Consider the following 57,671-nt stretch of genomic DNA (forward strand, 5'->3'; position numbering starts at 1 on the left):
TAATCAAGAAAACTATTTGTTATATTAACATAATTAATAACACTCCCCATTTATTCCCTTTTCAATCATTCCTTTCATTGATAGTTCATCCTAATGTTTCCACACAATGAGTCTTCTTCTACTCCTTTTATAGAAAAAAGGCAAATGAAATATATTATTATGTCCGATGGGATACGGATTTTATTACAAAACAGCGTCCAAAATGTGAAATGCAATTTTTCATAAAAAAAACTATTTACTTAGGTAAACATGAAGAATGCAGTATTTTCAACGTTTCCACAGTGTTTAATAAACAAAACCTTAAAATACCAATACTAAAATAACGTTTTTTGTTCAAAAAATGTTCAAATTCAATGTATCTTTACTATCATTTTCATAACAAAATTATGTTTTTTCTTAAAAACAGGGCGTATAATCCAATGTGCAAACAACGACAAGCTGTGACAATCGTTATAGACATGTACGTATGTGAAACGATTGCACAAATCATTGATTTTGCTAACGCTTGCATTAGACCAATCAACTTCAAGATTTATGTTTCATATTGAACCATGCCATTGTAAATTCTTAAGTTGTTGATTGGTACGCCAAGATAAAAGAGGTGACCTCAGTATCCACTATTTATAAATGTGAACTGACAAAAAACACATGAATTTTATGAATAGCCGTTCTATAGAAAGGAGTCAAACATGAAGAAAAAATTAAGTTTAATGTTTGTAGCATTGGGTGCCCTTGCACTACTTGCTGGATGTGAGCCATTAACAGTGTTCAATCCTAAAGGACCAAATGCAGAAACATTATCAAACACAATTATTTTATCCATTATTACAATGGCCTTTATATTACTAGTCGTGTATGTGCTTTTAGCCTTTATGCTAACTAAATATCGTGCGTCAAAAGCATCTGCAGATTATGAGCCACCTCATGAAGAGGGTAGCCATCTTCTAGAAATCACATGGACAGTAATTCCTATTATTATTGTTGCATTCTTGGCTGTTGTAACTGTAAGAACAACATCTACTGTAGAGGCTCAGCCAGCAGGATATGACGATAAAGAACCTTTAGTAATTTATGCATCATCATCAAACTGGAAATGGCATTTTAGTTACCCTGAAGAAGGTGTTGAAACAGTTAACTATGTCAATCTTCCAGTGGATCGTCCAATTGAGTTTAAATTATACTCATTCGGTCCGATTACAAGTTTCTGGATTCCTCAATTAGCAGGTCAAAAATATGCCATGAGTGATATGTTAACAACTATCCACCTTGCAGCAGATGAAGTGGGTTCATTCATGGGACGTAACTCTAACTTCAATGGACGTGGATTTGCAGAAATGGAATTTGAAGCACAATCTATGACACAAGAAGACTTCGATAAATGGGTTGCTGATGTTAAAGCAAAAGAAAAACCATTAACAGAAGAAAAATTTGATGAGCTATTAAAGGCTGAGCATGTTGGTCGCCAAAGCTTCTCATCTACACACTTAGAATTCAGCCCTGCCCCAATGGAACATGGTAAAAACATGAAAATGGGTGACATGGACCATGGTGACATGTCTGAAGAAGATATGAATAATGAACATTCAGGTCATTAATTTACATTTAACTTTGAACGAGTAGAATATTAATTTTTAATTTTGAAAGGAGCGCATCCAATGAGTATGGAAGAATTATTCCATCCAATGCAAGAACCGATGATTTTAGCGGCAGCTATTAGTATCGTAGTTGGAGCAGTCGTTATCGTAGCTGGCCTTACTTATTTCAAAAAATGGGGCTATTTCTACAAAAACTGGCTATCAACTGTTGACCATAAAAAAATCGGGATTATGTATATCGCTGTAGCATTATTAATGCTATTCCGCGGTGGTATCGATGCACTATTAATGCGTGCACAAACAGCTGTTCCGGATAACGGGCTTCTTGATGCACAACATTATAATGAAATTTTCACAACACACGGTTTATTAATGATTTTATTTATGGCGATGCCATTTGTTATTGGTTTAATGAACATTGTCATCCCACTTCAAATTGGTGCACGTGACGTTGCTTTCCCACGTTTAAATGCTGTCAGCTTTTGGCTATTCGCAGCAGGTGCTGGTTTATTAAACTTATCATTCATTATCGGTGGTTCACCAGACGCTGGTTGGACAGCCTACTTCCCTCTTGCCAGTACGGATTTCAGTCCGACTGTAGGGAATAACTATTATTCTTTAGCACTTCAATTATCAGGTATTGGTACATTAATGACAGGTGTTAACTTCATCACGACTATTATTAAAATGCGTGCACCTGGTATGAAATTAATGAAAATGCCAATGTTTACTTGGTCGATTTTAATTACAAACGTAATTATTGTATTCGCATTCCCAGTATTAACTGTAGCGCTTGCTCTTATGATGTTAGACCGTCAATTCGGTACTAAATTCTTTGCAATGCAAGACGGCGGTATGGATATGCTTTGGGCCAACCTATTCTGGGTTTGGGGACATCCTGAAGTTTATATCGTTATTCTACCTGCTTTCGGTATTTTCTCAGAAATCATTGCAACATTTGCGCGTAAAAACTTGTACGGCTATAAATCAATGGTTATGAGTATGGTTGTCATTTCTTTACTATCATTCGTAGTTTGGGCCCACCACTTCTATACAATGGGTCACGGGGTAATGGTAAACAGCGTATTCTCTATTACAACAATGGCAATCGCCGTTCCAACCGGTGTTAAAATATTTAACTGGCTACTGACGATGAGGAACGGGAAAATTCAATTTACAACACCGATGCTTTATGCTCTTGGCTTTATTCCAATCTTCACAATTGGTGGGGTTACAGGGGTAATGCTAGCGATGGCAAGTGCTGACTATCAATATCATAATACGATGTTCTTAGTTGCCCACTTCCACTACGTTTTAATTCCAGGTACAGTATTCGGTGTACTTGCAGGTTACCACTACTGGTGGCCAAAAATGTTCGGTTTCCGTTTAAATGAAAAATTAGGGAAAACTGCGTTCTGGTTCATTGCAATCAGCTTCAACGTAACATTCTTCCCACTATTCATTTTAGGTTTAGATGGTTATGCTCGTCGTATGTACACTTACTCAGAATCAACAGGCTATGGACCATTGAACATGTTATCATTCGTTGGTGCTTTAGGACTTGCAGTCGGCTTTGCGCTGATCGTTTATAATATCTACTACAGCTGGAAACATATGCCTCGTAATGAAAAGGCAGATGTATGGGAAGGTCGTACACTTGAATGGGCTACTCATTCTCCAGTACCAGAATACAACTTTGCAGTTGTTCCAACTGTTACTCGCTTAGATGAATTCTGGTTCGCGAAAAAAGAAGGTCGCGATATTACAGCAGGTAAAATTGAAAAAATTCACATGCCAAATAATACAGGCACACCTTTCTGGATGAGTGGATTCTTCTTCCTTGCAGCATTCTTCGCTGTATTCAATCTATGGGTGCCAGCCATCATTAGTATGCTTGGTGTATTTGGCTTCATGATCCATCGTTCTTTCGAAAAAGACCATGGTCGTTATATTTCAGTTGAGGAAGTCATGGCAACTGAGAAAAGCTTGAGAGGTGATAAATAATATGAAAATCGATTCTTCACTTCCATTAGAATATAGTACAGAGGAAAATCGCCTAAAAATCTTTGGTTTCTGGATTTTCCTTGGCGCCGAGATCGTGTTATTTGCCACATTGTTTACTGTGTATTTCACACTTCACACACGGACAGGTAGTGGCCCGAATGGTGCTGAAATCTTTGAGTTAACACCAGTTTTATGGGAAACATTCTTATTATTAACAAGTAGTTTCACAATTGGTCTGGGTGTTCATGCAATGCGTATTGGTCGTAAAAAGGCAATGATGACTTTCTTCATCATTACCCTTTTACTCGGCTTAGGTTTCTTAGCTATTGAGATTGATGAGTTCATCACTTATGTACATGAAGGTGCGACAATTCAAACAAGCGCATTCCTGTCATCATTAATGACATTACTTGGAACACACGGTGCCCACGTAACATTTGGTTTCTTCTGGGGCCTAGCTATCATTATCCAAGTAGCTAAACGTGGTTTAAATCCACAAACAGCGAACAAAGCGTTTATCTTCTCATTGTACTGGCATTTCCTAGACGTTGTTTGGATTTTCATCTTCAGCTTCGTCTATTTGAAAGGACTGATTAGCTGATGAAGGAATTATTCCCAAAACAACATGTCATGGGCTTCGGCTTCTCACTATTACTGACACTTGTCGCTTTAGCCGTTGTAACCTTTGATATGAGTTATAAAGTGGCATTTGCTATTTTACTTGTCACTGCCCTTGCACAAGCAACTGTACAGTTAGTGTTATTCATGCACATCGGTGAATCTGAAGATAAGAAAACGTTATATACAACGATTTTATATTCAGTATTCGTAGGTGTTGTAACAATCATTGGTACATTGTTCGCCATGATCTGGGGTTACTAAGCAATTACATGTAGATATTTTCGAGCTTATTGAAAAGCTCCTCAAAAAGCTGTCACCTACTTTCGTATTAAACGATTGGTTGGTGACAGCTTTTTTATTAATTTTCATGCTTCTTTCTGGTCATTATTGCAAGATTATTGTTTTTTTACTAAGTATTTAGATACATTTTATAGAATAACGAAACTTTTCCTTTTCTTGGGCGTATATTAGTAGATAGTGTTTTTTACCAAGAATAGGAGATGAAAGTAATGAAGAAGATTTTTAAAGTACTAGCAGTTGGAACACTAGCATTGACGCTTGCTGCTTGTAATTCAAGTGCCACACCTACGAAAGACACAACTAAAACTAGCAACCTCACTTTAGAACAAGTGTATGACAAGGCAGTGGATCGTCAGTCTGACATTAAAAGTGCTAGTGCCAATATGGATATGACACAGGTAACGAAGGTTGGATCTGGTGAAGAGGCGATGGAGTTCTCTATTAACTCTAAAATGGAAATGGACATTATCGTCGACCCACTAGCAATGCATTTATCAGGCTCTATGTCGATGCCAGATATGATGAGTGAAGGCCAAGAAACAACGGACATGCCTATTGAAATGTATATGAAAAAAGACGCTGGCCTTTTCATGAAAGATGTGACTACAGACAGCTGGTTAAAGCTTCCTGATGAGAACTTTGATGCTATTTTAGATCAAACGGCTGCTTCTGCTGACGCTAAAGAACAGTTAGAACAACTTAAAAAGTTTATTAATGATTTTACATTTGAACAAACCGATAAAGAATATGTCCTTACATTAGAAGCAAAAGGTGATAAATTTAAAGAGCTAATTGATTCTGAGATTAATAAATCAATAGAGGACATGGGATTAGAAGAAAACCCTATGGATCAATTAACAATCGAAAAAATCAACTATGTGCTACACATTGATAAAGAGACTTTCGATACGAAAAAAATGGATATGAATTTTGATTTAAAAATGGCAGTAGAAGGCGATGAATTGTTAATGAATACAAAATCAGTCGTTACTTATACTGATTTCAATCATCTTAAAACAATTGATATTCCTCAAAGCATTGTAGATAACGCACAAACAATCGAATAATAAACAAACCTGCTTGTCATCTATCTACAAGCAGGTTTGTTTTGTCTTTATCCATATAAATATGACGAAGATTTCCGTAAAATTATCGAACGATTAATACATCACAATGAGCATGACGTACTACTTTTTCTGCTACAGACCCTAGCATCATTTTTTCCATTCGATTTAACCCGGTTGCCCCACATACGATCAAATCAACATTCGTAAGCTGTGTCAAGATCCCCTTTGGCGAACCCGTTTCTACTACAGATTCTACACTTTGAACACCTGTCTGAACCACTTGCTTTTCTAAGCTTTCCATTTTGCTCTTGTTTTCTTTCTTCAATTCTTCCGCATATTTTAAATCATATGCTGACACCGCTCCAAAAGATTTTGTATCAATCACATTCACTAATTGCAAAGTAGCATTGTGTTGCATTGCTACTTGACTCGCTCTTTCTAAAGCCTTCAATGATTGTTCTGAGAAATCAATTGCTACTGCGATTTTAAAATAATTAGCCATATTTAGTCCTCTCCATTCATCATGCCATTCCATGTTTTCACAAATATTATATCATAACGGTATTCTGTATAGTTTATCGTCATCGGGTTGAGGATTGCCGCGTCCATCCGTATTATTACTAATAAAGTATAAGTAGCTACCATCCATAAAAACATCTCGTATTCTTCCAAATTCCGATAGTAGCATATCTTGTTTTTTCATGTTTACATCAAATGTTAGCACCGCAGTCCCCCTTAGTGCTGCAGCATATAAATGATCATCTACTACAGTAATACCAGATGGCGCCCACGTTTTCGTCGAGCCTGAGGTAAATAGTGGCGTGACCATATGTTGCTGTTTGTCTGTTCCCTCCATAAGTGGCCAACCATAATTCTTCCCTTTTTCAATCATGTTGATTTCGTCATTGGCCGCATTGCCATGTTCGCTTGCGTACATCGTACCATCCGTTGCCCATGCTAATCCCTGCGGATTTCGATGCCCATAGCTATACACATAAGAACGAGGAAAAGGATTATCATTCGGTATGGAACCGTCCAAATTGAGTCGTAAAATCTTTCCTTCCAATGCATCTAAATCCTGTGCTAAAGATGGCTGAGTGGCATCTCCGACAGTAACATACAATTTCCTATCGGGACCTATTTTTAAACGTCCGCCATGATGATATGTACCGCTCTGTATTCGATCAATTAAGAGATCTGTTTCCTGCCACTTATTATCGATTAGCGTTAATGTTACAACCCGATTAAATTGTGCTGATCCCTCTTCATACGTATAGTAAGCATAAGCAATATGGGTTGTCGTAAAATCAGGAGATAACACAAATCCTAGGAGGCCAGCTTCAGGAGCTGTCGATAATTCCTTCTTTAATAGGACCTGTTGTCTTGCAACTTCACCTTCCATGATCTTCACAATATTGCCTGGTCTTTCTGTTACATATAATGCTGTATCGCTTTTTTCAATCGACCAAGGTGTTCGTAATTGCTTCGCTATTATTTCAACGTTTGGAATGACTTTTGAGGGTTCTTCTTGTTTTACCATCCTCTCATTCTTCTCCTTGGTAGAAGTACAGGCCGCACACATAAAAATGGCTAGCAGCAAAATGGGAATCATTCGCTTCATCTTGTCTCCTCCTTTTTTGAAAATAGAAAAAGACGTCGGCCCTAGACGTCTCTTTTACTTATTTTTATACTTTCAAACATAATTATTTCACCAAATGTTTTTGTGTGCTCTAGTACTTTAAGATAAGCTTCTTTTCGATGGATGAGTCGTTCTTGTCGTAATTTTTGATAGGAATAATAAAAATCATCTATTGTTATTTTATCCATAAACTCACCTCTTATAGTAGTGTATGCTAACACTATTATAAGGTTGGTAAATTCTTACGACAATTCTATTTTCTATTTTTGATTATAAGTTCCCAAAAATCCAAGGATAAAAGACATACGATTTCTCGAAAGAATATACATATTTATCTAATTAGTTGATAAAAAAAGGCAATACTTTTTCTTCTACAACTTGTTCACCCGCCTGTATCCATCTACTTTTATCATGAATATGCCCATCCTTATCAAGCGGCGTCTGGAACTGACTAGCTCCTGTAGCATCCAGTAAAGAGCCTTCATCATAATCTAAACCAACGTTAGCAACATGTTTAATAACAAACGGCTTTTGAAATCGAATTTGGGCATCTTCATTATCTAATTCCCCAACTGTTACGATAAAGGGCACGCGCAAATAGATCGTTTCGCCGCCACCTCTCCATAGTACCGCGTCAAAGCTCCCTTTATGATACTCCCAATTCCCACCAATTGTAAAACCGCGATCAATAATATGATCTCGCAAATAACCATAGCCTATCTCTTTTCCAACTATTTTTGAATCAAACTGTAGCAATTTGAAACCTCCTCCTTTCACTTAATAAAAGTCTATCCTAAAAAGAGGAATTACAAACTATTTCTCGCATTCAGCAAAAAAATCCCGAAGCCCTAAACTAACAAGGTATCGAGATTTTCGTCAATATTTATAAAGGAACTGACACTGTTCGATTTAAAACATATTTAGCGGCTTCTACATATTCTGTAACAGTTCTTAGGCTAACCGTGGCAGTTGGCACTAAGCTTTCAAAGCCATGATAGCATCCTGGATATAAATGAAACTCAACATCGACACCTGCCTGACAGAGCTTCGTTACATATTGTAACGTTTCATCACGGAACGGATCTAGCTGACCAACACATGTGTAAGTAAAGGGAAGCCCAGTTAAGTCATCGGCTCTTGCAGCAGCAGCGTATGGTGGCACATTGTCACTACCGTTTTCTCCATTTAAATACATTTCCCATCCCTTTTGATTAAGGGAATGGTTCCAGATCATATGACCAGTAATTTCTAAGGCGGATGGTGTATTATTCCGATCATCTATCATTGGATATAAAGGCATTTGGAAGCTAAGCTTTGGATAATTGCGATCACGTGCTAGCAATGCAAGAGCAGCGGTTAGCCCACCCCCAGCACTTGCCCCGGCTATCCCTATACGTTGATTATCAATCCTTAGTGCATCTGCATGATCTGCCACCCATTTTAACGCAGTATAACAATCTTCGAGTGGTACTGGGTAAGGATACTCAGGTGCAAGTCTGTAGTCTACTGATACAACGACGCACTTTGCATCTGTAACGAAGCGCTGACAAAGCAAATCATCGCCCTCTGGAGCTCCTAAAACATAGCCACCTCCATGAATCCACACCAATGCTGGGTAAATTTCACTTTGGTCTTTTGGCTGGTAGATTCTAATGCGCAGTGCAACACCCTCTTCAGGTCCTTGAATCATTTTATTAGTAACTATAATCTGCTCGTCTATTGTTGCTGGTACAGCTACAGCCGCCATCCCATCTCTTGTAGCTTGTACATTGTCTAAGTCTAAAGGTGGAAAAACAGCTAATAATTCTTTTAGTTCCGGATCAATACGATGTTCCATTAAGCTTCATCCTCTCTTTTATCAATTCTTTATGATGTAAGTCCGCCATCAATTGTCACAACTGCACCATTCATATAGGAAGACTCCTGCGAAATTAAGAAAGCGATTACATTTGCGATTTCAGTAGGGTTTGCTAATCTTCTTAGAGGCCCATTCTCCTCAGGGCCTGTTTCAAGTCCCTTTGTCATGTTGGTCCTAACACCACCGGGGCATATAGCATTTACGCGGACGCCGCTAGGTCCATATTCTATAGCAGCCGTTTTAGTTAGCCCGATGACACCATGCTTGCTTGCCGAATAGCCTCCCATATAGGGCTGCCCTTGTATTCCAGCAGCTGAGGCGGTATTCACGATGACACCTGATTGTTGTTGTTCCATCTCTTTTAGCACATACTTTAAACCTAAAAATGCCCCTTTCAGATTGACCGAGATTACACGATCAAACATCTCCTCATCTAAATCACCTAACAATGTGGGTGGACTTAAAATGCCCGCATTGTTAATGAAAGCATCAATTCGACCAAAAGCCTGCTTGGCAGCATCCACATACTTCCTTACATCTTGACTGTTGGAAACATCTGCTTGGACAAAAATGGCCTGCTGCTGATGCTCTTTCACAGCTTTTAAAGTGTCCTGACCACTCCTTTCATCAAAATCTACTAATATTAATGCCTTGTTTTTTGTCGCTAGTAGTTTAGCTGTTTCTCTACCTATTCCGCTTCCCGCACCAGTAATAATCACTACTTGCTGCTCCATATTATTTATGCTCCTTCCTCAGACACTATGATATAGATTTTAATTTTAATAGCTGAAAGCCTTCATAATTATTTTGGGCAACTTCCTGACAGCGTTTTGTGTAATAATCGAAGCCACCTAGATAGATTAAGAAGCTACGTGGTTTCCCTGCAATATTTGAGCCTGTATACCACGAATCGCCTTTTACATATAATGTTTCATTCGCAATCTCTCGACAATGTTTACTCCATGCCTGCTCTGCCTCCGCATTTGTCTCCATGACATCGATATCATGTTCACGTAAATAATCGATGCATTGTGCTATCCATTCTACATGTTGCTCTATAGCGATTGGCATATTTACAAGGACAGAAGGACTTTCTGGACCTGTAATCATAAATAGATTTGGAAAGCTGGCTGTAGCTAGTCCAAGATAGGTTTGAACAGATGCACCATTTTCCCATTTGTCTTTTAATGTCACGCCATTCCTTCCACGAATATCTATTTTAAATAAGGGACCCGTCATGCCGTCATAGCCCGTTGCAAATATGATAATATCTAACTCGAAATGATCGCTAGCTGTTTGGACCCCTGTTTCAGTAATCTCTAAGATGGGCGATTCCTTTACATCCACCAGTAAAACATTATCTCTGTTATAGGTTTCAAAATAATCGCTATCTAAAACTTGTCTTTTTGTACCATACATATACTTGGGACATAACTTCTCTGCAACGGTCGGATCTTGAACAGTTTCGCGTATTTTAGAACGAATAAATGCTGCCGCCTTTTCATTCGACTGTTCATTTGTTAATAAATCCTTGTAAGTCGATGCAAAGGCAAAACCGCCTTGTGCCCATGCTTCCTCAAAAACTTCCTGTCTATGATGATCACTATCCTCAATGGCAGATGGGTAGTTATAGGCAAAAGGGGTGCCTGAAACAGAATTCCTCATTGCATGCTTCAGATTTTCGAAATTCCCCTTAGTCTCTCGTATAAAGTCTTCATCATACAGATGATTACGAGCAGGAATTGTATACTGTGGTGTTCGTTGAAAGACGGTTAAATGCTTGGCTTCTTTAGCAATTACCGGAATGGCTTGAATACCACTGGAGCCCGTTCCAATAATCCCTACTCTTTTGCCTGTGAAATCTACCTTTTCATGTGGCCAATGCCCGGTATGGTACCATTTTCCACTAAACTGATCTAACCCTTGAAACTTAGGAACATTCGCTGCAGAAAGGCAGCCTATCCCTGTAATAAAATACTTCGCTAAAACTTGATGCCCATCATTTAGATGAACCAGCCATTTATGCTGTTCCTCATCAAAATGTGCCGCCTTGACGCGTGTGTTGAATTGAATATTGGATCGTAATTTTAAACGATCTGCCACATAGTTTAAATACCGTAATATTTCTTCTTGCTCAGGAAATCTAGATGTCCACGTCCATTCTTCATATAATTCTTTAGAGAAAGTATAATTATAATAAATACTTTCAATGTCACATCTAGCACCAGGATATCGATTCCAATACCAAACGCCTCCTACACCATCACCAGTTTCATAGACGATCGTTGAAAATCCTTTACTCTTTAATTGATGTAACATATATAAGCCTGCAAATCCTGCGCCTAGAATAACTGCATCTACCTCTTTAATTGGTTGATTTTTCACATCATTCCCCCTCATCTAATAAATTCTCAAGTGAACATTAAGAAAAAAATAGCTTTTCTTAACATAAATGCTACAACTTACAGAAAATATTGAAAATTCCTTATTTTAAGCGTAGTATATACTTAAAAAAGGGGATAGGTCATGTCCAATCTCTATACCATTCAAAAACGTTTCGACACTGTGCAAAACTATTCCAATCACGAAGAGTTGTTGATTCACATTTTGCAGGTATATCTAGATTCTTTTCCGATTAAGGATGCTTATTTATTAAGGTATTCACCGATAGGCTTTGTCGCTGAAGGTATTATTTTTTTAAATGAAGAAGGTGGCAGTCATATCGGAGAAATTCGTGAGGAAATACGAAGCTTCCCTATTATTTATTCAGCTATCGTTGAGAAAAAAGCTAAATTTTGTACGGGCATGGACTATTTAAAAAACATTAGTATTAAATATTCCATCTCCTCTCAAAACAACGCTTTTTTAATTGTTCCTATCTTTATTGGACATTATGTGTTTGGTTATATTTGCAGTACACAAATAGATATGGATAAAATAACTGAAAAGCTACTAGATGACTTTACAGCCTTTGGCAATGTGATTGGTCAGCTCATCATTCAAGCTAGAGACCATAAAAAGGGAAGTATACTTAGTAAGAGGGAATTAGAGGTCATGAGACAAATTGCTTTAGGAGATAGTACGAAGGAAATGGCCGATTTTATGAATTTAAGTGAATTAACGATCAATCAATACGTAAAATCCGCCATCAAAAAGTTACAGGCCAAAAATCGCACTCATGCCATCAGTATTTTATATCAAGAGGGAGTTATTTAATAGGGGGAACAGACCACTCCCCCTTTAGCCTATCGAATTAGGCATCTGAATCGAAAATAAGCTAATACATTCATTCCCAATATGCCTTCATTAAATCCGTTGACCATGCTGGCTGTTTAATAACTCCTTTCGGTAGGAATTCTTTCATCACTGGCTTCATGTCTATAATAGGCGTCCCATCAATGGCATCAAGTCCTTTTACAATCAAAGTCCTCTGTTTGACCTCTACCAATTCAACCATCGTAATGCCTATTTTATTAGGTCTATTTTTCCCTCTTTGTGCGAAAATGCCGACCTTTGGATAGTTTTGATTATTTCTTGGATGCCTTGCTTCATACTGAATTTGTTCGTCTGAAACCTGATCAAAATAAAAAATGATCTCTATATGAGAAAAATCTTCTAATCCTTTCAACGACTCTTCATGCAAATTTTCTGAGAGTTCAATGGTTGAAATAATTTCTCCCCAATGATCATCTTTTATTGTTTTCCGGCTATTGCTAACTGTAGCAACTGGTTGAATCATATATTGCATTCCATCATCCCCATTCCCTAATTCCAGTATATAGGAATAAATAAAAAAAAGGTGATTAACGTATTAATCACCCGACGTTCCATAATCCTTGATGGTTACGTTCACTTCACATTTTATAGGTACCTCACTAAATATCTCATCCCAATCTTTTTTTATCTTTTCCCATTCTTTCGGATACTTAATTCTTATTTTATTGCCGAATCCTGAAACATCTGTTTGATATTCCTGTTGAAGCTTTTCCGACGTTTTCATGACTAATCGTTCAATTTCTTGCTCGATTGTTTTCTCTGCTTTTTTTAAAAATTTATTATTAAATGCTTTATCTGACAGTACCCAATGTTCAGCAATTCTTCCTTCAGATTGAATTTTTACTGTAAAAGAAATATGGTCACCCTCTACTTTTGGTACAATCTTACTTTTCATAGACATGATTTCATAAACGATAGGTGAGCTCGAGTCTTCATCAAAACTCTTTACTAAACCTCCTTCACCTTTCCCTGTGATCCATGAAATACCCTCTAAGTCACTTTCATTCAGAAAACCTCGAAGCTTTTTAGTTTTCCCATCAATGACAGCAGCGCCTACAAATTTCACTTCTCCATCTTCTGAAATAACGTTTTGTAATAAAAAGCTTGAATCCGAATATAATTTTCCTTCTAATTTCGCAATGGTCATAGGTGGCAAAATTTTAGTTGTTCTTTCATGCCCCTCCATCATCTCAACTAATTGAAAGGCAGGGATTTTCGTTGGCTCATTCGTTTCAAGTGTATCACTTGCCCGCCCCTGAGCAATAAGAAGAAGTCCGCTTGGTCGTATTTCGAGCTCTCTTAGAAAAAAGTCCAACAATTGTTGCAGGTTAATGGTGCTAGCAAGTTCATCGCCAATAATGGTGACCTTGGAATGCTCCGCAAATGAATGTTTGTCTGACTTTAATAGCATATTTCGTAAAGTAGGTAAAACAACATCCCCTGTTTCAGAAACATTTTTATATGCCTTTTCTCGTAATGTTCCATCTTTCATTCCAGTAACAGTTGTCTCAGAAGTGACCAATTGATTCGTAACGGTAAGCAATGTTCTATTAGCATATTTAGCCTCTGTTTGTTCCTCAGTGGTAGCCTCTCCTGTTGCTAAATCTAATGAGGTACCAACAATCAATCCTAAATCCTCAATCTCTTTACTACTCCAGCAGCCAGTAAGTAGGAGAGATACCATTACCATAAGAGAAATACGCAAATATTGATAGAGTCTCATCATGTTTTATCGCCTTTCAGTTTTGATATAAGGAGTAAGGTTATGGGTAGTACACCAAATAAAAATAACGCAGCATGACCGATTTTATCGCCAAACTTAAACAAGTCATTAATATTTTTAGGTGTCATCGCGATAATATAAATAATCGGTAATAACCCATATAGAAAAGGGTGCATGCTTTTCTTAAAAAGCTGAGATAATCCTAGAGCGGCAGCATAATAGGTAATGGTGAAGGTAGCAAAGATTTGCATAATCCATATAACAAGTAAAAATGATTCGAAGCGCTCAAAAATTAATCCTGGAATTTCAAAACTCCGCATGAGTTCGATTGTTGGCCATGTTCTTGTCATGACCCCTTCGATGGAAAGAGCGCCTATCACCATTACAACTGTAATAACATAAAAAAGTAATGGAATCGCTATGCCCACTAAGACGACTTTGACTGCTTTCTTTTTATCAGATGGGTACATAAATGCCACTAAGAGCAGCATAATCTCAGGGCCTAGAAACGCTAAAGTCGCCGTTTTGATTCCTTTCAATATCGGAACGACTCCCATCCCTAAAACAGGTCGAAGATGATCGATTTCAAAGATTCCTAAGCTTAAAAAAGCGACAAGTAAAAAAATCACAAAGGTAATGGGAAATATAATTTCGAATAAACGACCGATTGAATTAATCCCACCACTCACCAAATAGAGCCCCACCCATAAAAAAGGCAAAATTATAGCCCATGTGGGTGTTCCCTCCAATAAAAAGAGGGAGGTTACTTCAGCCATGATTCGAACCTCAAATGCAGAAATCGTAAAGAAATAAGTAATGACAAGCGCGCTAATCAACCAGCCTAGCCATTTCCCAACAATATCTTGATTGTATTGATAAAATGTCTTATCTGGATATTGTTGACTTAGCTTGACGATAATCACACCTGCAATCATGGCGACAAGACCGCCTAAAAAAACACTAATCCATACATCTGGTGTTTTCACCTTCTCTACCGAGGCACGAGGCAAGGTGAGAATGCCAGTTGCAAGAATATAATTAATAATAATGACTATTGTTTGGGACGTCGTAATTTTATCTTTTGGACTGGTGATCATGGCTACTATTTTCCTTTCCTCGTATTTCCCCTTTACGAACAGAATCTTTTGGCTGTAATAATTTTGGTCGGCGTTTCATCATCATTAATGGCATACGTACCATAAAATCTTTCCAATCCCCTGCTCTATATGGGACAGTTGGACTAACATAAGGAACACCAAAACTCTTCAGCTTCACTAAATGACTGCACAGGAACAGGAAAAATAAAATGACCCCGTAAAGACCAAATATTGCAGCGAAAAACATGGCCACAAATCGGAGCATTCGTAATGTAATCCCAGCGTTATATTGAGGGATGGCAAAGGATGAAATAGCGGTTAAAGCAACGACGATCACCATAATCGGACTTACAATTCCAGCTTGGACGGCGGCTTCTCCAATAACAAGACCTCCGACGATCCCCATTGTAGGACCTATCGGTTTGGGCAAGCGAAGTCCAGCTTCTCGTAAAATTTCGATTGCTACCTCCATAATAAGCGCCTCGATTAACGCAGGAAATGGAACTCCTTCCCTTGTGGACATCATGGACAGTGCTAGCTTAGTTGGGATTAATCCCTGATGGAACGACACAAAAGCAATATACATGGATGGACCAAAAAGAGTAATCCCAGCTGCTAAGTATCGTAGAAGACGGATAAGCGAACTAGCAAACCATCGTTCATAATAATCTTCCGGCGATTGTAGTAGCATATTAATGGTAACTGGTACAATTAAAGCAAATGGTGTGCCATCTAATATAATGGCAACTCGCCCCTCCATTAATGCCCCATACACGCGATCAGGACGCTCCGTGTTCTGCACTTGTGTAAAGGGGCTCAGAAAATTATCTTCAATTAATTGCTCTATATAGCCCGATTCTAATAGGTTATCAAGATCGATTGTTTGTATCCGTTTTTTTACCTCCTCCACCAACTCTGGATCTACTATCTCATCCATATAGGCAATGACTAGCTCCTTTTTTACCCTCTCCCCTACCGCCATCTGAATGATAGATAATTGCTGATTTTCACCTTGCTGTCTTAGAAGAGCTGTATTGTCACTTAATCTTTCTGTAAAGCCTACTCTTGGCCCTCTAACTACCGCTTCTGAAATAGGCTCTTCAATATTTCGCGTCTTGCCATTTATCGTACAAAGTAATAAAGCATTAGGCATACCATCTACAAATAAAGCTGTATATCCTGTTAGTACTTTACTTATTGTTCCTTGCATCGTTGATTCTTCTAGGACATCACCGATAGGTATATTATTTTTCATGAGGTTCTGTATATTTCCTTTTTCTGTTAAATCAGAGGCGGATATGTCCGAAAAACGCTCCATAATCGAAGTCAAAATATGCTCTTCGATTTGCATTTTATCTGCCAGTCCTTCCAGAAAAACGATGGCCGCACGAATATCAGTATTTCCTATGTGAAACTCTCTAAAGTGGGCATCCCAATTATGCCCAATTTCTTTTTTTATTCGTTCAAAATCTTTGTTAAAATCACCTGTTAGCGGGTCGACTGTTTCTTGACTAAATGGCTGATCTGCTTCCTTTTGGTTCGTGTATTCCTTCATATCGATCTTGCCATTCTTCTTTTTTTCAAGTATTAAACCATTAAATAATTTGAAAATCAAAAATGGAATAATGAATGCTAAAAAACCCTGCATAAAAACTTGCCAATGTGGTATGTAGGATATTATCCTTTCCCACATAATGATCACCCTCTTTAATACAATCGAACATAGAATTACTACATGTTTTTATCATTATCTAAGCAGTCCTATTTTAAACTTCTAAACGTCAACATCTTTCCATGACAAAGTGCTCGCATTGAGGCGTGTTTTTAGCTTAATGATTAAATTCATGGGCTTTCCTCAGCCCTTTATATCCCCTTTTATTTATCCGAATCATTGAAATCTATAAAATAAGATATGGTATACTAGCTACTATGAAAAATTAGAAGGTGACATATATGCTAGAAGTTAATGAAAGTAAATTAGCACACTATAGTATCCATTTTTTGAGCGAGTCGACACTTCTTTTAGGAGAAGAGGAATTTACACAGCCGGAGCTCATGCTAGAGGCTGCCTTTACACAGCTTGCATTTAGTAAAATAGAGCTGGAGCAGCAATATGAATTTTTCCATGAAACAGATATAGAGCTGAATGAAGTTTTTGCCTATTCCCAAAAAATATTTGAGCAGGACAGTAGCTTTCTTGAACAATCTCAAAATATGGCGAAGCACTTACATAGTGTATCCCAGCACCCAAATATTAAAAGCGGAGAGCTATTTATTGGCTTGTTTGAAAATTGTTTTCTATTAAATGAGGTTAAAAAGGTCATTGCCATTGTTAAAATTGATGAAAAAGAAATGTTTTTAGATGTCAAAAATGACAATAATAAAATGATCATTCATGGTGTGGATGGCATTAATGTGAAAAAAATTAATAATATGGCGATCATCGTAGATATGGGACAAGAGCAACCCCCTGCTGTATTTATAAAGACGAAGCGAAAAGAGGATATTGTCTATTGGCAGGAACGATTTTTAAAAATTAAAGCAGCAGATGAGCATTACCATAAAACTGATTTAGCGCTTAATGAATGCAAGAAGTATATTTTAAAAGAAGAGAATTACTCGAACACAGAGAAGCTAGGCTTTTTAAATAAAACGTTAGATTATTTTAGAAATGAAGAGGAATTTCAAGTTGACCATTATATTGACACTGTATTTAAGCAAGCGGATGCTACCCAAAAGGATATCCTCGTCAATTCAGTCAAACCTTATGAAACCGTTATTTCTGACAGCGCACTAGAAAAAGCTGAAAAGAAATATAAACGCAAAATAAAGCTTGATTCCAAAATTGAAATTCAAGTCAATATTCAGCATATCGATCAAATAGACGAGCTGATTGAAGTTGGCTATGATGAGGCAACAAATCGAAAATTTTATAAAATTTATTTCCAGGATGAAATATAAATAAGGGATGCCTTTCGAGAAGTTCACACACGATGGTTGTAGTGCTATCGCTTGACCGAGTAATGAGAATCAATGGCTTACCCTTATTTCATTATAAAAAAGGCATTCCCTTAAAAAGGGATGCCTTTTTTTGCCTTAGAAACCACCACCATATTCTTTTTAAATTTTTCTTAAAGAAGATAAAACTTTTTCCTTTGGTAAAACGTCTAATAATTGGTAACAGAAGTTAACCTAAAGGAGAATGGATAAAAATGAAAAAACCTTTTAAGAAAACTTGGATTTTAGCTTCCGCATTAACACTAGGAATGGCCGTAATGACCCCGCTTCAAGCTGGTGCAACATCAGTGGATACAACTAAACAAGTCACTATACAAGTAGAACAAAAGATAAAAGGTACCATTAAGTACTTTGATGGCGATGGCCTTTCTATTAAAGGAGCTGACGGCAAAAATTATTTTATTGGCTTACACAAATTCTCTGACAAGCAAATCGAAAAATTGAAGCTAGTAGAAGGACAGGAAATCGCTGTTGAAGGAAGCATTGTAGAAGATTACTCAGATTTCTATACTTTTGATGTGTATAAAAAAAGCTTACCTAAAGAAGTCACAAAAGAAGAATTAGTTCAATTAGAAAAGCTCTTCACTGACATGAAAAAAGCAGAAAAAGAAGAGAATTATGAAGAAATGGACCGAGTTTATGAGGCCATGAATAAAATTACAAGACCTTATGAATTGGCAAATTGGCAGCCTGAGCCTTTTGAAGAATTCATTAATGAAGCTGCTTTTGCTGAGCAAAACATCGTCATCAAAAAACAAGATAAAGAACAGCTTAAAGCACTTTATGATGATTGGGTAAAATTCACTAAAGAAGATAAATCAGATGAGGCACAAGAAAAAATAGATAAAATCTTTACTATTTTAGAGGCATACTTCCAAGAGCTATATCCTCCACTAACGTTTGAGCAGTATATGACTGATATGGATTTAGACATAACAAAAGAGGATCTCGTAAAGCTAAAGGCGATTTATGAGGAGGCTCAAAAAGCTGATAAAGATAAAAACGAAGAGCTTTCCATCAAGCTATGGGATCAATTCTACGAAGTCATTAATTCATATTATAAGCCAGTTTCCTTTGAAGAATATATGTCAGATATCGAATTTGACATTAGCGAATCGGATTACACAAAATTAAAACAGCTCTATGAGGAAGCAAATGCCTTAGATCAAAAAGGTGAAGATGAAAAGGCTGCTGCCCAATGGGAAGCCTTTTATAAAATTTTAGATCCCTATTATTTGGCAAATAGAGACATTCTGATTTCGGCATCGAAATTAATCATTCACGGGAATGACTTACTTCCAGAACAAACAAAATAATATTATTAGGGCTCTCCTATTTACTATAGGAGTAGCCCTTTTCTCTTATATGACAAAATTGTCATGTATTCTATGGAATAGTCATGTTAATCGATAGTTTGACCATAAATTGCTTGATATAGTAATCCTTGTTGTAACAAGCAATTTATATGTTAAGGAGAAATGAGCATGACATTATTTATTAAAAAATCTGTGATGATTGCTGTAATGCTAGTATTTTGTACGATGTTACCACAATTCGCACATGCAACATCCAAAGAAAAAATCCGTAAAATTGAACACTTTATTGAGGAACAACAAGCTCTTAGTAAAATCCCTGGCCTTTCAGTAATTATTGTTGATAAGGGGGTAACCGTTTATCAAAAAGGATTTGGGTATGCAGATACGAAGTCAAAGACACCCGTCACTTCAGATACTCTTTTTGAGCTAGGCTCGACATCTAAAGCCTTTACTGGCCTTGCCATTCTCCAATTGGAAAAAAAGGGAGTACTGAAACGTTCAGATGATATTCAAACATATATCCCATGGCTAACGTTAACCTATAATGGAAAAAAAGAAGTTATAACGATTCAGCAATTACTGTCGCATACAAGTGGGATTCCTTCTAATTCCATAGTTCAAATTCCAGAAAGCACTGACAAAAACGCCCTTGAACAAACGGTCAAAACATTACTACATCAAACATTAAATCGAAAACCAGGAAGCTCTTTTGAATATGCAACGATTAATTACGATGTGTTAGGACTACTCATTGAACAAGTATCCAAAATGCCCTATGATCAATACGTCAAACATAAAATTTTAGAACCTATCGGTATGTATGAATCGTTTGTAGGAATTCATCAAGTAGAATCCCCTCATATGGCTTCGGGTTATAAAATAGGGCTTATGAAAGAGCGACCTTTTACAGCCCCTATCTACCGAGGAAATATCCCTGCTGGCTATATCATCAGTAACGCAAATGATATTGCAAAATGGTTGAAATTACAGTTAGGCAATAGTGACATTTATTCGATTGACGCTAACACCATTAAAGAATCCCATACCCCTGACCACTCTGTAGAACCTTTTGATACAAATACTTTTTATGCTACTGGTTGGGCAGTGGTTGACAATGAAAACAAGCCCTACATTTACCATGCTGGAGAAAATCCGACGTTTACATCGTATTTCATGATGCAGCCTGATGAGCAAATAGGGGTTGCAATTTTAGCCAATATGAATACAAGCTCGACAACTGCTATCGGCCAAGGAATCATGGATTTGTGGGAAGGTAAAACAACAGCTCCCCAACATGCTAATAGCTATCAAAAGCTAGATAAAATCGTCACGATAATAAGTATCATTATAATAGGAATCTGTCTAATCCTTTGCTATCTTTTAATCAAAACGGCCACCAATATTTATAAAAAAAGACGCCAATTGACTAAGCTAACTAACAAGAAAATAATTTTATTAATGGTCCATTCATTACTCGTTGCCATCCTGATAACAGCGATTTTTATGGCACCAGAAGTATTACTTGGCGGTTTAAATTGGACCTTTATTAAGGTGTGGGCACCGACCTCTATATCGGTATTATTGGTTAGCATTATAATGGCTTGTATTCTATATTTAACATGGGGGATTATACTCATTATGACAAAAAGGAAAGTGCTAGATTAATTGTATATGGAATATTTAACCATATACCAACAAGCTTTTGCTAGGATATTCTAAAGCAGAAAGGTTAGTGAGTAAATGTTATTAAAAGATGTTGAAAAGGTCCATAAACAAAGGATGAATTTCATAGGATTTTCTACTAAGGCCAGTCTAAACGAGGACATTCAATTAAACATTGTAAAAAATTTACGAGAACAAGTTTTAATTCAACTTCCTTTCATCAAAAATAGGATAGATAATAGCATTTTTCTTATCCAAGTATATGATGAAGAAGAATGGACACCTGACACCCCTTATACACATATCGTAGCAGTGGAAGTAAGTGATTTTTCATTTGTACCAAACGCTATGATTACACATACCATTCCTAACGGTGGATTTTTAGTATTTAAGCACCAAGGACCTGAGGAAAATATCGATAATACCTATATGGCTATGAATGATTGGTTGGAAGACCATAACTATGTAACCCCGCGACCATTTGATATCGAACAATGGGATGATCTAGCAGCTATGAACAATCATAATCATATTATTAAACTTTATATACCATTATAATCTCCTTAATCCCATGGATTAAATAAATAGCCAGTTACTCGAAAAGTCATGAGTAACTGGCTATTTTAAAATAATGAAACGCTACAAAAAATGAAACTAAATCCAATCTTGAACGTAAATTTATTTAATAAAAGTTATATGATTCGACTGAATTTTGGGAAACGGGGTTTGTTTTATGATTGAATGGTGGCAAAGTAAGAAAAGAAAAACGAGAAAAAGCAAAGAACATAATAAGTACTCCCTATTAGAATTACTTCTAGATGTGCTTTGTTGGATACCAGAGCTGATTTTATTGCCATTCAGATTAATTTTTTGGTTGTTTAGAGGTGTCGGTAGATTAATTGCAGATCTATCTTAATGTCGTGAACCACTATCAATGAAAATTAACGCTGAACATTCATAGCGCTTTGTTATTTTCCCCATGGCTGTTCACCATATCTTTTAAGCTTCACAACTTCACCATCGTTATTGATTAAACGATTATATACATAATTAATTTTATATTCATTATACTTCTCTAATTGTATTTTTTCGTAAAAGTTCTTTGATAAAATCAGCTCTCGGTCATCAATTAACAAATAATATTGGCCGTTCTTTTCGACAATATTTTGTTTTTCAAGTAGATAGGTGCTTTCAACTTGTACATGATTAATAGAATAAAAACCGGCTACAAATAAGCCTACAAATGCAAATAATAAAAATATCACAAATAGCCTAGTTTTACTCATGTCCTCACCCCATTAAACTTAGTTTTCATACGATACTTATAGTCATTACGTAAAACCTAGAGCAATTCAAATAATCCATCCGGAACTAAATTACATTTATTATTTGAAAAGTCACTAATGGGCTTCCACAGCAATTTAAAGCGTATGCCATTATCTTCTAGCCCCCAAAAAGAAGCTTTTTCATAAAAGGACATGTCAATAAATTCTGCTTCATGGACAAACACTATTTCATGCCCATTATCACCATTATATGTAAATATATTCTCGATTGTACCTACATGCTTTAAGTTAGTAATATTCGCTTCGATTTCTTCCAATATTTCTCGCCTTACCGCTTTCGAACTCGTTTCACCAAATTCAATTTTTCCGCCTATTGGTCGATAATAAAATGTCCTCTTTACTTCATCAAAGCCTTCACAGACAAGTATTGCGTCTTCTTTTCTAAATACACAAATAGCTTTCACTATAATTTGCTCTTTATTCATTTTTTTCCTCCAAATCCTTTTTTATCTGTGTCATAGGTGCATTTTTTATTATAACAATTCGCCTATCGTAATCAAAAGTCTTTTATGCGAATGTTTTGTACAGATATAGCTCGTATTGATGTATTGTTTTCAGGCCAGTCATTAACATGATAAACTAGTAAGAAGTATACTAGGAAGGAGATGGAACGTGAATGATGGATGCTAAGACTATTTTGTTAGATCAACTTCTAGCAAATGCAAATGATCGTAGCTGGTATATGTCATTTCATGAAGTAGTTGAAGGACTTTCTGAGGAAGATGCATTTTGGAAACCCGATGAATCCAGTCATAGTATCGCTGAAATTGTCCAACATCTCATTTATTGGAATGAAACTTGGCAAATCAGATATAAGGAAAATCATGTCCAAGCCATTCCACAAGTTAAAAGCAATGATGATACCTTTCTTCTTAGAGATGAGGTCACTTTCTTGGAGCTAAAGGATAAATTGTTAAAAACGCTACTTCAGTGGCAGGAACTTCTTGAAGAGGAGCAACTACTATCTGATGTAAATGGTTTTCCAGTGAAGGCCGAATGGTGGGCTATCATCTCCAATGCCACCACTCATAATGCCTACCATATTGGACAATTAGCATATATTCGTAAGATGAAAAGATAGTATTTATTAGATTATATTTTGGCACCCATTCTGTAAAGAATACGGAACGAATTGCATAAAAATAAACCTCACCCTAAAGAGAGAGGTTTATCACTGATCTATTCAGCCATTCAAAGACAATTGCCTCTCATCTGAGTGGCTTTTTATTTTGGGTCTGCTTGAAGTGCATCTACCGAATCCACGAATGCTGAGGGAAGACCTCGTCTAATTAGGTTTGCAGAAACTGGCTTTTTCCCAATCTCCCTAGCCCAAATTGATAATTGTCCTATATGGTGAATTTCATGTGCAATAGTATGGCGAACGATTTCACCCCATGTATGCGTCTCGATTGTTCCATCCTCTAATGGAAGATGAAGTAAACGCTCTTCCATACTAGCATCCCATTTGTTTACAAAGCTTGCTACTTCTAAATGAAACTCATCTGTTAATTTCCGAACTTTTTCAAGGCTTTTATAGTCATCAAAATTCTCTTGAAAATCATCTTTACCTTGTAGCACACGTATCCAACTCCACTCTACATCCACTATATGGAAGAGTGTATGTAGTATATTACCCATACCACCTGTTCTATTTTCTAAAAGTTCTTCTTCACTCAACTCTTCACACCAACGGAACCAATCTTCTCTTACCACCCAATTATATTTAAACAATAATTGCAAAAAAATCCCCCTCTTGAAAATAAAATAATAGCCCTTTATTACTTCTTCATATATGAATAGTTTTCCTCCATTTTCTCACAATTTTCGCGTTATTATTGCAAATACTCGCTATTTGCATTAAACTTACAGAATCTTTCCTACAAAAAAATAAAAAGCCTTACAACCTTAGTGGCTGTAAGGTTTACCTTAATTATTTTACTTCGTGCTGAATCATCAGGTATAAAAAAACAGGTCAAGCTAATGGTAAGGTATCCTGAGCACTCAAACATACTCTCCTTGATACCTTACTCATTTTCTTAACCTGCCTAGCAAAGGATTACCATTAATTCGATTCTACATCGTCTTCTTTGGAGTAATTATATTGAGATGGATCAACTGGCGTATACCCTGTTGGCTTATAGAATCTCAATAAGTCACCATTCACGACTTTATCAGATAGTTGCAATTTAAGATCTACTTCATTCTTAATTGTTTTCGCAGACTCTAATTGACTATCATCTAGTGGTAAACCTGTTTCATTATCATAAAATTTTTCATTCACTGAATAGATTTTTGGGCTGACAAAATCGCCATTTCTAAATGGCACAATTTCATGGTGCTCTTCTGACAATAGGTCAGATCCAAATTGAACAAATTGTTGCGTATCAATTCCTAGTAAATGTAATAACGTTGGAAGAAGGTCTGTTTGCCCACCATACGTATGGTTAGTACCACCCTCCATACCCGGAACATGGATGAATAATGGAACGCGTTGTAAATTAGCACTTTCATATGGTGTAATATCTTTTCCAATTACTTGACTCATGGCTGCGTTATGATTATCTGAAATACCATAATGGTCGCCATATAGAACAATCATCGAATGATCATATAAACCTGATTCTTTTAATTGTTGGAAAACTTGTTCGATTGCTTCATCTGCATAACGAGCAGTTTGGAAATAATTATCAACACTTGCATCGCCTGTATTTGCTTTATCGATTGTTACTAAGTCTTGATTCATTTTATATGGGTAGTGATTCCCAACCGTAATTAATTTTGTATAAAACGGTTGTGGTAAAGAACTTAAAAGATTTTGCGATTGTTCAAAGAATGGTTTATCTAATAATCCATACTCAGCCATGTCACCTGAAGTCCCCGTATTATAATAACTAGCATCATAGAACTTATCAAAACCAAAGGATTTATAAATCACGTTTCTGTTCCAGAAGCTTCCGTTATTGCCATGGAATACAGCCGATGTATAACCATAATCTTTTAAAATACTAGGAGCTGCCTGGTACGTATTTTGTGCTTTTGTAATATAAGCAGAACCTTGCGGTAACCCAAATAAAGAATTTTCTAGCATAAATTCTGCATCGGACGTTTTACCTTGTCCAGTTTGATGGAAGAAATTATCAAAATACAATGTATTTTTATCTTTTGCTAATGAGTTTAGAAATGGTGTAACTTCTTCACCGTTTAATTGATAGTCGATAAGAAAGTTTTGGAATGATTCTAAATGTAAATAGATCACGTTCATTCCTTTTGCTTTACCAAAATAATCAGCATTAGGCTTTGCGTAGTTGGCTTTAGTATAGTTAATCACTTCTGTAATATCACTACTATCCGCTAAAGCTCTTTGTGAAGATGCTTTCATCGTTTCTACTGAATCATAGATCGTATAGTTATACATTCCTAAATATTTCACAATATAGTTTCTATCAAAACCTCTTGTTAATAGCTGTGGACGATTAGCCTCAGCTAACCCTAAATTAAGAATTGAAATAGCTAATGCACATGTAATGATCGCCATTGCCTTTTTATAGCCAAAACGTTTTGTATCTTTTTGAATTCTTTTTGAGAATCGTAGGTAGAACATTACGAATACATCAACGAAGAACAAGATATCATATGGTTTTAATAAAGAAAGAACACTACCACCTAAATCACCAAAGTTCTGCGTTTGAGAAAGTGTTGGCAATGTAATGAAATCACTAAAAAATCGGTAATAAACAATATTAGCATACAAAAGAATGGACATCAGCGTGTACACTACAACAAGTGATGTATATTTTCGTTTTCCTCTAAAGATAAATGAAAATCCTAAAAATAGCATGGCTGAGCCAAGTGGATTTAATAGTAAAAGGAATTGTTGAATTACTCCTTCTACACCTAGGTCAAATTGTGTTTGTTGAGAGATGTATGTTTTAATCCATAACATTAAAACAGCTACTACATATATTCCAAAAAAGTTATTCAATAGGTCGTCTTTTTTACTTAATAAATTTCTCATTTCTTGCACCTACCTTGTACTTATTGAATTTAATCTTGATGTCTATTAACTTATATTATAAGTATTGCATTGCATTTAAAATAATGTTACGCCACGATAGCTTTTTTCGCGACCAATGTATAGTACTCCCCATTTAGACTTCTGTCAAGTTGTTAGGCATCATAATAGACAATTCGTATAATCATTACTAATTAACACAAATGTTGGCATAAAAATATCCGGTAAATGTTAGTTTATTAACTAGCATTTACCGGATATTTTAAGTAATGATTCTACCTTTTCTATTTCCGTTAAATTCATCCATTTTTAATAAACATACTTTTATTCGATAACATTCATTTCTAATTTTTTCTGTACAGCCTTAATCATTCGTGCCGACCCATAACAAATTTCTCCGTTTTTCATTAATATTTCTTTCTTTTTAAAATCCACTTCCTGAATATTGTCGATATTTACTACAAAGGAATTATGGCAACGAATGAAACTTTCATACTCTTTTTCTACGTCTTTCAGTTTCCCGTAAAACTCCACTTGACGATTATCCAAATGTAAAACAACTTTATGTAATGGAGAGGATTCAAAAAACATAATTTCATCAAAATTAACACTAATAATTTTATCTGCAATTCTTTGAACGAATTTTTTATTGGATGTCTTATTCGTCACTTGCTTTCTTTCATTTGTCACCTTTAAACAGCTAATAACCTTACTTTGTATTGAATCAACATCATCTTTAATAATAAAATCCATCGCTGCTACTTTATAAATGAAATTTAAATAAGTAAGTTCTGAGTGCGTTGTGACAAAAACAATATCGCCTATTGGATCCACTTTTCTGATTTCCGCGCCAAGTGTGATACCATTCATCTCATGATTCAGGTCAATATCAAGAAAATATAAACCAGATCGTTTACTCTCTTTTATATAGTGTAATAATTCTTCTGGATCCGCGGTCGTTAGGACCAGTTGCATATCCAGATTTTCAATCATTATATAATTTGAAACATATCTGGCTATCTTCTCTCTTTGTTCCTTTTGATCTTCGCAGATAAAAACATCAATCATCTCAATCCCTCACTTTAAAATTACAATTTCCTGCTTAAAAAAACCATCCTCGATAACTGTATCCAACTGTGTCATATTTTCTTGATCAACCATCTTCTTCAGGCTGTTCAGCCCCAGCCCTCGATTTTCACCTTTTGTCGAGAATCCTTTTTCGAAATATTGAAAAAGTTTATGTCCGGTATCACTAAACGTATTCCAAACTACAAAGGACACGGATTGTTCGAGCTCAACAAACCCCACTCGTATGATACCCTTCTCCACCTCTTCAGCTGCTTCAATGGCATTGTCTAAAATAATTCCAATACAGCGGCACAATAGTACACTGTCCATATTCAAATAATGAATTTCGTTAGGGCATTCAAAAACCACATCTATCCCCTTTTCTTGTGCTGTAATCAGTTTGGAGGAAACCAAACCTTTTACTTCTGGAATTTTAATTTCAGACAATCCTCTCATTTTAAAATCATTATCACGAATCTCTTGACTGACACGCATAATATTATCATTAAAATAGCTCTCTAAAGCATTCATATCACGATTGTTAATATATTCGGACATAGAAGATAGGATATTGATGTAATCATGGCGAAAAGTTCGCATTTCATAATAGTTTTTTTCCAGCTGTTCCGTGTACATTTGTATACTGTTTAGCTCTATTTCCTTCTCCCTCATCTCTAACTGCTTTCTGAAGGTATATACTAGGAACGACAAACTGACAGCAAAAATGACGAAATAAATAAATAAGTACAGCGTATTCATCAATACTAGCGTATTTTGATTTCCTGTTAATCGTACATAAACAATCATTGTAAAATAAATTGTATATGTAAAAAGACCCAAGAAAGCTAAAATTCGTTTTGTAATCCTATCTTCTGCATCCTTCTCAAAAACTCTGAAAGTAATTTTTTTCCAAAGATTTATAAATATAATACCAATGATGAGTGTGATAAATTGATGTAGTAATACGGCTGAAAAAATGAGTTCGTTTGTTGCTGAGGAGATTGTATCAATATCTAAAACTTTTCCCAAAATGAAAGTTGTTATATGATCAATGAGGATCATACCAATCATTATTGTTGATGCGTAGTACAGTGCAGGTATCCACTTTAGATATGTATACTTAAACATACCAAGAACAAACGCAAATATTAAGAGCGAACCAAAAATATCTAGATACGGATATAGCCCGCCCATTATTAGACTAAACAGTATAACTGCAATAATATTTTCCTTTCGAATAAAACGTTTCCCTATGACAAAAGCTACTAAAATACACTGAATGGCGACTTGAACTATAGCTAATAGAATCACACGCTAATCCTCATCTCTCTATAGGAATCTAGTATGAATATTATACTATAGAAAACCAAATTAGCAAAATTTAGAATTTTTAGCGAAAACCTAGTATTTCACATATAATTTACTTTTTGAGTTCTTCTGGAATTGTTGGTTCAAATGAATACAATACACAGAAATTATGAACACTCAACCCGCCTACTGCAACAAACAGTTTTGTTAGACCTTCTGCAAACATATTTTGAATTTTCTTCATTTTCTTCTTCCTCCCTTATTTTTTCAATAATTTATATGTTAATGGAAGAATACAGCATACAGCTAGTAGACTTCCAAAAAATACTTGATTGATAACTAGTTGTGAGCTTGTACTAACCATTACTGCTACACAAATCGAATAGCCAATAATGGCTCTGTTTCTCAGTTTTACTCTCAACGCTTTATCATTAACACGGTTCTTTTCTGTATCTTGAGGGGCATATTTATAAAGACAGATATATACAGCTAGAATACCTATCCAAAACATCGATTCTGATATTGAAATATCTCGTATGATGATCGGTAGTATTCCGAAAAGGAAAATGCTTATCAACGTGCAGGTACTGCTTTTTTGAGCATGAATACCTCTAGCATAGACCCGTACTAATAAATAAGCACTGTGAAAAATAAATGTTAGCCAAACTGAATGCAGTAAAAATGCTGTCAAGTATACAGGAACGGCCTTCCCAAGATTAATGAGGCAGACTTCAATACCCAATTTACACTTCAATTCTTGAATTCTGGTCAGTTCTTGTCTTTCTTTTAATTTCCTAACCATATATTCTGCCAACACGTCTTCCCTAAATCCCTTTAGCAGTATTTCCATTTTTATCCCCTCCTTGTTTTTCTTTACAATAATAGTATATCTTGCTCTTCTATCATTTTTTTTAATATTTAGTAACTTACTACTCTGATTACATATATGCAAAAAAAAAAGAGGAAAATACACAGTTACGAGTATTTTCCTTACAATTATGAAATTTTTCATACGACAAACTCAACCAAATATTTGGGATACAGCGTAACCGCTTCACTATATCCTTGAAGATCCATTCGATTAATACAGACTTTGTTTCTAGTGGGGAAAAACTCATTTTGTCGCATTTTATTATATAAATTAAATAACTGAATAAATAGAATTCTTTCCAAGAAGAAACACATCAACAACTCTTCATGATGCATGATGGCTGCATTCAGCTCACCTTCTGTTGAAAACTTAGGAATTTCAAACTTCGTTGTATTGATTAATGGACCAATCTCTAAACTATTTTCCTGACAGCTCAATGCCAGTATATACTTTGCAAAAGATTCAACTTGATTGATTTCTGCGATTTTCTTTTGTGTTCCAATTAGCAAATCAATATTGTCCTGTGGGTTTTCATCATAGATCGTTTGTACAAACGGTGATTTTTCCAGAAACTCTTGAACATTTGGGAATTTATCTTCTAACATGACTTGAATGTTAAAGATTTTCCCTGTATCAATAATTTTTTCTGCAAAAATCAAGTACTCTACAATTGCTTCTGTAGAAATGAAATAAGGGGTAAAAAATTCTGTATAGCTTCTCACTAGATTCAATAGATCTCTGGATTTTTGTTTTTCATAGGAGATAAACAATGTAGGGTCCTTTTCCAAAAGCTGATTTCCAAGCTTATTTTCTGAGCAGTCCATTGTTTCATCGATTCCATGATAAATAATCTCTTTTAATCTATTAAACTCGATATCTTTAACTTTAAAGGCCATGACTGTTTCTAATGTTATACAATCCTGGATCATAAAGAAATCGTTCATTTTTTTTACTTGATATTTCAATTTTAAGCAATACATATTCAACCTCCACTCCTTTCTATCCTATAAGAAATGCATACAAGGATGTTTGGTTATCACTCAAAAGTTTTGATAACTCAATATCATAAAAACCGCCCAATGGTACACTTTCCAACCCTAAGTAATTCGCTACCAACTGAATATTTTGTCCAATATGTCCGGCCTCCTGTTGAACCAATTTATAGGAGATATCTGTATACTTTCCTGAGATTCCTGACATATCACAGCTCAAAGCAACTGCGAACTGAGCGGTATTTGCCAAATACTTTTGGATAAACGCTTTACTCATTTCATCCCACGGCACGTATTGTTTAACTAATAATTTTTGAGTATCACTATTCAGCAGCATAATATTCCCCTGCTCTATCAAATCAACGTCTACCAATTGCTCGTTGAATAAAAAATAAATATTAACATAGTACTGTGCCCCCCCAGAAGGGTATGTACGGTTTTCTTTTTCACCACCAATCATGGCCAATTGAGTAAATTGTGCCATTACCTTTTTATCGACCTTCACATTCGTCTTGAATGGTTCCCTTGCCGAATATCTCGTCCCTAATGTTTTTTCAAATATATTATTATCGTCAATCGTATAATCTAAATCAATTAACGGATAATTGCCATTTCCCTGCAACTCTCTCGGTCTATGCGCATATACTTGAGTATTGGTGAATTCAGGTTCATTGATTGACATCATATGATAATCAATGAATTTTTTCTCTATATTCCTCTCTCCTTTAAAGTTCCACACATTCATTTCCTCCTTTTTAAGAAATCACCCAGCTTTAAGAAAAGCATCTGAAAAAATGAATTCATATTCCGGAGATACCCCTAATCGATTATTCAACATATGAAGATGAGAAATGACAATATAAAAGGCGTACTTTGGCTCCATTGTCGTTTGACATAACTTTATTTGAGCAAGCATAGATTTAAAAACCTTAAGATAGGGCTGATAGAATTCAATGGCAAGTTCTCCATTTTTCAATTGATCGATTCTGTTGTTAATCACTTTATATATTTGCTCTGGGGTCTTATTTTGAGAAAATTGAGTCCATATTTCACGATACGCATGAAACATTGTCTCATGCTTCTCAATATATCCTAATTCTTGAGCAATTTTTGTACAGTTATACATGAGGTCAATGGCTAACACATAACGCTGAGTTCGATTAAGCTTTTGAATAATTTGTCCAGCAAATTTTGAAGAGTGGACAAATAGTTCTTCAGACAACGCCATTGCTGCCTCCCCCCCATAACGGTTTAGCTCTGGTACATACTCGATCGCCTGAATTGAAAAGTTCGGATACGGAGCAGTTGGTACAATGCCTTCTGTCTGAATGATCGCCTCATCATAGGAAATAGCTTGAAATGAGTGACTACTATGCTTTAGATGAAAGCTCTCCAATAAGTGCTCCAATTCTTTTTCAATTTTTTCTGCTGCGTCTTGTGCTGTTTGGTATCTCAATCGGATATGGGGACCACCATCCCAATAACGAATGAAAAAATATCGAACTTTTTCTCTATCTAAATATGGCAACAAACACTCTTTTAAAAATTCTTCAATTAAGACATAATCATGAATGAATAAATGTTTAGATACCCACATAAGGTCCTCCTTTATTTTAGAAATATACTGTGACTTGTGTTCCAGCTCTTAAAAAGATTTAACGAGTAGCCAAGTTGTTCATTGTTCTCTAGTTTGAATTTTTCTTTTATTATTTTGTCATTATAATTTTTAATCCCTCGAGCAGCCAATCCATACTTCGCAGCAATAATAGATAAATGCTGTGCAAAATGACCCATCCTTAAAAAAATATCATCATAATCCTGACCTGATTTCTCAAAGGTAAAAAATAGCCAATAATACATGCCTTCCAAATTAGTGAAATCTTGATATTCTTGCAACATCTTCGTATACATAAGTTTACCTTTCGGTTGAATAAATTCACACGTTTCTCCAATCCGATAAAAGCCACTTTTGACATCAGTAATATTATCTATAAACGTCCCCAAGCCTATTCCAGGATAGTCCTGCACAGCTGCTTGGAACTCCTGCAGTATTCGATGGTGTGTATTAGCTGACATCAACTTTTTAACTACTGCATCGCCTTTAATATTTTGCTCCGATACTCTTCTCCTGAAAAATTCTGTCTCCGGTTGCGCTTTTATATCTGTTGTACTCAAATGATATTCTTGGTCTAAAGCTATTTCCAATACAAGCGGAATTGTGACAAATTCAACAGGCTTTTCAAGCGATGCTGTTGTTAGTTTACGGTGACGAATTTGATGACCATTTAAAACATAGTCAAGATTATAAAGATAATGACCTGTATTCAATAAACTTAGCATTAAAGAAAACTCACCATAATATTTTTGGAGCTGACGATTGTCATTTACGATGACGAGATAGTCTCTTTCAGCATTCAATCCTTTAAAATATTCTTGGTGATAAACATAAACTTTGTCTGTTAATGCTTTGTATACAAACATATGCGTTTTATGAACAAATACCAATTTAAGACTATCTATATTTCTAGCTTTGGGAGAAAAAGAATGGAAATAGTATTTGCTGAAAAAATCTATCCGCTGAATCATCTCTAAATAATAATAGAGATCGTAAATAATGGAACTCCAGCCATCACTTTTACCAAGCTCCTTCAAAAATTTCATGTCAATCACATCTAAATGATTATTAAACAGTGGTTCTTCATCAACATGTGCAACAGACAATGATTGCTTATAGCGATCCTCTCCGAATCGATCTAAATATTGTTGATCAATCATCCTTATTCCCTCCCGTTCAATTATGGAAATGGATGGGGTGTTTTCTCTATCCAGTCTTTATCTAGCTTCCCTGTCTTCTTAAACTGAATAGCCTTTTCAATTCGTTGACTGACAACTCGTCTATTTTGATGCCCAAAAGTCATCGTCAGCATGCCAGGCACTATATATTTCACATTTACAAATCCTGCAGAAAATAAATTCGGATTTTCTGTCATAGCCCGATACGCTTTACCAGATATATCGACCAATTGGCCTTCAAGCGTTCGAACAACCTCGGAAAATTTCCCTTGATATACTGTATACCCTGCCTCCAATTGCTCGTAGGAAGACACCATTTCTGTATTCAATGCAAACGAAAATGCATATTTCATCTCCTTGTTTGAGTAAAGTAGCAAGTGGTCTTCCAACTTGTGCACCGATTGAGGATTGTCCAACAATTGTCGTTTCCTTCTCTGATATTCCTTATTATTGAAGACATTTGTAAAAACAGTAATCGCAGTTGTAGCTTCAATCAACGCTCGCTCGATTGACTCTTCCAAGTCAAAGGAAGCCGCCGCAGCCGTGTAGAAGGCCATTTCATTTTCCTTAGGCTCCTCTTTTTCTAATAAAACCCAGATTGTCGGAATTTTCACTTCCATCGATATATCAAACAAATGTACACGGATGTTTTTTTGCTTTAAAGAGTCCAAATAAGCCTGAATTTTTTTAGATTGAATGCTAGATTCATCAATTCTAACAGGTGGAATCTGTCCATACCAAGTAGCTAAAAAAGCATCGCGTTCAATCAGCTCTAGCATCGCGTGTAGGCTGGCCTCTGCTTCTGTTGAACCGAGAGCACTGCCATTAGAGCTTTCGTAAATATATCTCTTTTCATTAGAAACAACATGAGAGTTGTAATAAATTAGCTGCTCGGGAATTAGAACATCTCTTTCACTATGCAATGCCCAAACTTTTTCATAATTCAGTGGCTGATCTTCCGAGTAATTTTCTGGATTGCCATAATTGCATTGTGCCATCACTTCACTCAGTGTGAGATCAATCACTTCAGAATCTTTTTCCCGCATTGCCCTTTGTTGCTTTTTATAAGGAAACGCTGTGGCATAGCGCTCCAATGATTCCAAAATAGAAATATATTTTGACTTTTCATACGTCCCTGTCCGACCATAGGAAAGCATTGATATTCCCTTATACAATACTTCTGTCTGAACCATTGGTGTTCCATAAGAATCGCCGGAGCGAGCCAATGCATTTACAATCGACGATGGATGCGCATAGATTAATTTTTTATTTCTTTCAATCTTTTCTCTTACTTGTTCAAAGCTCAATTGTCGATTATCTTTTGCATTGAATAGAGTATCCAATTCCTGAGGTCGATTTGAACCCGTATCTACATTACACTGACAATCTCCTCGCTTGAAGGTTGCTTTCGCTTGGATTTCCAATGTATCTCGGTTTATTTCATAGAGGAACGGTTCGCTATTTGTTTGGAGCTTTTGCACAAGTGTATCAATTATTTCTGATTCTAATCGATTTGGCTGGTCTTCTTGCCAACCAAAATATTGTTGATAGCTTTTCAGTTCTTTTGTTCGCTCCTTAAAGCAATCTAGGCAAAAGAATGAATCATTCTTTGATGAATGAATAAAAATATACTTTTGGTTTGTCAGAATCGTAGCAATGTTTGTTTGTATGGTCATCACTCCACCTCCAAAAGTTCATATTCAAAACCATGATCATTGAGTATTTTCCCTACAGTAGTCTGCTGACCATTTACTAAATTTTCTTGATTAGAGTTGTCCCAATTTACAGAACTGACTTCTTTTAGATGGAGCTCATTTAAATCTACGGATTGGAAGAATGATTCCTTAATAGATACATCATTCATATGCATACTAATCCAAGTCAGTAAAACTGTTATCAACTGAGCTGCTGTTTTTACAGGGAGCTGAAAAATGAATGCCTCCGATTTATCATTTACAGCATACAAGTAATACCCCCCTCTACTACATGCCTGGAGGTAGAAATTGGTAGATAACTTTTCTTGATTCATTAAACTACTAATAAGTTCTGATTCCTCCAGCTCATTCAGATCTAATCTGTACAGTTTCCCTGTTTTATGATGTTGGGTACTATAGATGACTTTTCCCTGTTGCTTCAATAGAAGATCCTTTGAATAACTATTTTTTAATATTTCGATAAATGCTGCCTCTGAGAGAAACTGTGCGAGCCTTTCATAAGAAATATCTGCAAAGAAGTAATTTTCATCGTCTTCTGTTTGTACAGTAATAATCTGTAACGGTGATTGGTTGTAAGTAAAATACGCTCTATTTTTATTAAAAGATACTATCTTTGAATCATATTTTTTTACAAAAGTTTCGAGTGAATTATAATTCTTGATAGCATCTTGAGGCGTTCTTCCTGAAATTTGATAATCCACCTTTTCAATTCCATCAAATGCCAATTTCCTTTCAACTTCCATGAGGGAATTAATACTGAATACAGGGGCCTCTTTCCCAATGATAGATATAATGGCGCCATAATAAAGGAAACCTGCTAGAAGCTTCTCTGAAATATCCTCAGCTGACACAGCCTCAAAATTCGGATGATTTCTTGTGGAAACCCATATTTTATCTTCTTTTTTCCCAATATAATAATGTGAAGCGATTTTCCCGTCTGCCAAAACTTCAATATTTTCTACTTCTACAATTTCATGTTGAATATGATTTTCTGCCAATAATTCACTGAGATAAATTGCACCAAAATAAGATGCGGGAATGTTCACACAAATTCCCTCAATGTCTCTCAGACCTTTTTCTACTGATAGACATTGCTCTTCAACCCACGGCAAATAGAGACTGTTTTTGTGAAGATCATAAACTTTTGGATCAATTAAATAAAAAACATGTTTTTCTATAAGAAATTGAATGAGTTTTGTGTAGCGGTTAAACTCTTCAAAAAGTGCTGTTTCTTCACTTCCCTGATAGGCCTTACTAATCAGGGAAGTGATTTCATCATATTCTGAAATACTTAGTTTTAATTTTATTAATTCGTTTGATCCATATATAAATAGGTCGGGTTCATTATAGTGATATCGAATATTTCTTCGAGCCTTTATTAGCATATTACTCACTCCTTCTTATTGTTGAACTTAATGACAACTAATGAAATAATCAGAAGGGCCGATGTGTACCCGATGGAAATCAGCATATCTTGATTGAGTTCAAATGTCTGATTCCAAATTGAGATATAAATATTATTTAAATGATAGAATGGGTTTACATAAGATACATACTTCACAAAATTCGGAAGACTTTCCACCGGAACAGAGAAGCCCCCAGTAAACATAACAATTTGGAACAATACAATAGACAAAATAAGTGCTGTTTTTACTTCCTTAAAGTTTGAATAAATTGCGTGAGAATAAACCAACATCACCGCATTAATTAGTAATAAGCTTACATATGACATCAAAAAATTAACAATTGAAAGCTGCAAATCATAAACTAGTAAGCCAATCAAAGTGATTAAGAAAAAGCCTGCTGTAGCTATAATAAATGACTTAGCAATACTGGACATGAGAAGAATTTTATCAGTGATCGGCGTAATGAAAAGTCTTTTTTCAATACCAGCTGCACGATTCATTACCTGATCAAAACCAAAGGCAAAAAATACGACTGAAAAACTAATGAGGACAATAAACGAAGGTGTATACATTTGAACATAGTTCATTCCTCCGTTATAGGTTGCATTACTGAACATTTGTCCCATTAAAATATATGTGACAGGCGGTACAACAACCGTAAAGACTAAATAAAATAACTCTCTAAAGAACATTTTTAAGTCATATTTAATTTGTGTTAATAACATATTTGCTCCCCCTTATTTGGCAATTTTATCGAGATAAAAGCTATTAATAGATTTATGACCGGATTTCAGAATATTTTCTGGCGTATCGAATACTTCGGTTACACCCTCATTAATGAAAAGAACTTTATCACAATAGAGTTCGATTTCATCCATATAATGAGTCGATAAAATGACTGTACTGTCATTTTTCTTAATATATCCTGTAATACTTTCCCATAATATGTTTCGCATATGAGGGTCCAGTCCGGTAGTCGGTTCATCCAAAATAATCAAACGTGGTTTAGAAGAAAAAGCGATTGCTAGACTCACCTTTTGCTTCCAGCCCCCAGATAAATTATCGAAGAATGTATTTAAATGCTCCTGCAATTCAAACTCCTCAATAATTTCATTCAGATCTACTTTGCTACCATAATAGGATCTAAAAAGATCTAGTAATTCTTTTACTTTTAATTTTTTATAAAACTGTGTAGGTTGCAATACTGCGGATATATTGCTTTTAATTTTTCCAAGCTGAGCTTGATCAATTTCTTTTAAATTATTACCAAAGACAACAACCTTCCCGTCATTAAAATCTTTAATGGTCATTAAAATTTCTAAGAATGTTGATTTCCCAGCTCCATTTTTACCGATAACACCAATAATCTCACCTTTTTCAGCAATAAAATCTATTCCTTTTAGAACAGCCTTTTTTCCATAATTCTTTGTTAGTTTTTCTACCTTTACATTAAAATTCTGCATCGTTCACCCTCCTAATTGTCAATCGTATATTCCACAACATATTCCCTAAGCTCATTATTAAATTCAGGTAACACCTCTTCGATAAAGAACGTAGGATCTTCACTTTCTTCATTAGTAATTTCATTCATAAAATGTTTGAATAATATGGGAACTGTAATATCAATAAACAATGGCTTCATGGCAGAAATTTCTTCACCCATACGGTATTTCTTTAAAAAGAAAGTTTCAGGTAAATCCCTGTCTTGAAAATAGTTATTTATTAATGAATACAGCTCTACTTCATTTGCCGCATCCTTGCTTATACGCTCAATATCCTCGTGTTTGATATTCCACTTCTTTCTGTACATCACAATATTTTCAAAACTAATTCTTGGCATATCACTTCTTTTTTTCAAAAAGTAATTTATATCAAAGTTAATTCTTCCGCTTTGAAACAGAAGTAGCAATACAGATAAAACACCTGGTAGAAACACTGGCACTAATGACGATTTATAGGCGACCCTTGCTTCATTTTTCTGATGGTCGAGCACTTTCAATTTTTTCGTTTTCTCATCGTATTTAACCGAAAAATCTGATATATGAGGATACCCAACATCATGGAATCTCTGATTTCCAAACTCTAAATTTAATTTTTGTTTATAATTTCTATCATGAATACCGCCATTAAATCCAAACAGCTCTGTCACTTCATAATAATTTTTATCATAATAATTTTTCCCTATATATTCTTGATACTGTGAATCATTATTCAAATCCTCAAAGAAGTCTTTAAACCTGGATAAAAATTTCTCCTGACCGTCATAAATATCGTTTAAAATTACTTTCTCCTGAAAAAGCTGATAAAAGAATGTCATACTAAATTCATTGCCGTATTTAATATACGTAGGAATTTTTTTAGAGAAGGGCTTGATTAGTTCCTGAAAATCTATTTCTACATCTTGATTTTCATCTAAGTATTGGGAAAAGAATGCTTTAAATTCGTCTCTAAGATCATCCAAAATCTTTACTTCAGGTGCAATCGCGTCATCATAGCGGTAATCCATGTCTTGGAAATAAGGGAAGAAGTATCTCAATTTTTCGAAGAATACATTGTTTAATAAATTGCTGTCAGATAAACTTATCTCCGAGTGCCCATATATTTTTTTATAAAGCGCAGCAACTTCGTATTGCACACGAATATTCACATCAAACAACAGTAAAAATGCCGTAATTTCTTCAAAGAAATGATTAGAAAATTTATTGTCAATATCTTTAAGGCTGCTCTTATTACTTTGAGCATCAAACAAGATATCTTCATATAGAATCTCCGTACCAAAATTCGGAATAGTTTCACTCAAATTTTTAATAATATCCTCAATCTTTTTCCAAAGAACTAACCGCCCATTTGTATCTGCCTGCTCGAATTCCTTTTGCAATTCATTAATGAATTGCAGCTGGCGTGATAGCTCTTCGCAAATATCATGGTCTTTTAAATAGGAAATCATTTCTTCTACAAGATTTCTTTTAGCATTTACTGAAATTTTTTGTACTACGATTTTCGTGGTAACAAGCTTTTTAAATACATCCAACTCATGCCCCGAATAAAGATCATGTTCACTTAGAAATTGAGCAAATTCTTTATAATACATAGTTTGCCCTTGTTTTTTCTTTAGAAATTGAATTACTTCTTCCGCAATCCCCATCTCAACCAGCTTATCTCTTGTTTCATATATTTTCTTAGATTGCGGTACATTCTCTTGCGTGACAAAAAAGATTTTAGAATTCCTTTGCCCAAATTTAGAAACATGGACTGGAATTTTTTCTAATGTATCATTGTTCGTACGAATAACTTCCAAAAATATTCTAAAAAGTAGCGCATGGTTTAATTCGATATTTGCCTTCTTTTTGATTAAAAATCGATTACCAGAAGAGCCTGTTTGCGTAAGATAAGAAAACGGACTAGTCTTCATAGAGCTGCGCATTAACAAGTTGATAATAAAATTGTCCAACTTTTTTTCTTTTTTATTATGTGTTTGGACAGGTTTGGATAAATATTTTTCAATGTTCTTATAAATAGTTTGATTAAAAAATAAAACGGTCTTTTGCAGCTGCTCATCTGCTATTTCTCGTTGCAGAATCTCTCTTGACTTCAATACAGCTTCCTCATACCTTTGTTGCAGTGCTTCTTGATACAACTCTAATTGATCTAAAAGCTCTACTAGTCGATTCAATAAAATTGGCCCTGAGTATTTCCTTAAACGAATGTTACGCAAATTATGAACATCCCGTTTCAGATTCAATAGCTTCGGATCCTTTTGTAGAGAGAACTCTTCTTCAATTTGACTGACTACCATTTCTTTCTCTCTTTCAACTTTTGCATGAACATTGTCAATCGCTTCTTTAGCAGACTGAATTCCCTTCGCTTTTTCTCTCATTTCAAAGTACCACTGATCAGAAGTATTGGTTCCTCGATAAATACTAAATGGATTTTGAGTAACGATTATAGTCAAGTCCTAACTCCTCCCTCCAAGTCATCCCTTTTTTACTTTCCACAATTCTGTAAGCCATATAAATATACTTTTGCTTCTTCAAAGCACTTATATTAAAGTAAGGTAATAGTAAATACAGCAGATTTACGGTAAATCTATAAGCCGTTGCCTCAGGATTTTCCATAAAGTTATTTTCCTTTGAATAAGCAACAAAATTCCTATGAAATTCATTTTTAAAATTCTTCTCTAATTCCTCAATAGTACGAGTCAATTCCGCTTTATAGTGATCGTCTAACAATTCATCCACCTGACTTAAACAACTTCCATAGAACTCTGTAAAATAGTTAAACCATCTATTGATTATTGGAGAATGTGCTTTCTCTGCAGCTTCTAAACCTGATTGTTTTTCTAAATAAAATGTCTCAAATAACTTTTCGGTATATGGTTTCTCTTGCTTGGCAGAAAGCTCAAAGAACCCCTGAACATGCGAGACAAACGAAAAATAACCTTTATTATTATTCTTTTCATGATAGACATCTGAAATTCTCGAAAAAATAAGGGGAAACAGCTCCTCAACGCTAATGTTCTGTGCTTCTATATAGTTTCGAGTATCCAATAGCAATGGGTAATGTCTGAATCGTTCGTTCATATATAAATTCGTTAATCGTTCATTATGAACAGGCAAATTATAAGGATATATGTCCATTTCCCCGTGTTCTCGAATAGCTCGTTCATTTTTCTTATTTTCTAAATTTGATAGCAATCGGGAGCTTTGCTCATATTTTTTCTTCACTTGATCAATATATGATTTATCCAATGGCTGTTCTTCGATTAGCTGGCGCACTCTTTTTTTCAAAGTGTCATATTCAGATTGTGAAATTTTATTTTTTGTAATCAACTGAATATGAGGTCCCCCCTCCCAGCCTTTTGACACAAAATATTGATGTTTATCCCACAACTCATCAATAAGTAATAGCAATGATTGTTCTAATGAACTGTCATAGTTATAAATACAGGTTTGATACATGGCAACACACCCTTATGTATTTTTTCTTTAACAAGACAATGTTTGATTCTAAAAATTCATTTGTTCAATTCTTCATGGTTGAGCATCTTCAAATAAAGAGAATTGGGCGGTTGTCACAATATGTTGTTTCAACCGCTCCATTTTTTAAGTCATTAACAAGAACCACAGCATGATGTTGAGCCGCATGTAGATGATGCTGAACAACTTGTAGAGCCACTGCTTGCTGTTGTTTCTGGAATCGCAGACACCTCGTCTAAATCTAGTAATTCCACTTCTAAATCAAATTCTTTTGTAGTTACTTCCTGCGTATGCATCTCTTTTTTCATCCCTTGTTCCTCCCCATAAATAGTAATTAATTGTTTATACTATTTTTCGAAACCGACTCTACCTCTTCCAAACATTTATTAACAAGAACCACAGCATGATGTTGAACCACATGTTGATGATGCCGAACAACTTGTTGAGCCACTGCTTGCTGTCGTTTCTGGGATCGCTGACACTTCATCCAAATCTAATAATTCCACTTCTAAATCAAATTCTTTTGCATTTACTGTTTGAGTAGTCATCTCTTTTTTCATCTTTAGTTCCTCCTATAAATAATGATTATTTGGTTTCTACAATAAAAACTTAAATTTGTCCAAGTGAATTATTAACAAGAACCACAGCATGATGTTGAACCACATGTTGATGAAGCTGAACAACTTGTTGAGCCACTGCTTGCTGTTGTTTCTGGAATCGCTGACACTTCATCCAAATCTAATAATTCTACTTCTAAATCGAATTCATTTGCACTCAGTTCTTTTTTTCTTAAGTCTTTTTCCATTTTTCTTTTCTCCTTTCATTTATTTACATACACACTATAACTCGAGAATTCTACGGTTATTCATTCCTTTCATACAAACTGCTCCTCTATACTTAGGTGTCCTTGTTAGCTAAATTAGGTGTGCAATTTTCTATCTTAACTGTCAATAAAATTTGTTATTTTCCTGATTGATGGCAATATAAACATGATTGATTTGAATGAAAAAGAACCGCTTAAGCATTTTTCTCAAGCGTTTTTTTCCATCTCGCTATATGAATCCTCACTTAAATCCAATACTTGTAAATATAGAACCATTTAATGGTTACTAGACCTAAGCAGTTAGCTCAATAAAAGAATTAGAAAAGAGGGGAGATTTAATGAAACATTTATATACTTTTGAAAACGAAGAGGATTTCTCCAAATTTCAGGGGATCATCGAGAGACTTACGCAAAATTTATTAAAATTCCAATACGCATTATACAAAATTATGCTTTGAGGGATTTACCAAAAGGTATAGGTTGGACATCCGAAGAATTAGCTACAGCTATATTTTCCCAAATACCTATACCTGCCTTTACAAACAAGGATACGATTTATATTTCTCCTGACTTATCAGGTTGGAGGAAATTATTAGTTAGCCAGTTAGAAGGTCATGAGAATGATCACCCAAGTCTAAAAGAGTTTTATGAAAATATGTTGCAAAATCAATTATTAACGATATTAGGGCATCAATTAGCCCATCATTCAAATTTATTCGTTGATGAGTTCGATGATGAAAGAGAGGACAGCATATGGTTTGAAGAAGGAATGTGTGATTATTTAGCAAGGAAATATTTATTGAATAGCGTTGAATTTAACAAAATTACTGAAATAGAATCAAAAATGATAGAAATATTTAAAACCAAATACGGCAATCATTCCTTGGATGAGTTTAGAAAATTTAGTTATCAGGGAGGTTTAACGAGTATAATGTTTGATTATTGGCGTAGTTTTATGGCTGTCAAGTATTTAATAGAGGTACGTGCAAATCATAATGTGATGGTAGTTTTTGATGAATACCATAAATGGGATAAGGAAGGTAGGAAATTGCCATTAACGCAGTATTTTAACATAGATTCCTTATTCGACTAACGTGTATGATGAAGTTCATACACGCCAGTCCTTTTGGTATAGGGGATTTCTGTCTTACATTGGCTCAAGGTTTTACCTTAGTTACTGATAGATTAAATTTACATAAAAAAGTTCAGCCGGAAAATTATGGCTGAACAATATCTTATGAGGGACCCATTTAAATTACCATTTCACATTATTTTTATGATTTTTTAAATAAACATATTCTGAATTATTAAGGGCTTTCCAACTACTCACAAAATTCAAAAGCAGCATGAAAACTCCAAATAGTACAAATCCGACCATGTAATGACCTGAGAAAAATAAAACAAACGCTGCAACTAATAATGCTATCATCAATATGATAGCTAAAACTTGCCATTTCCCGTACTTCTTTTCATCCACACACTCCACCTCCTAATAATTGAATATTTTGCATATTTAATTATGTATTATTTTACAATTTTTTGATATTTTACACAAACTTCATGGAGGTAGCCTCTTTAAAGGATTCGCCTACTATTGAAACTTACTTCTGACACAATATCTTATTTATCAAATAATAATGAATTCTAGAAAACCAGTAATATAGGACTTCTATTTCAAGCTTTTTCTTCTATCTTATGGGGTCTCAATGTCACTAAATTTCCATTTCCACACCAGATTAACATATATTGTGTTACAATCGCTATACAGAAATATTTAAAACCTTGTAGAAGAAGGAATGAGAATTCTATGAAAATGTTAAGAACGATTTGGGGTATATTATTGTGCATATATGGAGTCGCTTTATATCTAAAATATTTCCAAATTGTCAGTGAAGGATGGAAAATAGTCCTTACTCTATTATCAGGGAGTTTATGTATTTTAGGAATTATATTAATGTTTAAAGCAATACAAAAGAAAGAATGATCGTTACTACAGCTTATCAGAGAATCAAAATTGTAGTTGTTAAAAATAACTACTTTATATTCACGAATAGATTTACAACACCCATCAAACTACTTACTCATTTCTTTAAAGGCTAATGCTGCACTCCCTAAACCATGTAAAAAAACTATCGTAGGATTCTCAGCACTTCCCCAAGTAAAAACATTATCGTTATTCATCTAAATCAATTCTCCCATACTTGACTACTTATAATATTCCATAAATAGAAATAATATATCTTTATTGTAAAGTAACCGCCTTACACTTTTATAACAAATTTTACTAAATTTGGGTTTATAAGTAAGGTGACCCTGGCCCTATCCACAGCTGATGTATCCGCATTGAATTGCTATTCTAATTGTTGCCATTATCCCACATCTTTTCGAGATAATAAAAAGCATCCTATTTTTAATTAAAGGATGCTTTAATAAATTATCGTATATTTATTTGGACTTTATCTTCTTCTTTCTCCATGAAGATACTTATACTTTCTGAAGCCTCCACTACATTATCCGGCATTTCGATAGCAACAAACCCTTTAGCAGTTGATAAAGGGCGCACATTTTCGTGATGTAAATCACCATCCATTAAAGTTAAAGAAATTTCATAATCATATTTGTCGTTAAAAACAGCTTTTATAGACGCTCCATTCCTTGGTTTCATTAACTGATCAGCTTCTGTTCCATTGTTAATAACGTTAAAATTCAGTATTAAAAACTTGTTTCCTTCATTAGCTTCAGTTGAAACCGATTCTCTTATAATAGTCTTGTTAAATTCAAACGACTCCAAAGTAACTTCCCAATCTTCTAATTTAAAAGTTTCACCAATTTGTTTAAGTTCGAATTCTTCATTTTTTTGTTCTTCCTTTGATTCTTCTTCAATCTTTTCGTCTATTTTATCTTTACTTGTTTCATTTGCTAATGAGTTACTTGTAGGATTACTTCCACACCCAGCTAAAAACAGACAGAACATAAATAGATAAATAAATGTTCTTTTCATTAAAATCGCTCCAATACATAAATATACATAATATAGTGAGATTTCACTATACTCTTAAGTTTAAAATAGAATAAACACCCATTAGGTGCTCTTCAACTTACTTGTTGGCATTTTCATTTAAAGCCTCTGGATAAACCATAGTATCAAATACTTTTCCATTTGATTCATCTTTAAAATTTATTGTGACATTATAATCTTCTACGTCCGCACCGTTAAATAATTGATAGTACATACCTGCTAAAGCTAGCCCAAAAGACGCTAATGCATCGAAACTCCCCTCATACTTTTCTTTATTTACTGTGAGTGTAAACTCAGAAAATAATTTGTTATAAGCTACATCATTTATAGAAGCAAAATCTTCGCTTGTTTTAAGTTCTTCTACACTTTTTACAATTCTTTCTTTTAAATCCTTCATCATTTCTTTGTGCTTGGATTTTGACATTTTATAAGTTAAAGAACCATCATCATTCTTAATGACGTCCTTAATTCCACTATTTTTTGCCTCAGAAATAATAGTATCTACGTCTTGCCCCATGTATAATGTAGCTGGTATTGTGACTTCAACATTTAAAAGACCTTTATCAACTTTTAATGGGTCTTCGGATGCTTTATCAGCACCATCTGTTTTCTTACCACTTTCATCACTCTGGTTACAAGCTATTAACAAAATACTTAGTAGCAATGTAAGTGGTATAATAAGAATTTTTTTCATTTTTTTCAATCTCCCTTCTTCACAAATATACATGGATAATGAAGGAATTTCTAATACTATTTTCATATTTATACATTTGTTTAAATCCACAATAACAAATACCTTCAATGATCGACCAACTTCAATAAATCAATGATGGGAGCGTTAGAAGAAAAAAAAAACCGATTTACCTAGAATTCTGCTACTTATGAAGGTGAGCACCTGAAAGTTCAAACTCACTTGGGATGTTAAAATTAGGAAAACAATGAATATCTATGGCATTTATATGAAACATATCACGGACCTTGTTCACACTTTGGGCACCATTTATAAATTAAACAATTTGAATTAAAACAAAAAGCCTTACAACCGTTGTGGCTGTAAGGCTTTGTATGACGTCCCAGGAGGGATTCGAACCCCCGACCGACGGCTTAGAAGGCTGTGGTTACAGGTTTTCTAGCTTTTATACATTTACATAAATCTTGCAATTACAGCCTATTTATCAATCCATCTACTATGTTCCTATTATTCTTTCTTCCTATTTATCTGTTTTTATATTTATTTGGGCACCTCGTGGGCACCAGTTAATATCCATACTGACAACACCTACCAGTATTGATACAATTTTATTGTATTGCCAATATGCTATATGGAAGGAGGAATTAAATTTGAATTTACAAGAACAAATTAGAGATTATTTAAAGCCAGCTGGTAAACAAGTTATTTCACTTGTTGAAGAAGATATTGAATTTCTATCATCCCATATCGAGAGTGATGAAAAAATTATTTCTGCTACAACAAGTTGGAAAAGAGCAACTTTCTTTTTATACTTATTAACCTCGAAAAAGATACTCACATCAGAAAAAATTAAGAAAGAGAAGCATCTCATTTCCTATGATCTGAATGCTATTAGTAACCTAATCGTAAATAGAAAATTCTTATCTGTAGAAGTTATGTTTACTCATCTTAAGAATGAGATAAAAATCAAACTAAACAGCGATGATGCTACAAAAGCTTTTGCAGATGAATTAGAAAACAACTTTGGTATTTCAGAAAAACCAATACCTAAAAAGAAAGAAAAAGAACCTAAAGCGATCAAGCTAAACATGACCATATTGAATGGGAAAGAACAAATAAAAGAAAGTGGTTTTAATTACGTTTTACAACAAACTAAACATGGTTATATAGATATTGTTGTAGATTTCAAAGAACCAGAAACTTTCAAGTTGATTAAATGGGAACGTGTAGAAAATGTCCAAAAGAGTGCTTCTAGTATAGTGGGTTGGACTGTAATCGGTAGTAAATTTGGTAATGCTGGAGCTATTGCAGGAGCTATGGGGGCTAATATCGGGAAGGATAAATCTGTGGCTACTCTATTCCTAAAGCGAGAGAACGGAGAGAAAGTACCTTTAGTCATTAAATGTGATAAGAAGGATCTTGAAAAGCTTTCTTTATTAATTGTTGCTGAAGAGGAAGAGACTACACAAGCAGCTGTCACTCCCCCTCCTACAACATCATCAATTCCTACAGAGGAATTAATCAAATTAAAAGAACTCTTAGATGTAGGTATTCTAACTCAAGAAGAATTTGATGCAAAGAAAAAGCAATTATTGGGTATCTAAATCCCTAAGTGATTTGCTAAGTTTGAACAATTTTCATTTTCTCATATACTTGGTTTACATATACTAATTCGTTAGGTATATGTACTGTATTAAATTCTTGTTCGGTACGTGTGAGGAATGCTATTAAGAATTCATCTAGAGAGTCGTATTTTAATAGATCGATACCATGATTGTTTCTTATTTCTTCAAACATTGATGTAAAAGATGTTAAAGAACGTGGTTTTTCTTTTGTTTCATTCATATGCTCCTCCTAATTTGAGGACATCCACTTGGTATCATTATAATATTATGATACAATATTCAATAGTTATTTATGGGTGGATGTCACTCGGTTATTACCGCATTTCAAGCTGCAACTTGATATGTGGTTTTTTATTTTTCATTAACATTTCGCAAAATGTTGCTCCTCTCATTTACATTGCCAATAATCCTTGTTCTTCTAAAATTTTATTTATAAAGTAAACTTGTCCCTTACCAGTAATTTTCGGAGTACGAGTTTTCTTCATTTCACCATTGCTTCCTGTTCGAAGCCCATGCTTCACAACAATCACACCTAATTCTAAACTACGTTGAGTAGGCATATTCCACATCTCACCTTTTTGTTTGCAAAGGTAGCCGTTTTCACGCAACCATTTAAACAATCTAACCTCACCAATATTAACACCTTTTTGTCTTAAAACTGTTGCTAAATCTTTTACAAGTACTGTATCCTCAGATACTTCAACTGCATCTGCGTATACAACTTTAGGTCTTTGGATTTCTATGGTTCTAAGAGCCTTTTCTTTTTCTTCTCTTTCCTTTTTCAAAGTAGTTAGAAGTTGTATACCGAACTCTGGATCATTAATGATATTATCAATTGTTTGTGTTGTCATATACGCACCGTGTTTACGGATGGAAGGTAAAACTTCATCAAAAACCCAAGACTCGAACTGTTCAGAGTTTGGTAATTTCGAATTTGTAATTAAACGATATAAATTACTCTCTGAAATAAATTTAGCCTTTTGTTTTCTTCCTAGCGAATCAATGACCTCGTGAAATGCGACCCCATCCTTTTTAGTATGTCTGGAAATTGCATCAGATGTGTTAGAGTATCCTAACATCTTCGCTGTAGCAGTCGCCCCGAAATAAGGTTTGTCGCCAACTTGAATTAATGGTAGCTCACCAAAAAATTGGTGATTGAACGTTTGTAATTCACTCATTAAATTGCCTCCTTTAATTTTAAATAAAATCTTCTATTCTTTTTCCGAGAGCATTGACAATTTTCCCTACAGTGTGTAATCGTGGAACTACATATCCTCTTTCCATGTTTGAAACTACATTTTTACTAAGACCTGCTTTAAGCGATAGTTCATGGGCACTTAAACCTTGATTAGCTCGTTCTAAAATAATTTTCTCTAAATTCACCTTAGGTGTCACTAACATATAATCACCTCCTAATGTTCCCGTTTTGTCCACAAATTAAATATATATCCCATTTCGTCCTTTGTCAACGGAATTTGCCCACATTGGGAAAAATTATTGATATTATCTTTTTAGGAGGCGATTTTTTATGGCTTTTGGAAAACGATTACGCCTATTGAGAAACGAAAAAAATCTAACTCTACGTGAATTAGAGGAACAAACAGGCATCACTTATTCAGCACTTGGTAAATACGAACGGGATGAACGCCAACCCGACTTTGATACACTCGAGAAGTTAGCAGACCATTTCGGTGTTTCAATTGATTGGTTATTAGCGAGAACAGATTTACGAACATATGATGAGCAGGTTTTTTATGATGACGTAAACCATCTAGCAGAAAAACTGACTACATTAGAGCCTAAAAAAAGAAGACTCATTGTAAATACAATTGATCAACTCTACTTAATCATCAATAGCTCTATTGACGATGACAGGAGTTTGTTTATTATGAAAAAGATTATTGATCAATTATTTTTTATGCAAAACGGTATAGAAAATTACAAATTTGAAAAATTACTTGATATTAATAATCCAGTTAGTGTATTAGACTTCATGTCTAACCATAAAAATGAAATGAATAATCTATTAGATGCATTTTTGAAAATTCATTTAGAAAATATAGCAGAGCGTAAACAAAAATCCACTCCACCTCAAGAAAATGATGATAATCTTATTTAATTGAGGTTGGCGATAAATTCGTCATTATTTTCCTTTCATAACTTATTTTTTTAATCACTCCTATCAGTATTCTGGTATGCTTATACATTTATTGTTAACTGCTTCCTGGATGGAGGCAGTTTTTTAAAAAACAAAAAACCCCAAATTTAAGTGGATTATCATTTGATAACCACGTTAAATTTGGGGTAAACCCATTGACAGAATATTCAACTTTAATACTTTAAATAATATATTGAGCTTCTCTCATTTCACACAATTAAAAAAGCTATCTCTTTTCAAAATTTATAATTGCTTTTGTAACTAAATATAGTAAAACATATTTACATTTAAAAAACAACTACTATTTCCTTACAAAAAAGTCTAGCATTGCATAATTACTTTGCTAGTCTTTTATCTTATTAAACATACTAGGTATATTTATAATTTTTTTAATTCTAGTTTTTAGTGACTAATACTTGATCAGCTTTAACCCATTCTGCACCTAAATTGTACCAACCGTCTTTAGCTGCATGCACTTTATAAGTTCCCGGTGCTAATTGACGTTTAATTGCTCCATTAGGAGTGCTATACGTATTAATCGTGGATGTAACTGTTGCATGGTGATTAGCAATAGTTCCGTAAGCATTGTGGATATAGCCAGATCCAATATTATAGTATAGAGTTCCATCAGCCGAATATTCTCTTTGACCATACACTTTGTATTTTCCACCAGCTTCAAGTTGACCGATAATTTCATATCCAACATTTTTGAACACATTTGCTTTCTGAGTAATTGTAATCGTTGCCCAAGTTCCATCATAAGTATGGTAGCTAACTGTTGGCTTGTCCCCGTTTAAATAAGGCATAGGGTCTACTGCCTCTGATTGAGACACCCGTGCTTTTTCATATATTTCAAAGTGCACGTGTTGACCAGTTGAACTCCCACTGTTCCCCATAACACCAATTTTATCACCTTGATTTACAGTTTGACCAACAGAGACACTAATAGATTGTAAATGAGCATAAAGTGTATCATATGTTTTCCCATCAATACTGTGTCGAACTATTACATAGTTTCCATAACCGCCATTACATGTATTACCAATAGAACCATTATTAGAACAACCACCAACGGCTTTGTTAATTACACCCGCAGTAGAAGCGTGTACAGGTACATTAGAGCTGCTATTTGCAATGTCAACTCCATAATGCATTGAACCACTTCTCATGCCATAAAGGCTTGTATAAATACCTTCAGCCGGTTTTATAAATACCTGTTTCATCGAACATCCTCCTTTTTTGAACTTTCAATATTTTAGTAGTATTAGATTGAATAATAAATTTATATTCTGAAAATAATACTGAGTTAATAGACTAAGCCCATTACCAATTAAGTTAATGGGCTTAAATTTTTTAATTTCTTTCCTCTATAACATAGTGATTCTTTTAAAATATGTTTTAATTAAGTGTTGTTACTTCATTATTCATGGCACCAGCTAAGCCCTGAAGTACTCGAGATGCCCCAGCATTTGCTTTGAAACCAACATGAGCTGACGCAACATAATATGGGCTAGCTAAAGATGTTCCTGACTTCGCTTTAATTGCATTCCCGATAGTCGTATTAACCAAAGTATGATCTCCATTCCAAGTCATTGAATAGAGATAGGATGTGACAGAAATCGGATCGTTAGCATCTTGATAAGCAAGATTTAAGAAGCCACCTGAACCTGTACGACCTGCGCTATCCGTCTCACCATCTTTCGCAAATGAACCTTCCTTATAGTCAGATACTCCAGCTGGTTTTTGGTAGTCATACCATTTCTTCGCTTCTGCTAGCCAACCATTCGCTTCAGTTGCTCCCAATGCAACAAAATTTGGTCCACCTATTTCATATGCTTGATTAGAATAAGCTGTAAATGTTTTATAATAATTGGCTAATTCTGTAGCAACTGATGAACATACATGAGTAGGTAAAGCAACCACTTGCCTTAACTGTGGAGCTTTAGTAGATAGCTCTAGCTCTGCACAACGATATGCTCTAGCTGCAAAATTAAGCCCCATCACAATTAATGAATTATATCCTGCCGCTGGGAAGTAACCTCTTACCTGGTTAACACTAGAAGGGTTTCCGTCTTTGTGAATACCTGCCCCCATAGGTAAACATAATTCAGTTAGACCATTATTCAGTCGGGTATTACCAAACTTAGTACGTAAGCTAGTCGCTAATTTATTAAAGAAAGCATTAAATTTAGAGTAAGTTTCATTCCCTGCCCCTTTAATAGCGGTATGAATAAAGAATTTAGCTCCAAGTTGGATAATTATTCCATTCAAAGCGAAACAAGCGTGGTTTGTACCCTTGAAGTAATTGTGAGTTGAAACAACAGTTCGGTAATCCACATCAAGTTTTCCTTGATCTATACGCATAGCAAACTCATTGTCTAATAACGTAGTACTTAAATAAGTGTTTAAATAAGTTAGTAATTGTGTTCTTGTTACATTTGTTGTACCAGCTTGAGAGTAATCAAATTTCCCTGCATTTGCTAAAGCGTACGCTGAATAAAGACCCATAGGACCTAAACCACCTGCTGGTCCACCTGCTTTATAATTCACAATATTAAATGCATACCTACTTAAAATGCGATGAATTCGTGCTAATATGTTTGTTCGCACTGTGGATGATGACGCATTTGGGTAAAGAGCAGTTAAAAAGAGTAATTGACTTCCAGCTCGTTGAATTTGTACTTCAGTCGATGGATCATTGACGAAAATCCCATGAAAGTCGGCACGATTATCAGCTCCAACAGGATCTGCTGGTAGTCGACTAGCTCCTGTTCCCATTAAATTTGTAAAAATCTTCTCTGCTTCTGTTTTGACTGTAAATGCCAAAGATATCATCCCCTTATGTTTTTATAAAAAGCTCCCTTTACTAAGAACATTTGTTCTTATTTTAATTATAGAACAAATGTTCTTATTTATCAAGGCAATTTATTCATTTAAAGTTAAATAAAAGAAAAAATAGTTGATTGGAGCTTGTAATCAAGAATTACATAATAATAAAAACAAAAACCCAGACTCAAAATTAATTGAGTATCTGAGCTTCGTTGTTAGAAATTACGTTGTTCAAATATAATCTTCAATCCTTCAAATTTAACATTTCCCACCCCTTCACAGAACATACGTTCTTTATTTGGCATAAAAAAATAGCCAAGTAGGCAAATTTATTATTTATCAAACTCTATGACTAACACTGTTTCATCCTACACTTTTCCCCGTTATGAAGTAAATGACTTATCCCAAGATAGATTTTCATCAACACTTTTTTACGAATAACATAAATCATCTGCTGGCTGTAATTCATTTCTTGTGCTACCTTAACTATTGTCCATCCATTTATGTATCTAAAGTTTATAAATGTAACTTCTTTTTTTGGCAATATACTTAACAATTCATCAATACATATTGCTATTCTTTGATCTATAGTCAATTCCCCTACTCTTTCTTTACTAATGTAAGGGTACATTTTTAGATGTTCTTCTACTAATTTATCAACTTCACGAGCGTTCGTTTTCATATCCATTTTCCCCTTGCCCTATATGTTTGCCCTTTTTGATTTATCCTCTGGTTAGCCCTTATTCCTGGATCTTGAGTTCTTAAGTTCATTTGTTAAATTAACAATAGCAATTTCTATGTTTTTCATACTCTTGTCCAATTTAACAAGTAAAAATGTAGAAACAACAACTGGAAAGCCCAATTCCATTATTGATTTAGATAACTCTACATACTCCATGTAAACCACCTCCACGAGAACATAAGTTCTCTTTTACTTAACTTTATTATACTGTATACTTAATATTATTTTCAAATTTTTACATTTAAGGGAGAGATAATGTGAGCCCAGAACAAATTACACAGATTTATTCGTTTTACTTCTTAACAACACCAATTTTAGTAAGATTAATTGTATTTAATTTTATTTTTAAAGAACACAAACATTTAATGGTTATTTTATTGGATTCATTTGTTTTAATATCAACAACTATTTGGTTAATACTGGTTAGGGATGTAATATTACCTCTACCTTCAATAACTTTAAACAGTTCTATTGTACTTTATATAATTTTGATTATTGACATAGCTTTTAATTTCAAACGATTAAAAAAAGCAAAAGCACTTAATTAATCATTAAGTGCTTTTCTTTTATTTATTTTGGATAAGTGATATATTTAGCAACTGTTGGCGCTGAAGTGTAAGTACCACCACTAAATGAATTACCAAATTTATCTTTATAAGGTTTTTGAACAAACTTGACTACTGTTTGTACTCCCCCGATAACAGGTGTATAGGTTGTCGTCAGAGTATCACCTGCTCGTGGGTTAGGGAATGTAATTTTTGTTGAAGCAGCTTGTCTTGTACCAAAGAATATAGAAAGAACCGAACCCAACATCGAAGCATACATTCCAATACCTGTGATAGCTCCTAATAGGAATAGTTCACCATCTTCAACTTTTTTCACATCCGCTGCTTTGTATGTGTATTTTTTTTCCTTTACAGCTTTTAAGAATACATTGCGATAAATAAAGTCGTACGTTTGACCATTGTTAGACTTAATATGAACTTTATATTCCCCAAAGTACGGAACTTCAAATGTGAAAGATCCCTTTTTATCATCTTGTTTATATGTCTTAGAATAAACAATTTGGCCATCTCCAGGACGTTGGATGTCAATACGACCATTATAACCAATACCACCACTACGACTCCATGATACTTTTAAACTCTTCTCCCCTGTTTGTGAAACGCTTAAATTAAAATCAGTATTTCCATTATTAATTGACATAAATAATTTCCTCCTTGTGTTGTTTAATTGGTACATTTTAATAATAGACCTTCTAGAATAAACAAAACTCTTCAAAAAATACATAATTATTCCAGTAAATATCTATCAAAACTCTATATAAGCAAAAAAATAACCAGGTACTCATTCGAGCGCCTGGTTATTGTTTATATGATTTATCAATAGTTGTTCAACCTTTGTTTTCAAAGCCATATTAGCATACCGAAGTACTACATCATCCCCAGCAGTAGCAACCTGTACATCACTAAAATACTCGTCTATAGTCGTCCATCCGACGACTCGTATCTTTTGCTGAGATAACTGCCTCTTGAGCTCAAAATACTCCTGTCGTAGTTCTTTTAATAAAGAATCCATTAATGGCACAAAGACTTTTTTCATTTTAAATCGCTCTACTTTTAAGTAATCAACCTGTAACGACTTTATTGCTAGTTCTATTAATAAGTATTTGTGTACCATCTTTCGTTGTTCTGGATTAATCATCCTCGTCAACCAACGCTGCTTTTTGTATTAGATCAAATGAAATTCGTTTTAACGATAAATCTGTATCTAATAGTAACTCTTTTTTGTACGTATCAGTACCAGTTACCAGCCCTGTATGGTCATGTAGTTTATTATGGTCCCACAGCGTTAATTTTTACCAATTTCCTCAATTTAAACGCTCGCTGTATAGTTTGCTCTATCTCCTCTAATTCCCACTCAGTTAAGTCACGCTTTTTATCATGGTATTGCTCTTTTTTCCATTCCTTCAACTGAACTAAATGCTCAGGCAGCATCAATGATGTCCATTTCATATTCCCACGATCATGTAACATACAAATCACTCTCCATTATTAATCGATATCTGAAATTTTTAGGATATCTAAGAAATGTACTTTGTGAATATTCATGTACTTATCTTTAATATGGATTAATTTAGTGTTTGCATCCATTTTTGTGACGGTCCCTGATAGCGGATCTTCCTGTTTATAGATAGCGAATGTTTTTGTCTGATTACCCTGCATTGCTTCAGTTAGGGCGCTTGCAATTTCCTCTAAATCAAATTCATCTCGATCTGGATGTTTTGGTTCTTTCTTTTTAGTAGGTGTTTTAGGTTTAGCGGCCATTGTCATCTCTCCTTTTTCAGAACGTTTGTTTGTATATATTATAGAACTAACGTTCTGTTTTAGGCAATAAAAAATTGCCCAGGCTCAAAATTTATTGAGTACCTGGGCTTTATGGACAAATATACAACTATTAACAATGTTTATTTTTACTTATAACAAATCAAATTAAGGCCACATTATAGCATGCTTTTTCTATAAAATAAATAACTAGCCCAATAAGGGCTAGTTTAATTAATTTTAATCATCTTCAATGGCTCCATATTTTAAAACAAGGCTATCAAAAAGTTTTGAGTAATCTTCATCAGATATAATCTCACATTTAAGAAGATGTCCTAACGTTTCCTTTAACCTCTTTTTATACTCGTAATGTTGTTGGTCTGGTATATCTGCTGTTTCATCATCTACTTCGTCAACTAGAGCATAATATTTTTCTCTAATCATTGTGTAAAAGTTTCGACCATCTTTAAGAGATTTAAGTTCATCGACAGTAAAAGAAATTATTGGTAGTTGGTCACTATACATTATTTTTTTCCTTTTACCTTCTCCATACCTCCATGCATAGCCCCCCATGCCTAAAATAGAGATAAAAACACCAAAATTAGCACCCCTTGTAGGGATAATTTCTGCTAGCTTAGTTACCATACCAACATCTATAGAGCTTGACTTCTTATTTTTACATTCACATATTATCTTAGGGCCAATGTTCTGTAGCATAAAAGGAGGTTGCGCCTTTTCACTAAACCGAGCTTCTATGTCTGTTTCATTATCACCCGGTCGCTTATTTTTAGTTACACTAACATCTTGAAATCTATTGAATAAAAATACTGTGAAATCTTCTAGTACCCGCCCTTTTTTCCAATTAAGATTTCGAGGCCAGCTCTTGCTCGCCTCAATTTCATTTAAATACTCATCAAACTTTACAATTGCATCATCATCATCATGAATCTGTTTCCAAAATATGTGATCAAACTCGGGTCCATCTAACTGGCTCAATAATAAAGATAAGTCTGTGTAAGATTTAATACTAATGTTGGTCATTTGTGTAAATCCCCCGTTTAAAACCTACTTTCGCATTTTTCCAATTATATTGAGAACCACACTGATCGCAAAAATGATTTGTGTCTGCCTTATAATATTCTTCTAATGAATCGAACCAAATAGGATGACTGTATTCTTCGTTTAAACAATCAACCCTTATAATCAATCGGAGTTTGTTCTCTTTAAAGAGTTCGATAAGTATCTCTTCAGCAAAATCTATTTGCAAAGAAGTTGCTCTTGCGAATTTAGTTTTAGTTAATACATCACTCGGCCTTAGTGAGAGGAGTTCGTTCTCTACTTTCTGTATCACCAAGGGCGGCAACTTGTATTTTGTTCCTATACTCGTTAAGTCTACGGATAACAATGTTAACCACCTCCTCATCAATGAAAGTGTTTGTTCCTCTAATTAAATAAGCCTCAGTACCTTGCTCCACTAAAAATTTATGCAATCGCTCATTTTGTTTCAGGTTAACACCTAAAAGATCAATGTCACCATCTTGTCTTGACTTTCTAGCTGCTTGAGCTGCGTGTCCTGCAAGACCTTCTTCTGTTGATTCTACACTAATTATATGCGTAACACCATCCGAACGTTGCTTAAATATTGTAAATGAATTTTCTTGCTCTACTTCTGCAGGATACACTTCCATTAATTGAGATTCAAAAGAAATCTGTATATCTTGCATTAATTTGTTTGATAGTGCTGGTGCATAATCTATATCTATACCTGCTTCTTTTAAAATAGAAGATGCAAAATCC

The 57,671-nt window shown here is 34.7% G+C and carries 63 protein-coding genes (1 of these 63 cut by a window edge); 14 read left to right on the forward strand and 49 right to left on the reverse strand.

Annotation, left to right across the window (positions count from 1 at the left end; all coding sequences use genetic code 11):
- The first annotated feature begins 689 nt into the window (after nt 1-689).
- From qoxA to MKX57_RS17035, 5 genes are all read left to right on the forward strand, one after another.
- Nucleotides 690-1,595 carry a cytochrome aa3 quinol oxidase subunit II gene (qoxA, locus tag MKX57_RS17015; RefSeq protein ID WP_008180850.1) on the forward strand — a complete coding sequence of 302 codons (906 nt, stop codon included), beginning with the start codon at nt 690-692 and terminating at the stop codon, nt 1,593-1,595.
- 60 nt (nt 1,596-1,655) lie between these two features.
- Entirely contained in the window at nt 1,656-3,599 is a 1,944-nt protein-coding gene (gene qoxB, locus MKX57_RS17020; protein WP_089986698.1) for a cytochrome aa3 quinol oxidase subunit I, read from the forward strand.
- Nucleotide 3,600: 1 nt separating this feature from the next.
- Nucleotides 3,601-4,200, forward strand: coding sequence for a cytochrome aa3 quinol oxidase subunit III (gene qoxC, locus MKX57_RS17025; RefSeq protein WP_025114588.1), 600 nt, complete (start codon nt 3,601-3,603; stop codon nt 4,198-4,200).
- Nucleotides 4,200-4,481, forward strand: coding sequence for a cytochrome aa3 quinol oxidase subunit IV (gene qoxD / locus MKX57_RS17030; RefSeq protein WP_008180843.1), 282 nt, complete (start codon nt 4,200-4,202; stop codon nt 4,479-4,481). The genes qoxC and qoxD overlap by 1 nt, the downstream gene beginning before the upstream one ends.
- Before the next feature lie 248 nt (nt 4,482-4,729).
- Nucleotides 4,730-5,587, forward strand: coding sequence for a DUF6612 family protein (locus MKX57_RS17035; protein ID WP_036119322.1), 858 nt, complete (start codon nt 4,730-4,732; stop codon nt 5,585-5,587).
- 82 nt (nt 5,588-5,669) lie between these two features.
- On the opposite strand, the gene MKX57_RS17040 is transcribed toward MKX57_RS17035, so the two are convergent.
- The 7 genes from MKX57_RS17040 to MKX57_RS17070 all read right to left on the reverse strand — a co-directional run bounded on the left by MKX57_RS17040 (nt 5,670) and on the right by MKX57_RS17070 (nt 11,469).
- Nucleotides 5,670-6,089 (reverse strand): universal stress protein, encoded by a 420-nt coding sequence (locus MKX57_RS17040; RefSeq protein ID WP_090002889.1) that lies wholly within the window; start codon nt 6,087-6,089, stop codon nt 5,670-5,672.
- Nucleotides 6,090-6,140: 51 nt separating this feature from the next.
- Nucleotides 6,141-7,208, reverse strand: a complete 1,068-nt coding sequence (locus MKX57_RS17045; protein ID WP_107922037.1) for a PQQ-dependent sugar dehydrogenase — start codon at nt 7,206-7,208, stop codon at nt 6,141-6,143.
- Between the two features lie 41 nt (nt 7,209-7,249).
- Entirely contained in the window at nt 7,250-7,414 is a 165-nt protein-coding gene (locus MKX57_RS17050) for a hypothetical protein (protein WP_008180835.1), read from the reverse strand.
- Nucleotides 7,415-7,565: 151 nt separating this feature from the next.
- Nucleotides 7,566-7,982 carry a YugN family protein gene (locus MKX57_RS17055; RefSeq protein ID WP_089986701.1) on the reverse strand — a complete coding sequence of 139 codons (417 nt, stop codon included), beginning with the start codon at nt 7,980-7,982 and terminating at the stop codon, nt 7,566-7,568.
- A gap of 127 nt (nt 7,983-8,109) precedes the next feature.
- On the reverse strand, nt 8,110-9,063 hold the full coding sequence (locus MKX57_RS17060; protein WP_090002887.1) for an alpha/beta hydrolase: 954 nt from the start codon (nt 9,061-9,063) through the stop codon (nt 8,110-8,112).
- A gap of 29 nt (nt 9,064-9,092) precedes the next feature.
- Entirely contained in the window at nt 9,093-9,818 is a 726-nt protein-coding gene (locus MKX57_RS17065; protein ID WP_107922034.1) for an SDR family oxidoreductase, read from the reverse strand.
- 25 nt (nt 9,819-9,843) lie between these two features.
- Nucleotides 9,844-11,469, reverse strand: coding sequence for an NAD(P)/FAD-dependent oxidoreductase (locus tag MKX57_RS17070; protein ID WP_342550434.1), 1,626 nt, complete (start codon nt 11,467-11,469; stop codon nt 9,844-9,846).
- Between the two features lie 141 nt (nt 11,470-11,610).
- On the opposite strand from MKX57_RS17070, the gene MKX57_RS17075 reads away from it, so the two are divergent.
- Nucleotides 11,611-12,300: a helix-turn-helix transcriptional regulator gene (locus tag MKX57_RS17075; protein WP_008180826.1), complete on the forward strand. Its 690-nt coding sequence runs from the start codon at nt 11,611-11,613 to the stop codon at nt 12,298-12,300.
- A 70-nt stretch (nt 12,301-12,370) separates the two neighbouring features.
- Here MKX57_RS17075 and tsaA read toward each other — a convergent pair whose 3' ends face one another.
- The 4 genes from tsaA to MKX57_RS17095 all read right to left on the reverse strand — a co-directional run bounded on the left by tsaA (nt 12,371) and on the right by MKX57_RS17095 (nt 16,873).
- On the reverse strand, nt 12,371-12,832 hold the full coding sequence (tsaA, locus tag MKX57_RS17080) for a tRNA (N6-threonylcarbamoyladenosine(37)-N6)-methyltransferase TrmO (RefSeq protein ID WP_090002884.1): 462 nt from the start codon (nt 12,830-12,832) through the stop codon (nt 12,371-12,373).
- A 63-nt stretch (nt 12,833-12,895) separates the two neighbouring features.
- Nucleotides 12,896-14,086 carry a Ger(x)C family spore germination protein gene (locus tag MKX57_RS17085; protein ID WP_171365522.1) on the reverse strand — a complete coding sequence of 397 codons (1,191 nt, stop codon included), beginning with the start codon at nt 14,084-14,086 and terminating at the stop codon, nt 12,896-12,898.
- Nucleotides 14,083-15,180: a spore germination protein gene (locus MKX57_RS17090; RefSeq protein WP_008180822.1), complete on the reverse strand. Its 1,098-nt coding sequence runs from the start codon at nt 15,178-15,180 to the stop codon at nt 14,083-14,085. Before MKX57_RS17090 ends, MKX57_RS17085 begins: the two co-directional genes overlap by 4 nt.
- Nucleotides 15,158-16,873: a spore germination protein gene (locus MKX57_RS17095; RefSeq protein ID WP_239355011.1), complete on the reverse strand. Its 1,716-nt coding sequence runs from the start codon at nt 16,871-16,873 to the stop codon at nt 15,158-15,160. The genes MKX57_RS17090 and MKX57_RS17095 overlap by 23 nt, the downstream gene beginning before the upstream one ends.
- 260 nt (nt 16,874-17,133) lie before the next feature.
- On the opposite strand from MKX57_RS17095, the gene MKX57_RS17100 reads away from it, so the two are divergent.
- The 4 genes from MKX57_RS17100 (at nt 17,134) to MKX57_RS17115 (ending at nt 21,734) form a co-directional block, all read left to right on the forward strand.
- Complete coding sequence (locus tag MKX57_RS17100; RefSeq protein ID WP_342550435.1) at nt 17,134-18,141, forward strand: hypothetical protein; 1,008 nt, start codon at nt 17,134-17,136, stop codon at nt 18,139-18,141.
- A 251-nt stretch (nt 18,142-18,392) separates the two neighbouring features.
- Nucleotides 18,393-19,514 (forward strand): hypothetical protein, encoded by a 1,122-nt coding sequence (locus tag MKX57_RS17105; RefSeq protein WP_342550436.1) that lies wholly within the window; start codon nt 18,393-18,395, stop codon nt 19,512-19,514.
- A gap of 168 nt (nt 19,515-19,682) precedes the next feature.
- Nucleotides 19,683-21,179, forward strand: coding sequence for a serine hydrolase domain-containing protein (locus MKX57_RS17110; RefSeq protein ID WP_342530274.1), 1,497 nt, complete (start codon nt 19,683-19,685; stop codon nt 21,177-21,179).
- A 75-nt stretch (nt 21,180-21,254) separates the two neighbouring features.
- Nucleotides 21,255-21,734 (forward strand): GyrI-like domain-containing protein, encoded by a 480-nt coding sequence (locus tag MKX57_RS17115; RefSeq protein ID WP_107922029.1) that lies wholly within the window; start codon nt 21,255-21,257, stop codon nt 21,732-21,734.
- A gap of 410 nt (nt 21,735-22,144) precedes the next feature.
- On the opposite strand, the gene MKX57_RS17120 is transcribed toward MKX57_RS17115, so the two are convergent.
- The gene (locus tag MKX57_RS17120) at nt 22,145-22,462 is read right to left on the reverse strand and encodes a hypothetical protein (RefSeq protein ID WP_239355015.1); all 318 of its coding nucleotides are present in this window, start codon (nt 22,460-22,462) and stop codon (nt 22,145-22,147) included.
- Between the two features lie 56 nt (nt 22,463-22,518).
- Nucleotides 22,519-22,947, reverse strand: a complete 429-nt coding sequence (locus tag MKX57_RS17125; protein WP_239355016.1) for an NUDIX domain-containing protein — start codon at nt 22,945-22,947, stop codon at nt 22,519-22,521.
- Between the two features lie 191 nt (nt 22,948-23,138).
- Here MKX57_RS17125 and MKX57_RS17130 point away from each other — a divergent pair, with 191 nt between their 5' ends.
- Entirely contained in the window at nt 23,139-23,603 is a 465-nt protein-coding gene (locus MKX57_RS17130) for a DinB family protein (RefSeq protein ID WP_089987135.1), read from the forward strand.
- Between the two features lie 143 nt (nt 23,604-23,746).
- On the opposite strand, the gene MKX57_RS17135 is transcribed toward MKX57_RS17130, so the two are convergent.
- From MKX57_RS17135 to MKX57_RS17225, 19 genes are all read right to left on the reverse strand, one after another.
- Nucleotides 23,747-24,262 (reverse strand): DinB family protein, encoded by a 516-nt coding sequence (locus MKX57_RS17135; RefSeq protein WP_043990758.1) that lies wholly within the window; start codon nt 24,260-24,262, stop codon nt 23,747-23,749.
- A 322-nt stretch (nt 24,263-24,584) separates the two neighbouring features.
- Nucleotides 24,585-26,537, reverse strand: a complete 1,953-nt coding sequence (locus tag MKX57_RS17140; protein WP_096365153.1) for an LTA synthase family protein — start codon at nt 26,535-26,537, stop codon at nt 24,585-24,587.
- 321 nt (nt 26,538-26,858) lie between these two features.
- Nucleotides 26,859-27,602: a LytTR family DNA-binding domain-containing protein gene (locus tag MKX57_RS17145; protein ID WP_008179420.1), complete on the reverse strand. Its 744-nt coding sequence runs from the start codon at nt 27,600-27,602 to the stop codon at nt 26,859-26,861.
- A 9-nt stretch (nt 27,603-27,611) separates the two neighbouring features.
- Nucleotides 27,612-28,913, reverse strand: a complete 1,302-nt coding sequence (locus MKX57_RS17150; protein WP_008179417.1) for a GHKL domain-containing protein — start codon at nt 28,911-28,913, stop codon at nt 27,612-27,614.
- A gap of 109 nt (nt 28,914-29,022) precedes the next feature.
- Nucleotides 29,023-29,154 (reverse strand): cyclic lactone autoinducer peptide, encoded by a 132-nt coding sequence (locus MKX57_RS17155; protein WP_008179416.1) that lies wholly within the window; start codon nt 29,152-29,154, stop codon nt 29,023-29,025.
- Nucleotides 29,155-29,169: 15 nt separating this feature from the next.
- Complete coding sequence (locus MKX57_RS17160; RefSeq protein WP_043990601.1) at nt 29,170-29,760, reverse strand: accessory gene regulator AgrB; 591 nt, start codon at nt 29,758-29,760, stop codon at nt 29,170-29,172.
- Between the two features lie 158 nt (nt 29,761-29,918).
- The gene (locus MKX57_RS17165) at nt 29,919-30,761 is read right to left on the reverse strand and encodes an ABC transporter permease (protein ID WP_089987131.1); all 843 of its coding nucleotides are present in this window, start codon (nt 30,759-30,761) and stop codon (nt 29,919-29,921) included.
- 19 nt (nt 30,762-30,780) lie between these two features.
- A complete protein-coding gene (locus MKX57_RS17170) occupies nt 30,781-31,518 on the reverse strand; it encodes a SagB/ThcOx family dehydrogenase (protein ID WP_090002174.1) in 738 nt (245 codons plus the stop codon).
- 18 nt (nt 31,519-31,536) lie between these two features.
- The gene (locus MKX57_RS17175) at nt 31,537-32,370 is read right to left on the reverse strand and encodes a thiopeptide-type bacteriocin biosynthesis protein (RefSeq protein WP_008179409.1); all 834 of its coding nucleotides are present in this window, start codon (nt 32,368-32,370) and stop codon (nt 31,537-31,539) included.
- Nucleotides 32,371-32,381: 11 nt separating this feature from the next.
- Nucleotides 32,382-33,548 carry a hypothetical protein gene (locus MKX57_RS17180; protein WP_342550437.1) on the reverse strand — a complete coding sequence of 389 codons (1,167 nt, stop codon included), beginning with the start codon at nt 33,546-33,548 and terminating at the stop codon, nt 32,382-32,384.
- A gap of 20 nt (nt 33,549-33,568) precedes the next feature.
- A complete protein-coding gene (locus tag MKX57_RS17185) occupies nt 33,569-35,242 on the reverse strand; it encodes a YcaO-like family protein (protein ID WP_342550438.1) in 1,674 nt (557 codons plus the stop codon).
- Nucleotides 35,242-36,666, reverse strand: a complete 1,425-nt coding sequence (locus MKX57_RS17190) for a hypothetical protein (protein ID WP_090002178.1) — start codon at nt 36,664-36,666, stop codon at nt 35,242-35,244. The genes MKX57_RS17185 and MKX57_RS17190 overlap by 1 nt, the downstream gene beginning before the upstream one ends.
- A 5-nt stretch (nt 36,667-36,671) precedes the next feature.
- Complete coding sequence (locus tag MKX57_RS17195; protein ID WP_342530293.1) at nt 36,672-37,412, reverse strand: ABC transporter permease; 741 nt, start codon at nt 37,410-37,412, stop codon at nt 36,672-36,674.
- Between the two features lie 12 nt (nt 37,413-37,424).
- The gene (locus tag MKX57_RS17200; RefSeq protein WP_008179401.1) at nt 37,425-38,150 is read right to left on the reverse strand and encodes an ABC transporter ATP-binding protein; all 726 of its coding nucleotides are present in this window, start codon (nt 38,148-38,150) and stop codon (nt 37,425-37,427) included.
- A gap of 11 nt (nt 38,151-38,161) precedes the next feature.
- Nucleotides 38,162-40,639, reverse strand: a complete 2,478-nt coding sequence (locus MKX57_RS17205) for a lanthionine biosynthesis protein (RefSeq protein WP_342550439.1) — start codon at nt 40,637-40,639, stop codon at nt 38,162-38,164.
- Nucleotides 40,608-41,645, reverse strand: coding sequence for a hypothetical protein (locus MKX57_RS17210; protein WP_239355022.1), 1,038 nt, complete (start codon nt 41,643-41,645; stop codon nt 40,608-40,610). Before MKX57_RS17210 ends, MKX57_RS17205 begins: the two co-directional genes overlap by 32 nt.
- Nucleotides 41,646-41,797: 152 nt before the next feature.
- Nucleotides 41,798-41,971, reverse strand: a complete 174-nt coding sequence (locus MKX57_RS17215) for a thiazolylpeptide-type bacteriocin (protein ID WP_008179397.1) — start codon at nt 41,969-41,971, stop codon at nt 41,798-41,800.
- 78 nt (nt 41,972-42,049) lie between these two features.
- A complete protein-coding gene (locus MKX57_RS17220) occupies nt 42,050-42,223 on the reverse strand; it encodes a thiazolylpeptide-type bacteriocin (RefSeq protein WP_008179395.1) in 174 nt (57 codons plus the stop codon).
- Between the two features lie 71 nt (nt 42,224-42,294).
- Nucleotides 42,295-42,468, reverse strand: a complete 174-nt coding sequence (locus MKX57_RS17225) for a thiazolylpeptide-type bacteriocin (RefSeq protein WP_008179393.1) — start codon at nt 42,466-42,468, stop codon at nt 42,295-42,297.
- Nucleotides 42,469-42,940: 472 nt separating this feature from the next.
- On the opposite strand from MKX57_RS17225, the gene MKX57_RS17230 reads away from it, so the two are divergent.
- Nucleotides 42,941-43,579 (forward strand): hypothetical protein, encoded by a 639-nt coding sequence (locus tag MKX57_RS17230; RefSeq protein ID WP_342550440.1) that lies wholly within the window; start codon nt 42,941-42,943, stop codon nt 43,577-43,579.
- Nucleotides 43,580-43,741: 162 nt separating this feature from the next.
- Here the strand turns inward: MKX57_RS17230 and MKX57_RS17235 are convergent, their stop codons facing one another.
- From MKX57_RS17235 to MKX57_RS17245, 3 genes are all read right to left on the reverse strand, one after another.
- Nucleotides 43,742-43,963, reverse strand: coding sequence for a hypothetical protein (locus MKX57_RS17235; protein ID WP_089987122.1), 222 nt, complete (start codon nt 43,961-43,963; stop codon nt 43,742-43,744).
- Between the two features lie 957 nt (nt 43,964-44,920).
- Nucleotides 44,921-45,487, reverse strand: coding sequence for a DUF4352 domain-containing protein (locus MKX57_RS17240; protein WP_342530304.1), 567 nt, complete (start codon nt 45,485-45,487; stop codon nt 44,921-44,923).
- Between the two features lie 97 nt (nt 45,488-45,584).
- Nucleotides 45,585-46,199 carry a hypothetical protein gene (locus MKX57_RS17245; RefSeq protein WP_239355026.1) on the reverse strand — a complete coding sequence of 205 codons (615 nt, stop codon included), beginning with the start codon at nt 46,197-46,199 and terminating at the stop codon, nt 45,585-45,587.
- 647 nt (nt 46,200-46,846) lie between these two features.
- Here MKX57_RS17245 and MKX57_RS17250 point away from each other — a divergent pair.
- The gene (locus MKX57_RS17250) at nt 46,847-47,800 is read left to right on the forward strand and encodes an SHOCT domain-containing protein (protein ID WP_342550441.1); all 954 of its coding nucleotides are present in this window, start codon (nt 46,847-46,849) and stop codon (nt 47,798-47,800) included.
- A gap of 16 nt (nt 47,801-47,816) precedes the next feature.
- Here MKX57_RS17250 and MKX57_RS17255 read toward each other — a convergent pair whose 3' ends face one another.
- From MKX57_RS17255 to MKX57_RS17265, 3 genes are all read right to left on the reverse strand, one after another.
- Nucleotides 47,817-48,041, reverse strand: coding sequence for a hypothetical protein (locus MKX57_RS17255; RefSeq protein ID WP_342550442.1), 225 nt, complete (start codon nt 48,039-48,041; stop codon nt 47,817-47,819).
- A gap of 172 nt (nt 48,042-48,213) precedes the next feature.
- Nucleotides 48,214-48,999: a phage antirepressor KilAC domain-containing protein gene (locus MKX57_RS17260; RefSeq protein WP_342550443.1), complete on the reverse strand. Its 786-nt coding sequence runs from the start codon at nt 48,997-48,999 to the stop codon at nt 48,214-48,216.
- 19 nt (nt 49,000-49,018) lie between these two features.
- Nucleotides 49,019-49,222 (reverse strand): helix-turn-helix transcriptional regulator, encoded by a 204-nt coding sequence (locus MKX57_RS17265; protein WP_342550444.1) that lies wholly within the window; start codon nt 49,220-49,222, stop codon nt 49,019-49,021.
- Between the two features lie 127 nt (nt 49,223-49,349).
- Here MKX57_RS17265 and MKX57_RS17270 point away from each other — a divergent pair, with 127 nt between their 5' ends.
- Nucleotides 49,350-49,940, forward strand: coding sequence for a helix-turn-helix domain-containing protein (locus MKX57_RS17270; protein ID WP_342550445.1), 591 nt, complete (start codon nt 49,350-49,352; stop codon nt 49,938-49,940).
- Between the two features lie 434 nt (nt 49,941-50,374).
- Here the strand turns inward: MKX57_RS17270 and MKX57_RS17275 are convergent, their stop codons facing one another.
- From MKX57_RS17275 to MKX57_RS17325, 11 genes are all read right to left on the reverse strand, one after another.
- A complete protein-coding gene (locus MKX57_RS17275) occupies nt 50,375-51,202 on the reverse strand; it encodes a M23 family metallopeptidase (protein ID WP_342550446.1) in 828 nt (275 codons plus the stop codon).
- Between the two features lie 175 nt (nt 51,203-51,377).
- A complete protein-coding gene (locus tag MKX57_RS17280; protein ID WP_342550447.1) occupies nt 51,378-52,814 on the reverse strand; it encodes a calcium-binding protein in 1,437 nt (478 codons plus the stop codon).
- 346 nt (nt 52,815-53,160) lie between these two features.
- Nucleotides 53,161-53,490: a hypothetical protein gene (locus MKX57_RS17285; RefSeq protein WP_342550448.1), complete on the reverse strand. Its 330-nt coding sequence runs from the start codon at nt 53,488-53,490 to the stop codon at nt 53,161-53,163.
- A gap of 51 nt (nt 53,491-53,541) precedes the next feature.
- Nucleotides 53,542-53,706 (reverse strand): YvrJ family protein, encoded by a 165-nt coding sequence (locus MKX57_RS17290; RefSeq protein ID WP_342550449.1) that lies wholly within the window; start codon nt 53,704-53,706, stop codon nt 53,542-53,544.
- A 414-nt stretch (nt 53,707-54,120) separates the two neighbouring features.
- Complete coding sequence (locus tag MKX57_RS17295) at nt 54,121-54,756, reverse strand: hypothetical protein (protein WP_025114447.1); 636 nt, start codon at nt 54,754-54,756, stop codon at nt 54,121-54,123.
- 141 nt (nt 54,757-54,897) lie between these two features.
- A complete protein-coding gene (locus MKX57_RS17300; RefSeq protein ID WP_342550450.1) occupies nt 54,898-55,254 on the reverse strand; it encodes an aconitate hydratase in 357 nt (118 codons plus the stop codon).
- 131 nt (nt 55,255-55,385) lie between these two features.
- Nucleotides 55,386-55,586: a YolD-like family protein gene (locus MKX57_RS17305; protein WP_342550451.1), complete on the reverse strand. Its 201-nt coding sequence runs from the start codon at nt 55,584-55,586 to the stop codon at nt 55,386-55,388.
- Nucleotides 55,587-55,604: 18 nt separating this feature from the next.
- Nucleotides 55,605-55,877: a YolD-like family protein gene (locus MKX57_RS17310; protein ID WP_342550452.1), complete on the reverse strand. Its 273-nt coding sequence runs from the start codon at nt 55,875-55,877 to the stop codon at nt 55,605-55,607.
- Between the two features lie 237 nt (nt 55,878-56,114).
- Nucleotides 56,115-56,915, reverse strand: coding sequence for a restriction endonuclease (locus MKX57_RS17315; protein WP_342550453.1), 801 nt, complete (start codon nt 56,913-56,915; stop codon nt 56,115-56,117).
- Complete coding sequence (locus MKX57_RS17320; RefSeq protein WP_342550454.1) at nt 56,902-57,141, reverse strand: hypothetical protein; 240 nt, start codon at nt 57,139-57,141, stop codon at nt 56,902-56,904. The genes MKX57_RS17315 and MKX57_RS17320 overlap by 14 nt, the downstream gene beginning before the upstream one ends.
- A 37-nt stretch (nt 57,142-57,178) precedes the next feature.
- A protein-coding gene (locus MKX57_RS17325) for a hypothetical protein (RefSeq protein ID WP_342550455.1) crosses the window boundary here: on the reverse strand, nt 57,179-57,671 show its end. The gene runs 776 nt beyond the window's last position; 493 of the gene's 1,269 nt are visible here — the last part of the coding sequence; its start codon lies beyond the right edge, outside the window — the gene reads right to left on this strand; the stop codon is at nt 57,179-57,181.

It is taken from the genome of Lysinibacillus sp. FSL M8-0216 (genome assembly GCF_038595555.1).
GTDB lineage: Bacteria > Bacillota > Bacilli > Bacillales_A > Planococcaceae > Lysinibacillus > Lysinibacillus fusiformis.

Coding starts and splice junctions, on each gene's coding strand:
- qoxA (WP_008180850.1), top strand. CDS start 690: ATGAAGAAAAAATTAAGTTTAATGTTTGTAGCATTGGGTGCCCTTGCA.
- qoxB (WP_089986698.1), top strand. CDS start 1,656: ATGAGTATGGAAGAATTATTCCATCCAATGCAAGAACCGATGATTTTA.
- qoxC (WP_025114588.1), top strand. CDS start 3,601: ATGAAAATCGATTCTTCACTTCCATTAGAATATAGTACAGAGGAAAAT.
- qoxD (WP_008180843.1), top strand. CDS start 4,200: ATGAAGGAATTATTCCCAAAACAACATGTCATGGGCTTCGGCTTCTCA.
- MKX57_RS17035 (WP_036119322.1), top strand. CDS start 4,730: ATGAAGAAGATTTTTAAAGTACTAGCAGTTGGAACACTAGCATTGACG.
- MKX57_RS17040 (WP_090002889.1), bottom strand. CDS start 6,089: ATGGCTAATTATTTTAAAATCGCAGTAGCAATTGATTTCTCAGAACAA.
- MKX57_RS17045 (WP_107922037.1), bottom strand. CDS start 7,208: ATGAAGCGAATGATTCCCATTTTGCTGCTAGCCATTTTTATGTGTGCG.
- MKX57_RS17050 (WP_008180835.1), bottom strand. CDS start 7,414: ATGGATAAAATAACAATAGATGATTTTTATTATTCCTATCAAAAATTA.
- MKX57_RS17060 (WP_090002887.1), bottom strand. CDS start 9,063: ATGGAACATCGTATTGATCCGGAACTAAAAGAATTATTAGCTGTTTTT.
- MKX57_RS17065 (WP_107922034.1), bottom strand. CDS start 9,818: ATGGAGCAGCAAGTAGTGATTATTACTGGTGCGGGAAGCGGAATAGGT.
- MKX57_RS17075 (WP_008180826.1), top strand. CDS start 11,611: ATGTCCAATCTCTATACCATTCAAAAACGTTTCGACACTGTGCAAAAC.
- tsaA (WP_090002884.1), bottom strand. CDS start 12,832: ATGCAATATATGATTCAACCAGTTGCTACAGTTAGCAATAGCCGGAAA.
- MKX57_RS17085 (WP_171365522.1), bottom strand. CDS start 14,086: ATGATGAGACTCTATCAATATTTGCGTATTTCTCTTATGGTAATGGTA.
- MKX57_RS17090 (WP_008180822.1), bottom strand. CDS start 15,180: ATGATCACCAGTCCAAAAGATAAAATTACGACGTCCCAAACAATAGTC.
- MKX57_RS17095 (WP_239355011.1), bottom strand. CDS start 16,873: ATGTGGGAAAGGATAATATCCTACATACCACATTGGCAAGTTTTTATG.
- MKX57_RS17100 (WP_342550435.1), top strand. CDS start 17,134: ATGCTAGAAGTTAATGAAAGTAAATTAGCACACTATAGTATCCATTTT.
- MKX57_RS17105 (WP_342550436.1), top strand. CDS start 18,393: ATGAAAAAACCTTTTAAGAAAACTTGGATTTTAGCTTCCGCATTAACA.
- MKX57_RS17110 (WP_342530274.1), top strand. CDS start 19,683: ATGACATTATTTATTAAAAAATCTGTGATGATTGCTGTAATGCTAGTA.
- MKX57_RS17115 (WP_107922029.1), top strand. CDS start 21,255: ATGTTATTAAAAGATGTTGAAAAGGTCCATAAACAAAGGATGAATTTC.
- MKX57_RS17120 (WP_239355015.1), bottom strand. CDS start 22,462: ATGAGTAAAACTAGGCTATTTGTGATATTTTTATTATTTGCATTTGTA.
- MKX57_RS17125 (WP_239355016.1), bottom strand. CDS start 22,947: ATGAATAAAGAGCAAATTATAGTGAAAGCTATTTGTGTATTTAGAAAA.
- MKX57_RS17130 (WP_089987135.1), top strand. CDS start 23,139: ATGATGGATGCTAAGACTATTTTGTTAGATCAACTTCTAGCAAATGCA.
- MKX57_RS17140 (WP_096365153.1), bottom strand. CDS start 26,537: ATGAGAAATTTATTAAGTAAAAAAGACGACCTATTGAATAACTTTTTT.
- MKX57_RS17145 (WP_008179420.1), bottom strand. CDS start 27,602: ATGATTGATGTTTTTATCTGCGAAGATCAAAAGGAACAAAGAGAGAAG.
- MKX57_RS17155 (WP_008179416.1), bottom strand. CDS start 29,154: ATGAAGAAAATTCAAAATATGTTTGCAGAAGGTCTAACAAAACTGTTT.
- MKX57_RS17160 (WP_043990601.1), bottom strand. CDS start 29,760: ATGGAAATACTGCTAAAGGGATTTAGGGAAGACGTGTTGGCAGAATAT.
- MKX57_RS17165 (WP_089987131.1), bottom strand. CDS start 30,761: ATGTATTGCTTAAAATTGAAATATCAAGTAAAAAAAATGAACGATTTC.
- MKX57_RS17170 (WP_090002174.1), bottom strand. CDS start 31,518: ATGAATGTGTGGAACTTTAAAGGAGAGAGGAATATAGAGAAAAAATTC.
- MKX57_RS17175 (WP_008179409.1), bottom strand. CDS start 32,370: ATGTGGGTATCTAAACATTTATTCATTCATGATTATGTCTTAATTGAA.
- MKX57_RS17180 (WP_342550437.1), bottom strand. CDS start 33,548: ATGATTGATCAACAATATTTAGATCGATTCGGAGAGGATCGCTATAAG.
- MKX57_RS17185 (WP_342550438.1), bottom strand. CDS start 35,242: ATGACCATACAAACAAACATTGCTACGATTCTGACAAACCAAAAGTAT.
- MKX57_RS17190 (WP_090002178.1), bottom strand. CDS start 36,666: ATGCTAATAAAGGCTCGAAGAAATATTCGATATCACTATAATGAACCC.
- MKX57_RS17195 (WP_342530293.1), bottom strand. CDS start 37,412: ATGTTATTAACACAAATTAAATATGACTTAAAAATGTTCTTTAGAGAG.
- MKX57_RS17200 (WP_008179401.1), bottom strand. CDS start 38,150: ATGCAGAATTTTAATGTAAAGGTAGAAAAACTAACAAAGAATTATGGA.
- MKX57_RS17210 (WP_239355022.1), bottom strand. CDS start 41,645: ATGTATCAAACCTGTATTTATAACTATGACAGTTCATTAGAACAATCA.
- MKX57_RS17215 (WP_008179397.1), bottom strand. CDS start 41,971: ATGAAAAAAGAGATGCATACGCAGGAAGTAACTACAAAAGAATTTGAT.
- MKX57_RS17220 (WP_008179395.1), bottom strand. CDS start 42,223: ATGAAAAAAGAGATGACTACTCAAACAGTAAATGCAAAAGAATTTGAT.
- MKX57_RS17225 (WP_008179393.1), bottom strand. CDS start 42,468: ATGGAAAAAGACTTAAGAAAAAAAGAACTGAGTGCAAATGAATTCGAT.
- MKX57_RS17240 (WP_342530304.1), bottom strand. CDS start 45,487: ATGAAAAGAACATTTATTTATCTATTTATGTTCTGTCTGTTTTTAGCT.
- MKX57_RS17245 (WP_239355026.1), bottom strand. CDS start 46,199: ATGAAAAAAATTCTTATTATACCACTTACATTGCTACTAAGTATTTTG.
- MKX57_RS17255 (WP_342550442.1), bottom strand. CDS start 48,041: ATGAATGAAACAAAAGAAAAACCACGTTCTTTAACATCTTTTACATCA.
- MKX57_RS17260 (WP_342550443.1), bottom strand. CDS start 48,999: ATGAGTGAATTACAAACGTTCAATCACCAATTTTTTGGTGAGCTACCA.
- MKX57_RS17265 (WP_342550444.1), bottom strand. CDS start 49,222: ATGTTAGTGACACCTAAGGTGAATTTAGAGAAAATTATTTTAGAACGA.
- MKX57_RS17270 (WP_342550445.1), top strand. CDS start 49,350: ATGGCTTTTGGAAAACGATTACGCCTATTGAGAAACGAAAAAAATCTA.
- MKX57_RS17275 (WP_342550446.1), bottom strand. CDS start 51,202: ATGAAACAGGTATTTATAAAACCGGCTGAAGGTATTTATACAAGCCTT.
- MKX57_RS17280 (WP_342550447.1), bottom strand. CDS start 52,814: ATGATATCTTTGGCATTTACAGTCAAAACAGAAGCAGAGAAGATTTTT.
- MKX57_RS17285 (WP_342550448.1), bottom strand. CDS start 53,490: ATGAAAACGAACGCTCGTGAAGTTGATAAATTAGTAGAAGAACATCTA.
- MKX57_RS17290 (WP_342550449.1), bottom strand. CDS start 53,706: ATGGAGTATGTAGAGTTATCTAAATCAATAATGGAATTGGGCTTTCCA.
- MKX57_RS17295 (WP_025114447.1), bottom strand. CDS start 54,756: ATGTCAATTAATAATGGAAATACTGATTTTAATTTAAGCGTTTCACAA.
- MKX57_RS17300 (WP_342550450.1), bottom strand. CDS start 55,254: ATGATTAATCCAGAACAACGAAAGATGGTACACAAATACTTATTAATA.
- MKX57_RS17305 (WP_342550451.1), bottom strand. CDS start 55,586: ATGTTACATGATCGTGGGAATATGAAATGGACATCATTGATGCTGCCT.
- MKX57_RS17310 (WP_342550452.1), bottom strand. CDS start 55,877: ATGGCCGCTAAACCTAAAACACCTACTAAAAAGAAAGAACCAAAACAT.
- MKX57_RS17315 (WP_342550453.1), bottom strand. CDS start 56,915: ATGACCAACATTAGTATTAAATCTTACACAGACTTATCTTTATTATTG.